This window comes from Methyloglobulus sp. (genome assembly GCF_040079455.1).
In the GTDB taxonomy this organism is placed as follows: domain Bacteria; phylum Pseudomonadota; class Gammaproteobacteria; order Methylococcales; family Methylomonadaceae; genus Methyloglobulus.
In genome coordinates this window covers 1-41915 of sequence record NZ_JBEBKJ010000023.1, presented here as the reverse complement: position 1 = coordinate 41915, position 41915 = coordinate 1, and the positions used below count along the sequence as shown (strand labels likewise).

Genomic DNA, 41915 nt, shown 5'->3' with positions numbered 1-41915 from the left:
TGCGAAAGCTTGTTTTGAGGACGTCCTGTCCAAACAAGCGGCAAAAACTTAACGCGACCGCCAATGCCTGCGGCTGCCCCAGCCGTCCTGCCACCCTCGCCCCATACCCGACAAGGGGTATGGGGCATCGTTGCGCAATGACTCGACGCGATGTCGTAAAGCTGTGCATTTTCACGCCGCAAACAGCGCTTCGTGAAAACACACAGCACTATCGCTTCTGGGGACTAAAAATCTTCACTCCGCTAACGCCACGTTTCCAGGATTTTCAGCGAAGGTTTTTAAGGGCATCCTCCCACAGGCGAAAAAAAAAGACGAAGCGGGTATGTGGTTCTATTGTGGTTTAATCGGACGGAAGAAAACGTCGAACCTAAAATTTTGATTCAGGACGAAGAGGATCGGCGGTACAACTATCCTTGTTGATATTTATGAATACTGTAGGGCAGGTTGAAACTGCCTTACAATAGTTGAACGCCCTACTTCTCTTTTTGCGGCAAAAACTTAACCAACTTAACCGTATTATCATCACGCTTAAGGATTTCCAGCGGATAACCGTGCAGCTTTATACTTGTGCCAACTTCCGGTATCGTTTCCATAAACTCGATAATCAGTCCATTCAGCGTCTTCGGGCCTTCAGTCGGCAATTCCCACTGCATAAAGCGATTTAGCTCCCTGACAGTGATATTGGCATCTACCACATGGCTACCATCACTTTGCATCCTTACCTGGGTATCATCAGTGATGATCTCGCCGACAATTTCCTGCAATAAATCATCCATCGTCACTAAGCCATGAACATCGCCGTATTCATCGACGACGAGGCCAACACGGACTTTATCTGCTTTAAATGCCAGCATCTGTGAATGCACAGGCGTGGTGTCAGGAATAAAAACAGGTTTACTCAGCAAACTAATGATCGTCTGCTTGTCAAAATCTTCATGATTGATAAGAATCAACACCTTACGTAAGTGCAAAAAGCCAATAATGCGGTCTACGCTCTTCTTGTAGACAGGTAAGCGGGTGTGTGGGCTGGTTTTGATTTGATTGATAATGTCCTCAAGTGGCAGTTCTAGGTCAATGCCCACGATTTCATTGCGGGGAGTCATGATGTCCTCAACCGTGGCTGACTCAAGTTCCAAAATGCCCATCAACATTTTTTGGTAACGGTGTGGCATGATGCCTTCGGCTTCGGCGATAACTACTTTCAACTCGTCCTTACTGAGTGTTTCCAAGCTGTGTTCTCTGACATCCACCCGAAACATCTGTAACAGAAGGCTAACAAAAATATTGACGAATTCTATGATAGGGTAAAACAGCTTCAGCAGGGGAACATAAACCCATGCCGAAGGAAAAGCGATGGTTTCCGGTTTTACTGCAGCATAAGTTTTAGGAGTGGCCTCCGAAAAAATCAAGGTCACCAGAATCAGAATCCCATCAGCAATAAGCACTGCGCTTTCTTGTTCTGGATAAAGCCGGATGGCGATGATGGTGGCGACGGACGCGGCGGCAGTGTTGACGAAGATATTTCCCAGCAAAATCATGCCCAATAATCGGTCAGGCCGTTGCAGTAACCTTTGGGCTTTTATCGCACCCTTATGTTTAAGTTTGACTAAATGCCTTAAACGATAACGGTTTAAAGCCATTAATGCTGTCTCTGAGCCAGAAAAAAAAGCGGAAAGAATAAGCATTAAAGCGAGTATGCCAAATAGCATACCCAGGGTCATATCGTTCAAAGTGGTCTCTTGGGAAGTGAAAAACGGGTCTAGTGTCTACGATGTGAGAATTTTGTCAAGCAGTGATGAACAGAGTCTTCTTTCTTGCGCTACAATTACCCGATAGCGTCGTTGTCGAATGATACCCCTAAATAATAAAAGCGCCCAGATTTATGAAATTAACCTTTTTTTTAGCATTGCTCTGTTTTTTTTCCGTCAGCCAAGCCCAAACAGATGCTCATGCTTGGTCAAGAGTCGAGAAGCCTACGTTAGCCAGAAGTGCCCAAAGTATTGGCAAATATACATCGGGTTGCCTAAAGGGTGCGGCAACCTTACCGCAGAATGGTCAAGGTTACCAGGTGATGCGATTATCCAGAAAACGCTATTATGGGCATCCCGATCTCGTTCAGTTCATTGAGAAAATGGGTGAAACTGCACATAATCAACGCTTAGGCACCTTGCTTATTGGTGATATGGGGCTAGCGCGGGGTGGTCCAACCCTGACCGGTCATCGTAGCCACCAGACTGGACTTGATGTCGATATTTGGTATCTCCTCGCGAAGGAGGCTGAAAAAAAAGAGCTCAGCTTTAGCGAACGTGAAGAATGGGGAGCCACCTCTGTCCTGACAAGCAAAGAAAAGGGTATCAACCCAAGCCAGTGGTCGTCAGCAAATGAGAAAATTCTTGAGGCGGCCGCACGGTTACCTGAAGTTGACCGCATTTTTGTTAACGCGCACATCAAACAACAGTTATGTCAGCGTAAAATTCCCCATGATTGGTTACAAAAAATTCGCCCTTGGTATGCCCATGCAGATCACTTTCACGTCCGGCTGAAATGCCCCGGCGGGGATATTCGTTGTGAAAAACAAGACCCCGTTCCTTGGGGTGATGGTTGCGGCGCCGATCTTGCTTGGTGGTTTTCGGCTGAAGCTCAAATGCCGTCCAAAAAGTCTCCAGCAAAGAAGACACCTCTACCTACAGCGTGTGATGCCGTGTTGAATGAGGATTAGATCTAATCCAACATAGCTAGTGCTGAAGTGAAAATCTTATTATAGATAAAGCCCTAATTCATCAGGAAAAACTACTATCAGCATAGATTTTCATTAAAGATATTCGCGAGAAACGCGCCCATTTTAGGGTTTTTAAGACGTTTAATAATACCTCAGTTTTTAGTGGAACAATGCTTTGGTAGCGTGCATTTTTGAAAAATAAGTCTGTCTGTGTGATAGCATACACGGTTTATTAGTAGTTATTTTGTGGCCAAACCGTGAAAAATATAGCACTAAATGAACGAATAATCTTTGCGCTCGATGTCGCTGACCCAGATGAAGCAAAACAATGGGTTAGAAATCTGGATGGCGATATTAAATTTTTTAAGGTTGGCCTGGAACTATTTTTAGCCGGTTGGTGGGATATTGTTGATTTCATCATCGACCGAGACAACAAGGTCATGCTCGACCTGAAATTTTTTGATATTCCCGAAACCGTCCATCTTGCGGTACAGCAAGTTAAAGATCGAGGCGTAACGTTTGCCACGATACACGGTAACGATTCTATAATCAAAGCCGCACTTTCTGATAAAGGTAATGTCAAAGTGTTGGCGGTTACCGTGCTGACCAGTTTTGATGAATCCGACATGCGCCAAATGGGGTTGACGGGGTCGATTGAAGATTTGGTGTTGATTCGTTCAAGGAAGGCGCTAAGTTTGGGCTGTGATGGCGTGGTTTCTTCCGCACTAGAAGCCAAGCCTTTGCGCGATGAATTAGGCAACAACTTTCTTATTGTCACCCCTGGGATACGTCCAGAATCGAGTGTTCCTGGCGAAGATGACCAAAAGCGGATTGCTACAGCGCGTAAGGCGATTTTCAATGGCGCAGATCATGTCGTTATTGGCAGACCCATCCGCATGGCGGCAAACCCCATAAGCATCATAAAAAAATTACAGGATGAAATAGCAGAAGGACTTGCTAGCGGATAGCTGCGTAATTTGAACAGCGACGGTTTTGGAAATGGTTAGGACTCCCAAATTAGGGTAACGGCTTTATTAACTTTGCAGTGGAAGGTGGTCTCGTGACAAATTCATTCAATAAACACCTAGTTAGACTGGTTTTTGTGGTGTTATTCTCAGGATGTGCCAGTGATCCAGCAACTGATTACAGCTCTTCCTATCCTGAAACCATCAATAATCCACAAGCCAACCTTCCCATCAGGCCGATGACACCGCCACTGCGGTCTACGCAGTCTAAAGGCGCATACGAGCCTTACAGCCAGTCTGTAGATTCCTACGGCACATCTGGCAATTACGCCAATTCCTATCCCGTAAAAAGCTTTATCCGGCACATGTGTGATACCCATGGCTTTTCTGAAAGCTACTTACAAGGTTTATTCGCGCAAGCTAATCGGCTGGATTCAGTCATTCGTCTGGAAGCTCCGTCGCCAAAAACTTCTACACCGTCCCGTCCAGGCAGTTGGTCACGTTATCGTGGTAAGTTTCTCACCGAGCAGCACATCAGCAACGGCGTAGAATTCTGGCGTGACAATTCGGATGCTATTAGCAAAGCCAGTGCTGCTTATGGTGTTGATCCCGAATATATTGTCGGCATTATTGGGGTTGAAACCTATTTCGGTAAAAACATAGGCAAAACCTGCGTCTTCGATGCCTTGACCACCTTATCATTCGATACCCAACGCCGTTCTAAGTATTTCATGTCAGAACTGGAAAACTTCCTGCTAATGACCCGCGAAGAAGGCTACAACCCACGCCAACCTGTCGGTTCCTGGGCGGGTGCAATGGGCTTGGGACAATTCATGCCCAGCAGTTTCCGAAAACTTGCCGTCGATTTCGACCGCAACGGACGGCGCGACCTTTGGCAACCTAATGATGCGATTGGCAGCGTCGCGCATTATTTCTCCCGCAGCGGTTGGGATTACAAAAGCCCAGTAGCACAACCAGCCAGCGATTCCTACGGCGCGTCCGTCATCGAATTAAGCACGTACGAAGGCATGGAATACTGGCGCGTCCACCCTAACTTCAAAGTCATCAAGCGTTACAACAACAGCAACAAGTACGCAATGGCAGTGCATCAATTGGCACAGGCGATTAAGAATCGTTATCAGTATTCCCAGGTGAGTGCGAATTAAGGTAAAAATTACAGCAATCTACAGGTTGAAGCGAAATTAATGAGTTCGGTTTAATTCATTTTATGCCATGGTTTGAAATCAGCCTTGTAATTTCAGAGTTGATAGCTCTTTATCTTCTTTGCTGTATTTGGAAATCGGGCGATATATTATTTTTTAAAATTAGCTATTCAATCATTGCGATAATTCCGTTTCTTGGTCCTTTATTTGTTTTCTGGATAACAAACATGCCATCTCGTCAGGCAGAGATATTCCAGGATCAGCAAAGATTAAATACAGATGTTTTAGATCGCTGGAAGCATGTACTAGACGAAAAAAGTCCACAGAGAAAGTTTCGTTTGTGGCGAAGTATGTTTGAAAAGAACAAAAACGACGATATTTAGCAAGTAGCCTGGATGGAGCTTGCGGAATCCAGGAATTAATAATTTCGATTTCCCGTATACGTTGTACTTCATACGGCTACTTAATTTGATTTTTCAAACCCTTTAGGAAAACTTGTGCCAACAAAATCCACCCCACTAAAAGACCACGACACCCCCATCAAGGTACTGTTTACCGGCTACCTGATTACCGTCGGTATCGGTTACATGTTCGCACTGATCCAGATATTGCTGACCCACGGGATGGCGGACGGTAAGTTCGGCTTGTCGGTTGATGATATTGTTTATAGCTATTACGGTAACCGTTCCGGTACGGTGTTGGAGCAGCAACTTAACGGTGCAATGAAGCAGAATGCAACTGAAAAACAGCGTTTTGATATCATCCAATGGGTCAGGGATGGTGCGGATATTGATGACTATAAAGCTGACGGTATCGAAAAGATCATCCAGGAACGCTGTGTTATGTGCCACAACAAAGAGGCTTCCGGTATCCCGAATTTTAATGATTTTGAGAAGTTGAAAGCGTTGACTGCCCAGGATGAAGGCGCTACGCTTGCTTCACTCACACGCGGATCACATATCCACATGTTTGGCATCAGCTTTATCTTTATGTTTGTCGGGATTATTTTTAGTTTTTCGGAAACGACCAGCATTAAATACAAATGTATTGCCGTCGGTATGCCCTATGCCTTTCTGATTGCCGACATCCTGTCCTGGTGGTTGACCAAATTCTTTCCGATGTTTGCCTGGTTGGTCATTTTTGCAGGTATGGGCATGGCTGTTTCGTTCATTTTTATGTGGGTGACTTCTATTATGGAGATGTGGCTGTATAAGCCGGTTTACGTGGACGGCGTGTGGGTTCACTACCAACAATGGAAAACGAAATTTGCTGAAAACAGCTACGAAGAGAAGTTGAAGAAGCTGGTGGCATTTGTAAGTAGCGTTTTAGTTCAGGCGAGACAGATTGTGGGCATCCTCATAGAGAAAATTTTAAAGAATACCGTTAACAAATGACAAACTCGACTTTGATTGAGCCGCAATTAGCGGACGTAAGGGCTTACCTTAAAGAAGACATTGGCACTGGCGATATTACCGCTGCTATTATTCCTGAAACCGTTCAGGCTGAAGCCCTCGTGATTACGCGGGAAGCGATGGTGGTCTGTGGGCAAGCTTGGTTTGATGGGGTTTTCAGGTGTCTCAATGCTGATGTAAGTATTTTTTGGCACGTACAAGAAGGCGAAGCTGTCAGTCCCGGCACAACCTTATGCAATCTCAGCGGTTTCGCAAGAGCGTTATTGACCGGGGAACGTACAGCGTTAAACTTGCTACAAACCTTATCCGCAACTGCAACAATAGCAAGGCACTATGCCGAAGCCGTCGTCGGGACAGGATGCAAAGTATTGGATACCCGCAAAACCATCCCAGGTTTAAGAAACGCACAAAAATATGCCGTCGTTTGTGGCGGTTGTTATAACCATAGAATCGGTTTGTACGACGGCGTGTTAATCAAGGAAAATCACATCGTTGCCGCCGGATCCATTGCTAAAGCCGTGCAAATAGCGCGGCAGCAGTCATCCGTTCCGATAGAAGTGGAAGTTGAATCACTACTGGAATTCCAGGAAGCAATCGCCGCAAAACCTGACCGTATTATGCTCGATAACTTTACACTTGATGATATGCGGACGGCGGTTGTCATGAACCAAAACGCGATTGAACTAGAAGCATCAGGCAATATCACGCTAGAAAACATTCGTACCATTGCCGAAACAGGTGTTGATTACATTTCCATCGGTGCGTTGACCAAAAATATCAAGGCGATTGATTTAAGTATGCGGATTAAGTTGGTGCATTAACTATGATGCAAAATTCCAACGTTTTGTTTAAACAGATTACCCACGGTGTTTACGTCATCGCGGTCGCCAACGGTTCGGAACAAAACGCATTTACCGCAGCCTGGGTGATGCAGGTTTCCTTTGATCCACCTATTATCGCTTTCAGTATCAACCCTGAGCATTATTCTTACCAACTGTTAAAGGCTAGCGGTGTTTGTACTGTCAATGTCTTGGGGCAAGACCATTTGGCCATCGCCGCACATTTCGGACAATCCGGAGTTAAAGAAAAAATGACAACTTATCGCTGGCAAGCAGGAAAAACAGCGGCGCCAGTATTGTCCGCCAGTTTGGCTTATTTTGATTGCAAACTCAGCCATTTTACGGATGCTGGCGATCACAAAATTGCTGTGTGTGAGGTAATTGCTGCCGCTGAACTAAATTCAGGCTGGCCGTTATTGTACGGCCAAACCGGTAATATGGATGGCAGCAGTGAATATTACAAGGATTGACAAAAGTAGTTTTTTATTGATTCGGCATTAAAAACAACTGCCATAATCCAGTAATATGTCCTCACAGTTGAAAAATATACGCGGATAGTCAATGCGAATCAGAAGCTTAAGGCCGTATTCAACCATTACGGAGATCGTTGCCAGTCGAGCCAAGGACGCCCAAATTCGAGCTTGTGTGTTGTCTGAGCAACGCCATACACTAACTATCCACCAAGCGACGGTCAAGAGAACAATAAGATGTATTTCATCCCAGCTAGAAACGGTTATGACTCCACTTTTTGCCAGTATATCTGCGGTAAGTAAGCTGGCATTCAAAAATAGAAAAAAAGGCCAAAACACCCAGTAAAGGGACATACCACCTAGCCAAGATGTCAGAAGGAAGCTATCAAAAGGTTGAGCTTGCCAGTTTTGGTCAGGTGGAGGTGCGGTGAAGTAAATTACGGCAAAGATCGCGCCTATCATAAGCAGACACTCAACTGGACTAACTAACTGAATGTCATTAAACAAAATGGGCAAGGAATAAAAAAACATAGTCAATATTCAGGTTGTATTCAGGTTAGAAAGACATAATATCGGCGGAGGATTTGCTTAAGATTTGTTAGATTTTTTGTTTTTCTTAATAAGAAATCTTATTAAATCAATCTGATACTGACCATATTTTATTTTCAGGCAATTTTATCTTGGCATTTTTTGCTAGAATTGGATAAAAATTATTCATCCAGTTATAATTTACGTTGTAATGCAATGCCGTACCCACACTTCACCTGCATGATGGGCATTTTCATCACGCAAATCTTGCAACCCTAGGTCTTATTACACACCACGAAGGAAAACTATTATGAAAATTCAATCGCTGTTTATGGTAAGTATAATCTGTTTTTTCTGTATCGGCGCTTTTGCCGAATCAGGGAGTACTGCGACGGGTTTGTGTAAAGATGGAACTTCTTACACGGGAGCCTCAAAGAGAGGTGCTTGCCGAGGGCATAAGGGAGTCAAAGAATGGTACGGCGATAATACCGCTACGGCGACAAGTAGCCCAGCATCATCTGTGCCAGCCACTACGGTCGCTAGCGACAGTGGTGTTGCTACGGGAATGTGTAAGGATGGCACACCTTATACGGGTGCTTCCAAGAAAGGTGCGTGTAGAGGACACAAAGGTATCAAGGAATGGTATGCCGACAAGAATAGTGTAAGCGCTCCGGCGGCTGTGCCTGCAACAACCGCAGTCACACCAGCAGCAACCGCCGATGGTGCTGCTACAGGTTTATGCAAAGACGGAACGCCTTACACAGGGGCCTCAAAAAGAGGCGCTTGTAGAGGACATAAAGGCATCAAGGAATGGTATGCAGACAAGCAAGTGCCAACTGCAAGCGAAGCCACACCTGCTACGGCTGCACCAGTTGCAGCTACACCAGCAGCTGACGGAGGAGCCGCCGCTACCGGTTTATGTAAAGATGGTACTACTTATACCGGTGCTTCCAAAAGAGGTGCTTGCAGAGGGCATAAAGGCGTAAAAGAGTGGTATGCCGATAAACAACCCGCCCCCGCTGCAGAAAGCACTGCTCCAGCGGCAACTGTCGCGCCTGCTGCAACAGCTGCACCTGTAAAAGCAGCCGCTACAGCCCCAGCAGCAGGATCGGGTAAGGTTTGGGTCAACACCCGATCTAAAATCTACCACTGTGAAGGCAGCAAATTTTATGGCAAGACCAAAGAAGGGGAATACATGAATGAAGCTGATGCTCAGGCGCAAGGTTACAATGCAAATCGTAAAAAAGTCTGCCATTAAGCTAACTTAAGGACGTTCTGGCTAAGTCGTCCTTCGGCAAGGTTCAAGCACGAACGGTAATTTGTGGACTCCCTTCGTGCAGCTTGTCGAACCATGAGAGAAACTGATTCGATCAGCGTTTCTTAAGATTACACAATAGTGACTGTGCGATTTTCTCGCAGTCATTAATGGTCTTGTATATTGAGTGGCTCAAAATAAGCGTTTTGAACCAACTTTATAGCGTTAAGGTTTGTAAAGTTGCAATAAGCCCATAAGTGCAATCAAAAACCAAACCATATTAAGCCAAAGCAAAGGCTTGGCTTTATTATGTTTGGCATTAGTGGCCATACACAAAGCACCTGTTAGATTCATCATGTGGTAGACAGCAGAGCTGACTTCAACCAGCTTGATCGTCACGAACAAATAGGCACTGACGATCAGGATAAAGCCGATTCAGCCGATTAGCTCAAAGTGTTTATCGTTGCTTAACATGGGTTATATTTTATTTTAATTAGGTGTTCTGAGGAGCGGGACGTATCCATCGCAATGAAGCTCAGGACAAATGATAATACCAATCCCAATCCCAATAAGTTGTTATTTGAATCCCCTCATCCTAACCTTCTCCCACTGGAGAAGGGATAATATGTGAACTTATTGGGATTGGTATAAGGTGTCAATTGTAAAAAACTTGCATTTCAAATCAATAAATTAGAAACTAAATCTCCCGACAGATTTTATCTATTGGAATGAATGAGTTGTGGTTTGGAATACTGTCGAAAGTGCGCTGGTTTTATTACCAAGAACGAGCAAAGAATAAGATTTACTTATAGGGGTCTCTAAAAATTCAAAAAACTCCTTCTCCCTCTGGGAGAAGGTTGGGATGAGGGCTGTAAAAACTAGCATTTACAACCCTCACCCTCACCCTAGCCCTCTCCCAGAGGGAGAGGGGATTTTTAGAGATCCCCTTATAGCATTAAAATCGTAGTTTCCTAATTATATTTGTATATATAACATAGATTTAAGTCTATATTTGTTAATTGCTACAGGAATCAAGGAGATTTTATGAAGTTACAAGCGCCTAACACACTATGCACAGTTTTTCTGATAGTGCTAATAAGTTTTAGCACTCCAGTAGTTAATGCGGCACGTTACAATTTTTCGCTAAGTGGATTGTCGGGGAGCATCCTTTCAAGTAATGGCGATATTTTGGATACATACAGTAATGGACGTATTTTTGGTTTTTTTGAAGGTGAAGACAAGTATTCCGATGACTTTGGCAACACTGGCTCAGATGGCTTGATTACCGGGGTGCGAGCTAATGGTAATGAAGTTACACACTTTTCTTTAACCTTCACCGGAATTCCAAATATCTATGGGGTAAATACAGATACCCCCGGTGGTATGGCCGGAGACGAAGGAAGTTACTTGCAATATGATATTAAAAACAATTCTCTTGAGCTTGTGCGTTATATAGATGTTTCTTTGGATGGTAGGTACCTTGGGGCATTGGATGGCAATACTTACTTTTTTAACTCTGCTCGCTCCGTAACTTACCTAGGCAGGCATGGCGGTGGAATAAGTGCATCTGCCTTTTATGTTGAAGGCCGTGACAAAGATGGGAATCCTATATCATCTGCCCCAGGAATAAGTTGGGGTTCAACAGAGCCAGTTTTTGTATCCCAAGAAGTTCCCTTGCCTGGAGCCCTAGTGTTTTTTACTTCAGGGCTTGTCTGGTTGGGCATCATTAAACGTAAAAAAATCGCTTAAATTGCGCAAGGGTTATCTATCAAGCTTGAACTGCCCATAAGCCACATTTTTTGTGGGCAGTCCATGATATTTTCTTACATTTTTGCCAACACTTCCGCTACCGTAGCCCCCATTGCCGCAGGAGTGGGGCAAATAATAATGCCCAAATCTTTCAGCATGGCGACTTTTTCGGCTGCACCTTCACTTGCGGATGAAATGATCGCTCCAGCATGACCCATACGGCGGCCTTCCGGTGCGGTTAAACCAGCAATATAAGCGACGACGGGCTTGGTCATATTGTCTTTCGCATAAATCCCTGCTTCCACTTCTTGTGGACCACCGATTTCACCAATCATCATGATGACCTTGGTTTCTGGGTCTTTTTCAAATTTAGCCAAGATGACTTGGTGTGCGCTGCCGTTGATGGGGTCGCCGCCTATGCCTACAGAAGTGCTAACACCAATCCCTAAGACTTTCATTTGCGCTGCGGCTTCATAGCCTAACGTGCCAGAACGGCCTACGATACCGACATTGCCCTGCATGTAAATATGTCCAGGCATGATACCTAACATAGATCGTCCAGGGCTAATCGTACCGGCACAATTCGGCCCTGTTAAGATCATGCGTTTGTCATCAGGAAAACGGCGCAGGAAATTTTTGACCGTCATCATGTCTTGCGTCGGGATACCGTCGGTAATAGCAACACAATACTTAATCCCGGCATCAGCGGCTTCCATGATGGAATCAGCCGCAAACGCGGGTGGTACGAAGATGATGCTAGCATCGGCTTGGGTTTCCTGTACAGACTCTTTGACTGTATTAAATACAGGTAACCCTAAGTGTTTCTGTCCACCTTTGCCAGGTGTCACGCCACCGACGACTTTAGAGCCGTACTTCATCATGTCTTCGGCATGGAAAGTGCCGATTTTGCCGGTAAAGCCCTGGACGATAATGCGTGTGTTTTCGTTGATTAAAATAGCCACTTAGCATCCCCCTTTTGCAACGGCTTCGTTACGCGCTTGCACAGCTTTTTCAGCTGCTTCTGCCAATGTGTCTGCGGTAATAATGGGTAAGCCGCTTTCCGCGATTATGCGACGGCCTTCCGCGACATTGGTGCCAGATAAGCGAACGATGAGCGGAATTTTCATATCAAGTTTCTGCACCGCATGAACTACACCCTCTGCTATCCAATCGCAGCGGTTGATACCTGCAAAAATATTGACCAGCATGGCTTTCACATTTTCATCGGCTAAAACTAGGCGGAATGCCTTTTCCGTGCGTTCTGCGGATGCACCACCGCCCACGTCCAAAAAGTTGGCCGGTTCGCCGCCTGCCAATTTAATCATGTCCATTGTTGCCATCGCCAGTCCAGCGCCGTTAATCATGCAACCGATGTCGCCATCGAGTCCGACGTAACTTAAGCCACGGTCGGCAGCGGCCATTTCCCGTGGGTCTTCCTGGGTTTTGTCGCGTAATTCGGCAATTTTTGGTTGACGAAACAAGGCGTTGTCATCAAAACTCATTTTTGCATCCAATGCGATCAACTCGTTATTTGCGGTAACGACCAGAGGATTGATTTCCAGCATACTGACATCGAGTTCACGCAAGGCGCGGTAGCAACCCCTGATCGTTTTGACTGCGTGGCTCATGATTTCGGCATCCAAACCTAGGGCAAATGCCATTTGACGGGCTTGATAATCCTGGATACCCACGGCGGGTTCGATGTAGATTTTGGTGATGGCATCTGGGTTTGTTGCCGCCAGTTCTTCAATCTCCATGCCGCCTTGGGCAGAGCCAACCATGACGATACGTTCTGAGCTACGGTCAACCAGGAAGCAAAAATATAATTCTTTCGCGATTTCTGTTCCGGCTTCAACATAAAGCCTTGAACAAATTTTTCCTGCGGGACCGGTTTGGTGGGTAACTAAACGTTTGCCCAACAAATATTCTGCTGCTTCTGCAACTTCGTCATGCGTTTTGCAGATTTTAATGCCACCGGCTTTACCGCGTGCACCCGAATGAATTTGTGCCTTTACCGCCCAGACGTGTCCGCCAATATCCCGTGCGCGTTGCACAGCGTCTTCTGGACTATATGCCAAGCCACCTTCGGCAATTTTAACGCCGTAGCCGCTTAATAATTCTTTTGCTTGATACTCATGAATATCCACGGCATCTTCCTCGTGTTTCTGTGATTATTTGGTTTTTGCAGCGATGGCTTCGGCTGCTCTTACGACATTATTCGCCATTTTTTCGGAGGCGGCATCAATTAGCCGACCATCCAAAGCAGCAGCGCCTTTACCTTGCGCGGCAGCTTCTTGTAATGCTTTTAGGATGCGTTTGGCTTTTTCTACTTCGGCGGCAGGCGGGGTGAATACTTCATTAGCCAGTTCTATTTGCGAGGGATGGATCGCCCACTTACCTTCACAGCCCAATGCTGCCGCCCTCTTTGCAGCGGCCTTAAAGCCGTCTGGGTCTTTAAAATCGCCGAAAGGTCCGTCAATAGGCCGCAAACCAAAGGCTCGACAAGCTACTGTCATACGGCTTATAGCTGAATGCCATTGGTCGCCAGGATAATCAGGATTTAAGCCACCGATGTTAGTAGTCCGCGCGCGATTGCTGGCGGCATAATCGGCGACACCAAAGTGCAGCGCTTCAAGTCGTCCACAAGCGCCATTACGGGCGATGTCTTCAACGTTAGCCATGCCCAATGCGGTTTCGATTAAAGCTTCAATACCGATTTTGTTTTTTAAGCCTTGCTGCATTTCTAATTGGTTAAGCATGGCTTCTACCATATACACATCGGCATAAACCCCCACTTTAGGGATAAGTATTGTGTCTATTTTCGAGCCAGCTTGTTCGACCAGATCGACGACATCGCGCACCATATACTGGGTGTCCAAGCCGTTGATGCGGACAGAAACCGTGATACCGTGGCTTTTCCAGTCGATATCGTTGATGGCCTGGATGACATTTTTCCGGGCTTGCAGCTTATCGTCAGGGGCGACGGCATCTTCTAAGTCAAGAAATATGAAATCTGTACCGCTTTTCAACGCTTTCTCAAACATTTCAGGGCTTGATCCCGGAATCGCTAGCTCACAGCGTTGAACGCGTTGCACTGACGCTGTGTATAAAGTATGACTCATTAAACATCCCTAATTTGTAACTGGAGGATTTTTGAAAGATAGCTCGAGCTATCACCACAAAATCCATATCAAAATCAACCCGCCATTCTACGTTTAGTGCAAGTAAAGTCAATTTTTAACGTGCAGATGATTGCCGATTATTTTCGGCTATGTCATCATAATCCGCATTAGAGGGCGGCAGTAACAAAAATAACCTGTCTTTTGTTGCCTGTAAAATATCAAACTTATTCAACAACTACTTAGAGGCAAAACCATGGCTGGTCGTAATCACCTGTATATCCCGGGCCCTACCAACGTACCTAATGAAGTTTTAAATGCAATGCACATTGCGATGGAAGACCATCGTTCTCCAATCTTCCCCAAATTGCTGACACCGTTATTACAGGATTTGAAAAAAATATTCCGCACTGAAACCGGACAAGCATTTATCTTTCCTGCGACTGGAACAGCAGGTTGGGAAATTGCCTTAACCAACTGCTTAAATCCTGGGGATAAGGTTTTGATTTACCGTTTCGGCCAATTCAGCCATTTATGGGCAGAGATGGCGAAACGCTTAGGTTTTGATGTTGAAATTCATCAAGAAACCTGGGGCAAAGGCATTCCGCTAGATAAACTGGAAGCTCGCTTAAAAGAAGACAGCGACCATGAAATCAAAGCCGTCTTAGCCACACACAATGAAACTGCTACGGGTGTCACCAGTGACATCGCCGGTGTCCGTAAGGCAATGGATGCGTCGAAACATCCCGCTTTAATGTTTGTCGATGGCGTTAGCTCCATTGCCAGCCTGGATTTTCGCATGGACGAATGGGGTGTGGACGGTGCAATCAGCGGTTCACAAAAAGGCTTTATGTTGCCTGCTGGCGGTGCGTTTTTGGCATTCAGCCAAAAAGCCTTGAAGGCTTCGGAAACGACTACTTACCCACGATGTTTCCTAGATTTACGCGATCAAATGAATGCTAATAAGGATGGTTACACGCCTTATACGCCCAATCTGCCAATCTTGTACGGCTTGCGTAAGGCACTGGATTTATTGCTGGAAGAAGGCATGGAAAATGTCTATGCTCGCCATCATCGCTTAGCAGAAGGCACACGCAAAGCAGTTGCCGCCTGGGGATTAAAGCAGTGTGCGCATCCAGGTTTTGAGTCCAATACCGTAACAGCCATTATGGTGCCGGAAGACAAAGATGCCCGTCACGTCATCAGCACAGCATTTAGCAAATACAATATTTCGCTTGGCGCTGGCTTGTCGGAATTGGCAGGTAAAGCATTCCGTATTGGTCACGTTGGCGACATGAACGATGTTTCCATGCTGGGTGCGATTGCCGGCGTGGAAATGGCGATGCTGGATAACGGTTTTGATATTACGGCGGGTAGTGGTGTTGCTGCGGCGATTGAGTATTATCGGGCGACGGCGAAATAATTCAACACCGTAACATGTGCTGAACGAAGAGAAGCGCATCGGTCTTATTATCTCGGCTGATGCGCCTTGTCCCTCGGTAAATTCTACTTAACCACAAATATTGGCAAAATAAAATCCGTCCCCGCTAAATCAACATCATGCAAACCCACTAAACCGCTTTGGGCTTGAGCATGATAAGTACTCAGAATAATCTCGGTTAAACCCACGACCACGTCATATAACCCCAAATCGTCCAAACTTATCCACTTAGCTTCAGCAATATCGCTCTGAGCTATGGGAAAACACCTTTCTGCATCAACGAGTTGAACCCAATAGTCGATAATCACATAATGAAAGCCTTCAAGCTGCCTATCAACAACGGCAACGATATGTTTCACTTCGACATCCAGATTGGTCTCTTCATGAAACTCACGTCGACAGGCCTCAACCAAGGTTTCACCTGGCTCTAATCTACCGCCAGGAATTGACCACAACCCTTTAGCGGGTGCTTGATTACGCTTTATAAGCAACACCTGCCGACTACTGTTAAACAACACGCCTCCGACACCGAGACTTGGTATAGGCGGTGTTTTTGTCGAGTCAATTAGCTTATCCATAGTAGGTTTGTGAACTTTTCATTATCTTTCGCCATTTTTGCTTGTATGTTAGGAACTAAATTATAATCAAAATCTTCTCGAAGCCAGCTTGATATTAACACTCAGCCGGACGGGGCATGTTGCCCCATTCGCAAGGTTTCGACGTGGTTCAACAACGTCATCGTCGGGAAAACGTGAGTAAGACGGGATTACAAATCCCATCTCGCGTAGGCCTTCCCATTCAGGTCAACACCTTGTACCTGAGATACACTCTTTGCAATGTCCAGACCAATTGTCGTAATATTCATCTCGGTTTTCTCGCCTTCTGTTAAGTGGTGGTTTTACCCTCCCACTTTGGCACATCGCGATGCCGTTGGGAAGGCGAGGAGTCCATACCATTAGGCTACTCGCTGCCTTGAATTAATTAACACAACAAAACTGTTTGATATTTTTGAAATATTATGTCAGGGTATCGTCGCGAAAGTAAAAAACGTAACGTTAATCCATAAAACACTGTGATTATTTATTTCAGGAGTCTTTCTATGAAAACGAAGCAATTAATTTGTACTTTTACTTCTGATTTAGGGTTTCTTATCCCAAAAAGATTTAAAATTTTAGTGAATATTCTATTTTTAGTAATGGGGATTTCTCTTTTCGGAACTCAGACACACGCTGCTATCACTTGTCCAGCATATTTGAAAGATACCACAAGAAACGCTCAGTGGATTTTTACTACACATGGTTACGAGTTTTTTTTTGTTGATAATCGAACTGTTTTTAGGTTTGTAAAAGGCCAGCCGAATACTTTTAATTTGGGTGGAGTGGTAATTGGCGGACTTCGTGTATTGCCGAATGGTTCATTCTCAAAAGGTGGAGTTCAAGTCCGAGTCTGCGGCACAGACAATTTGGTATATGTAAAATATCGTGCTTCATCTAACCTTAGTTCGTGGGGCCCCTGGTTCAAATTATGATAAAGCCCTAGGTTCTGTTGACATTTCATCTCATCGTAGCCCGGTAGGATGTGGTGAGGTACGAACCACATCGTTCGTGTTTCTCGATTGGTGCGATTCACTTTGTTCATCACATCCAAGCTGTGACAATTTGTCGCATTCCCAAAGTCTGGGTAAACCGTTAGACTATGTCCGACTTTTGTGGTGTCCACCACTGCACAGGTCGCACCCTCCTCATTAATATCCGGTGTTAATTGGCAATTGGAAGACTACATGACACAAGCCATATTTTTTTGAGTATCTTATTGGGTTGCGCTAATTTTGAACAGCTATTTTAATTAAATTAAGAGGTGATTATGTTATCTATAAAATCAATCAAAATGTCATTGCCGTTATGCGTGTGCGCGGTATTAGCACTCTCGTCACCTGCACTTACCCAGGCTGAAGAAGCCTATGAAAGCGGCGGGATTTCTTCGACTCGTGCTGCGGAGCAAAGGGCTGCGCTAGCGCATAAGGCTGAGGAAAGAAAGAAAAGGGCTGCGGAAAAACAAAAGGCTGCTGAAGCCCCAAAAGCGGTTGAAGCTCCAAAAGAAGTTGAGAGTCCAAAAGAAGCCGTGCCTGCAAAATAATTGCTGTACAGGCTGTCTCCGCGTGACGGGGTATATTGTCAATGCTGTTAGTATAAGCGATTTAGTGCTGTAGGATGTGCTTCACAAAGTGAAGCGCATCGTTTGCGTTCTCGGCAGATGCGTCTCGTGCCTCGGCATATCCTATATTTAGCATATTTTACAGGTTAAATAATGCAGCCCCATCCCCCCACCATTTTCTTAATGGGCCCAACGGCATCAGGAAAATCAACATTAGCTGTACAATTAGCCCAAGCATTCAATGGTGAAATCATCAGTGTAGATTCTGCACTGGTTTATCGAGGTATGGATATAGGCACGGCAAAACCTACCTTGAATGAAAGGGCAGGGGTGGCGCATCATTTAATAGATATTCTCGACCCGACAGAAGCGTTTTCTACCGGGCAATTCCGAACAAAAGCATTGGCGTTGATGGCTGAAATAACCCAACGTGGGCGCATCCCGATATTGGTCGGCGGCACGATGTTGTATTTTAATGCTTTAAATAACGGGCTTGCGGTATTGCCAGAAGCCGATCCTCTTATCAGAGCAAAGTTAGATGGCGAATTAAAAACCTTGGGGAAAGAGGCATTACACCAACGTCTTGCAAGTATTGACCCCGAATCCGCTGCCAGAATCCATCCTAACGATCCACAGCGCATCCAACGTGCTTTAGAGGTGTATGAAATCAGCGGCAAGCCATTAACCGCTTATTTTAACGATGCTCAACAAATAGAAATCCCTTATCAAAAATTCAAACTCATCATTGCTCCAAATGAGCGAAAGGCGTTACATAACATCATTGCTAGCCGATTCACCCAAATGCTGGAGCAAGGCTTTATTGAGGAAGTCGAAACACTTATGAATCGGGGCGATTTAACTGAAAAAATGCCATCAATCAGGGCAGTCGGTTATCGACAAATATGGTCTTATCTGCATGAGGAATATAATAAAGCCACGATGATTGAGAAGGCCATAGCCGCCACTCGACAATTAGCTAAACGCCAGTTCACCTGGTTACGGCGGGAAACCGATGCGCTAAGCTTACAAACTGACCAAGCTAACTTGTTGGAAACCGCATTGACACATATAAAAAATCAGCTTGAATGATAAGTTTTGTATTATCAATGGTTTCAGTGTATCTTTCGCATCAGAAGTAAAATAGATTGTGGTTTTTTAGAACACCCTTGCAGCGGTTAACCCTAAATACTTAAACCAAATAGCCATAAAAATAATGGAGCAATAATGATGACTTTCAGCAACAACAGATTCTTTCAATATCCCTTAATTCTGCTGGCAATACTTGCCTTGTCCGGTTGCGGGTACAACACGTTCCAATCTTCGGATGAAGAAATCAAAGCCTCGTGGGCTGAAGTCTTAAACCAATATCAACGTCGTGCCGATTTAGTGCCCAATCTGGTGAATGTGGTCAAAGGTTATGCGGCGCATGAGAAAGACGTGTTGACGCAAGTGACCGATGCACGTTCACGGGTTGGTTCGATCAATGCAACCCCCGAATTGATTAATGATGAAGAAGCCTTCAAGAAATTTATTGCCGCGCAAAGTCAGATGAGCGGCGCATTGTCTCGCTTGATGGTGGTTGCCGAAAACTACCCGCAATTGAAAGCTGATGGCATGTTCCGTGACTTGCAAGCCCAGCTTGAAGGTACAGAAAACCGCATTACGGTTGCCCGAAATCGGTACATTTCTACTGTTAAGGACTATAACATCACTGTGCGCTCATTCCCTACCAACCTGACTGCGATGATATTCGGATACAAAACAAAACCCAGTTTTACGGTGGAAAATGAACAGGCGATTGCTGTGCCACCTAAGGTTGATTTTGGTGCGCCAGCGCCAGCCGCAATTCCCGCACCTGCGACAGCTCCGCAACAACCGATGACTTTACCTGCGCCCGTCGTTCCGGTTGAACCTGTACGGCAGTAACCGAGGATAATCGCCTGATTGCAACATGAAAACCGATATTTCGCACAGTAGCAGTTCGTTTGCCAAATTAGGGGGGGTGTTATGGCTGATTTTATTGTGCCAGCTTGCGCCAGCTTGGGGGTATGTCGAAATCCCCAAACTATCCACCCGTGTAACTGACCTTACAGGGACGCTTAGTGCCACTCAAACCCAAGCGTTAGAAAGCAAGCTGGCAGCATTTGAAGCTAAAAAAGGCAGTCAGATCGCCGTGTTAATCGTACCGACTACACAACCCGAAGATATTGCTGAATTCGGTATTAAAGTCGGTGATTTATGGCGTATAGGTCGCAAAGGCGTGGATGACGGCCTAATTTTGATTATCGCCAAGAATGACCGCAAACTCAGAATCGAAGTCGGTTATGGTCTGGAAGGCGTAATTCCCGATGCCATTGCCAAGCGCATCATCGCAGAAACCATCACACCTTATTTAAAAAACGGAGATTTTGTTGGTGGGGTTGATGCCGGAGTAAATCAGATAATCGGCTTGATTGATGGTGAACAGTTGCCAGCACCTGAAGCTACACAAATAAACACTTCACAACAAGACGAAGGCGGATTTATCTTCCTGTTATTTGGCGGATTATTTGCAGGTTCAATGCTGTCGTCATTGTTTGGTCGCACCACGGGTGGGCTAATTGCTGGCATAGGTAGTGGCGCACTGGCTTATTTCCTCCTAGGTTTTGGAATTGGCGCAATCATTATTGGCATTATTATCTTCTTTTTAACCAGCGCAAATTCCATGGGCGGCGGCGGTGGTGGTGGTTGGTCAAATAGGGGAGGGGGCTATTATGGCGGTGGTGGCGGCTCTTGGGGTGGAAGCAGCAGTGGTGGTAGTTCCTGGGGCGGTGGTGGCGGTGGTAGTTTCGGTGGCGGAGGCGCATCAGGCTCATGGTGAAATTGTCACGCTGGTTAAAACATACTTTTATGCCGCCTTGGTGCTGGCGCTTGTCGTTTCCTGTTGACGCGCTTAACGATATTGAAAAAGCTGTTAAATACTCAGAATCTCAACACAGCGGCGAACTCAGATTCGCCATAGAAAACGCACTGCCACCGAGTTGGGTGTGGCATGGTATGTCAGCTCGCCATCGTGCTACGGAGGTTTTTTCCAATCTGCGAGTATGGGATACCGAAAAAAACAGCGGTGTGCTGATTTATATTCAACTAGCAGATCGGGAAGTCCATATCCTCGCAGACCGTGGCATACACAAGTGTGTTGATCAATCTGAATGGAACAGAATCGCCCAGACTATTCAAAATGAGTTTCACCAAGGCAATTTTCGACAAGGTTCATTGCAAGGTATTGATGAAATCACCCAATTATTGACGACCCATTTTCCTGCCAATTCAGATTATGGGAATGAGCTTCCGAATAGGCCTGTTATTATTAAGAGATAGCTTTACTATTGCCGACCGCTGGGTGAGCCTATTACCCTTTTTATAGGGTTTCGCGCATGATTCAAAGACAGCGGTAATCCTCAATAACCCATCAAAACAAATCCACCGGGTCTACATCTAATGACCAGCGGATTTTTTTTGCGTGTTTAATGTTGTCGATATTAGTGATAAGTTCGGCTAACAATTTTTGTAGGTCAGTACGTTTGTTGCTTTGAAATAACAGTTGATAGCGGTACAGTCCGGCGCGTTTTTCCATCGGGGCAGGAACTGGGCCTAGAATTTGGATGCCGTGTGCTGCTTTATACGTTTTTGTTAATGCTGCTGCGGCTTGCAGAAAAGCGAGTGGCAGGTTGGGATTGCCTGCTTGCGCCCTTATTAGGGCGTGGTAGCTAAAAGGTGGTAGTAAGGCTTGTTTGCGTTCTGCCAGGGCAATATGGGTAAAACTGCGATAGCCTTCGCGAATCAGGGTATTGAGCAAGGCGTGGTCTGGATGACGGGTTTGTAAGATGACTTTGCCGGGTTTTTCGGCGCGTCCGGCTCGGCCTGAAACTTGTACAATCAGTTGGGCGAGCCGCTCGGTCGCATGATAGTCGATGCTAAACAGGCCACTATCGACATCGACAATCGCCACCAGGGTGACGTTCGGGAAATGGTGGCCTTTGGCGAGCATTTGGGTGCCGAGGATAATGTCCGCTTTGCCTTCGTTAATTTGGGCAAGATAGCGTTCCAGGGAACCTTTGCGTTGGGTGGTGTCGCGGTCTAGCCGGACTAAGGTTTTATCGGGGAATAACTCACGTAACGCTTCTTCAATCCTTTCCGTACCCAGACCTAATGGCATCAGCTCACCTGTCTTACAGGCAGGACAATTGGGCAGTAATCGCTGTTCTCTTCCGCAGTGGTGGCAGCGCAGCAAGTTCTCATAGTTGTGGATAACCATATTGGCGTCGCAATGGCGACAACGCGCCACCCAGCCGCAACCATGACAAATTAGGGTGGGAGCAAAGCCCCGGCGATTTAGGAAGATTAAAACTTGTTCACCATTTGACAATACCTTGCGAAGTTCGTTGATTAACCCTTCGTAAAGCCCATGATGTAGTTTTTTATTTCTGATGTCCAACAAGTACAACGTTGGTTCCACCGCATTGCCCGCGCGTTGTGACAAGATTAGGTGTTGATAGCGTTGTTGATTGGCATTGTGCAGGCTTTCCAGCGACGGCGTGGCAGAACCCAGCAGTACTGGGATGTTCAGTAATTTACCGCGCATAATGGCAACATCACGGGCAGAAAATCGGAAGCCTTCTTGTTGTTTGAAGGAGGCATCATGCTCCTCGTCAAGAATAATCAAGCCGGGTTTTTTCAGCGGTGTAAATAAGGCGGAACGTGTACCTAGCAAGATTGCGCTTTCGCCTTGTTGCATATTGAGCCATGCCGTGTGCCGTTGTTTATCGGTCAGATTTGAGTGCGATAAGGTCATCACCACCGAAAAACGTTGCCGGAAGCGTTCTTCCAGTTGCGGTGTCAGGTTGATTTCCGGCACCAGCACCAAAACCTGTTGCCCGCGTTCCAGCACGGAACGGATGATTTGTATGTAGACTTCAGTTTTGCCGCTGCCGGTGATACCTTCCAGTAAAAAAACTGCAAATTTTCCTAAGCTAACGAGGACGGCATTAATGGCTTCTTGCTGTTCTGTGTTTAATTGCAGATTACTTACATCGTCGTGTATGGCTTTGATAGTCCGTGGTTTTGTAATCAGCGTATTTCCATCCGTGTTTTTTTGTGGCATGGCGTTGGAAGCTGTTTGTGTAAGCAATGCTTTTGCCAATAAGGCTTTTACAGCGGGCTGACAGTTTTTGTCCCAATGGGTCAGTTCAGTTTTAGTCAGCCAATTGGGATGGAGATGTTGAAAGTGTACTAATACTTTTTGCTGATTGGGAGAGCGTTTTAACTGTTCGGCAAGTGTCTTTATTCCTGTCTCAGACAATGTATACGCGGGTTCTGGCAACTGTAAGCTGGCTTCCTTACCTTTGCGTAATGTGGCGGGGAATGCGGTGCTAAACACTTCACCTAAAGGATGGTGGTAATAACGGCTTGCCCAGTGCAATAAGCGGATGTCTTTTGTGGACAGCAAAGGCTTGTCGTCCAGGATGCGCTCAATTGGTTTTAATTTTTCAGGTGCAATTTCGCTATCGTTGCTAGTCTCTATGAGATAAGCAATTTTTTTGCTTGTGCCAAAAGGGACTTCAAGGCGAATTCCAGGTGCAAGAATGGTTACGTCAATGTTAGATGGTGCAAGGTAATCAAACAATCGATAGAGGGGAACGGCTATTGCCACTCTTAGTATTAGACGGGGTGTTGCATCCGGCAACTTAGGCATACTGTTTGAATAGAAAGTTACGTTATTTAGCTAAGTTATTCTAAGCGTTAAGGTAATTTAAGTTACCCACAAAAACTGTGGATAACTTTGTTGATAAACTCTTTTGATAGCCCCTTAGTAACGGTTTTTATTACAGTTTTGTTACATTGCACAGTTATTGTTCGCAATATATTGCTATTAACTATCAATAGCTTACAAAAAATAAATGCACTTTAACGGTGCGGGTTTATTTTTTTATTAATTTACTTGCTATTGTGGATTACAGCAGGTATGTCGGGCAAATCGGCACGATCTATGCTTCCTAATAATTGGCTGGGCAGAAAGCTGGCCAAGGATTTCGGCTGGGGTTTGATGAATTTTATGGTCATCCGATCACTCTCGCCAATTGCCAGATATTTCGCCTTATCCTTATCTTTGAGCCTTAGCGTAGGCGGTAATGTCCAGACCCCTTCGGGGTAGTTTTTTGTGTCTTTGGGGTTAGCATTGATCTCAGATTTGGCTAAAAATTCAAAACCGGCATTTCTGGCTAGGGCGATGACGTAATCTTCGCTCACATACCCCGACAATGCTTTTGGGTCTTGCTGCTTTATTGATGCCCCCCTGTGTTCAACAACGCCAAGGATGCCACCCGGTTTTAAGGTTTTAAACATGGCACTGAAAACGCTGGTTGCTTGGTCGTTTTTCATCCAATTATGGACATTGCGAAAGGTGACCACCCGATCAGCGGAGCCATCAGGGGCAATTTGAACTTCTTTGGGCGGCTGTAATACGGTGATTTCAACTTTATCGTACAACTTGGGTTGTTTATGGATTTTGTCGAGAAAGTCACTAAGGCTTTTTTTAAAGTAAGGCTCTGGATTATCATTTGAAAAATGAGCGGCATACAGCTTACCTTTGTCCCTGAGATATGGAGCCAGAATTTCGGTATACCAGCCTTCGCCAGGGGATATTTCCACAACTGTCATGTCTTCTTTCACATCAAAGAATGCCAACGTTTGTTCTGGATGCCGATATTGGTCTCTGTGTTTGTGTTCTGCCGATCGGTGTTTGCCGTTGATGGCCTTTTGTAATGCGTTTAGTTCCGTTTTTTCGGCTGCCGCTGTTAGGAGAGGTGCGGTTAGAAAAGGAATCGTTACTGTTAACGCCAATAGAGTTTTGTTCATATTATATGTTCTCGTTTAAGGCCAGATAGTAAGAATAATGAAAAGGGTCGTTATTTTTTATCAACTATTGTTTCTCTTGATAATTCCAGTATTGCAAAATGCTTACTGTTGCCAAGCCTAAAAAAGCAAAGAGAGTCCAAGTGGGCATGCTTAGATCCATGAAAGTCCAGTTTACTTTCGCGCAATCGCCCGTGCCACTTAACAATAGTTTGAGGGTTTCTGTGAAGGGGAAATTATTTAACACATAATCTAGCCCAGGCCCACATTCAGGTACTTGGTCGGGCGGTAGGTGTTGTATCCATATATGGCGTGTGGAAATAGCCCCGCCACAGAGCGCGATAATCGCACCGAGAATGGCATAACGCCGCGTGCCGGTTTGACCAGGATTATGTAAGGCCGCGCATAAAAAACACATGCCCGTCAAAAAGATGGCAATGCGTTGTGAGATACACAGGGGACAGGGTTCAAGCTTCATAACGAGTTGGAAATAATAGCCCGCAGCCAGCAATCCTACACAACCCCAAAACCCCAAAAAAAACCAGGATTGTGAATTTAATCTTATCAAACTTAGCATATTTAACATTCTCTAAAAAAGGTATCTTTGTGGAACAAGTGCCTAACACGAAGAGGCCATTTTGGATTTGTTCGACAGATTGTATAACGTCCCCAAATACTTTGTCTCTTTATGTTACTTCGGGAAATAGGAATTTTAAAAGCCCTGATTTTAATCGACGAGATAGACAAGAATTATAGGATTGAGTTTATTTTTTCTTTATAACTTTAGTGGCGGGATTTAGGTTTATTTCGTCAATGACCATGTGCGGTCGCGAATTGATGACATAAGATACCGCATCTGCAACATCCTCGGGCATTAGGTAATTGCTTTCATCATCACCTGGGGCAAACGATAATGGGTCGAAGAATGGGGTAAGCACCATGCCCGGATTAATTAGGCAGACCCGTACCTGATCTTTGCTGCACTCCTCACGCAAAGCTTGGGTAAATCCACGTAAGGCAAATTTGCTGGCGCAATAGATTGTGCCTTTGCGGCTGCCTTTTAGCGCGGCTTCTGAACCGATATAGATCAAATCGCTGTTGGTTTTTCTTTTTAAGAAAGGCAGTAAGGCTCGCGTTAAAAATACTGGGCTGGTGAAATTGATGGTCATTAATGCTTGAATTTGGGCGTAAGAGAATTCTTCCAGCGAACCGAACTGGCCGATTCCAGCCGAAAAAACAACCACATCCAAATCTGGGTATTCCCGCTCCAGTTCGCGTAGCTTCTGGGGTAGTTCCTGTAACTGACTAAGATCGAATTGCACAGGATGGAAATTATCTCGCGACACTTTGAATTTGGCACAATCACGGGAAATACCGATGACATCATGCCCTTGCTGAAGCAAATTTCTGGCGATGGAGCGACCTATGCCGGAGCTGGCTCCCGTTATCAGGACGGTACGTTTTAGGCCGTACATGGAAAAAATTTGCTGGCTGGGATATAGTTCAACACAGATTCCGTGCATGTTTGAATCATTTCCTGCTCCAAGTCTTTTTGGTAAGAAACCATGCCGTCCTGCTGCTGCAATGGGCTGGCAAACAAAAGTTCGTCTGGGTAGAGCTTATGTATTTTTTTGTAATAACTTTCTGGTAAGCGGAATGCGCCCAGGCTGACTGAGTGCAATTGCTTAAGGTCAATTAGGGCAAATACCTGCTCGAATAATTTTTGATACTGCTGCTGGTAACCCGTTTGGTAAATTATCGGATCAAAACGTAAGCCTATGAGCCAACCTTGTTGCTGTAATTTTTCTATCGCCGCGAGACGACGACCCAAAGTCGGGGCTTTGTCTTCAACTTTGATGGCAATTTCAGCAGGCGACAAACTAAAAGCGACAACGCAGCGGGGTAACGGTTCTCGATTGCTTAGGTTTCTGATCTGAGTACTTTTCGTCCTTAATTCCAGCCAAGCGTTGGGAAGTGCGGCAAAAAAAGGTAAGAATTGCTCGGCAAATCCGGTAACGGGTTCTAAAGCTAAGCTATCGCAGTCATAGCCGGAGAAAAAATGGATATCCTCGGTGGGATGATCGTTACAAATCTGCCTGATTTCATCCTGAAAGTCCTCATAATTGACAAACAGTACATAATTCGCTGATTGATACATGCCTTGCAAAAAGCAGTAACGGCAGTCGTATAGGCAATTGAGCATGTGGGAAAAATAATAATTCCGGTCTGCACCTATTCCGTAATCTTTAGGAGTTTCCAGGGCAAAGTTTTTATATTTTTCTGCCAATATGAGCGCCGGTTTTTGTTTTTGCAGACGAAAATTTTGCGCTTTTGGGTTGAAAACTTCACCGTAGCGTCCACAGATAATGTTTCTGGCGGTCGGGAAACGCGCCAAAATCTCTTGGACACGCGGGTGTTTTTGGATATTTTCTTCTATATAAATTGTTTCAATCATAGGCAAATCGGGCTTTTTAGCTTACTTTAGCATATTGCATCATTGAAGAATGCACTTGTGATTTTCAGCTCCGACCCTATATTGGGTAGAATACGTGTACTTTCCCAGCAATAGAAAAAAATGAAAACAACGAAAATCGGTTTTATCGGCGGCGGCAATATGGCTGCAAGCTTAGTCAATGGTTTGGTTGCTAGTGGTCATGACCCGAAGCAACTTTGGGTGTCGGACATCAATCCAGAAACGCTGGATATGTTATCGGCAAATCTAAATATAAATGTCACGCAAAGCAACCAGGAAGTCATTAATACCGTCGATGTGGTGGTGTTGGCGGTAAAGCCGCAAATATTGGCACAAGTCGCAAAGGAAATTGCCCCTTACATTCAACAGCGGCAATTGGTGGTGTCAATAGCCGCAGGTATCAACCAAGCCAGTCTAGGCAAGTGGCTGGGTGCTGATGTTGCTACTGTGCGTTGTATGCCCAACACGCCGGCTTTGGTTTTGACCGGTGCAACTGCACTGCATGCAAATGATAAGGTCAGTTCAGAGCAACGCGATTTGGCGGAAACCATCTTACGTGCCGTCGGCATAGCGCTTTGGGTTGATGATGAGAGCGAGTTGGATGCAGTGACAGCAGTTTCCGGTAGTGGCCCCGCTTATTACTTTCTACTGATGGAAGCCATGGAAAAGGTCGCCGTTGAATTGGGGTTGAGCGAGGCGACAGCCCGCCTGTTGATTCAGCAAACCGCGCTGGGAGCAGCTAAAATAGCGTTGGAATCGTCGGAGTCACCAGGCGAGTTGCGTAGACGCGTCACATCGCCGGGCGGAACGACCCAACAGGCGATAGAGACCTTTGAGGCTGGCGGGTTTAGCCGGTTGGTGTCCTTGGCCTTACATGCGGCACGGGACCGCTCAATCGAAATGTCCAAACAAATGGAAGTTAACCAATGAATGCAAACTATATGACCGATCCGGCCATTTTTATCATCGACTCGCTGTTTTCGCTGTATATTTTGGCGGTTATGCTGCGTTTTTTGTTGCAATGGAGCCGAGCTGAATTCTATAACCCGATCTCCCAGTTCCTGGTAAAGATCACCCATCCGGTGTTAAAAATCTTACGCCGTTATATCCCACCAGTTGGCAAAATAGATACCTCTTCGATAGTCTTGGCTCTCAGTTTGCAAATGTTGGCGGATTTTTCTATATTGATGTTAAAAGGGTTTAGCATTGGCATTGGTGCATTAGCCCTGTTATCGTTTGGCAATTTGGTTTCCTTGTTGATTAACGTATTTATTTACGCCATATTTGCCAGAGCCATATTGAGCTGGTTAAATCCAGGCAGTTTTAATGCCGCATCATCCGTTCTACATAGCCTAACAGAACCTTTGCTGGGTACGTGCCGTAAGTTTATTCCCGACTTGGGTGGTATAGATCTGTCACCTTTAGTCGCTTTAATGCTGTTGCAACTTGCCAAAATGGTGGTTTTGCCGCCAATACATCAATTGGCAAGCCTAATTGGTTGATTTTTCAATCTAATAAATATTTGGTTCAGATAGGTAGTCGAGATCCTCACTGAGGAATATCGAATGTGGTGAACATTACCTGAGCTTAGGAGTTAATTTAATTTAAAATTTTCTATGCCTAGCCTATAATTGACTGACGTAATAAGACTTGAATCTTTAGTTATGACCACATGCATCAGATTGACAACTATTATCGCTTGTTTTGTCGGGCTACTTTCCAGCCAAGTTGTGCATGCAAACAAAATGTATAAATGGCTGGATGAAAAGGGGAATACCTACTTTTCCGATCAGGTTCCGCCAAAACATTCACAATATCGCAGGGAATCGTTAGGTAAGCATGGACGAGTGGTGGGTGTTACCGAGAGGGCAAAAACCAAGTCCGAAGAAGCATTGGATCGTTTGCTAATGGCTCTGAAAGAGGCGCAGGAAAAGGTTATTACCCAGCAGCTTTACCATGATAAAGCGTTACGCATCACGTACAATAAGTTGGAAGACTTGCAGAATACCTTCGATGCCAAATTGCAGGAGTTGGAAACGGAACAAAAATTGACCATCAGCAATTTGAAACGACTGGATAATCAACTGGAAACACTGCAACGCCAAGCTGCAACAAACGAAAGGAATGGCGAAAAAGTTCCTCCAAAGCTAGTTGAAGAGATCAAAGCCACGGAAAAAGAGAGTCAGCAAACTTACGTTAAAATCAGTCAGCATATCGAAAAAAAGAATGGTGTGATTGAACAATTCAATGCCGATATTGCCCGGTATAAACAATTAACTAAGTCGAGTGAAGAGAAAAGGCAGGCTAAGCAAAAAGAAGAGATCAAGGCGGCTAATGAATTGGGCGTTTACATGTGTGAGAGTGAAAGAGAGTGTGATAAGGCCTGGAAAATTGCCGGAGATTTTATTACCAAACATTCCACTTCATCTAACAGTACAGAGCCTGAAATTGATTCATCAAAGATAATCATGGGTCGTACGCCAGATAAGGATAACGATCTGAGCCTGGCTATTTCTAAGGTAGATTTAGGCGACAATAAGCAGAAACTTTTTTTGGATATTCGTTGCCGAGATTCGTCTATTGGTATTGAATTATGTGCCAGTAAGAAAGTTCAGGATATAAGGATCGCTTTTAGAAACTACCTGGAGACCAGTTTAGCTGACTAATTGGATGTTGAAAAAAGATAGTGCATATCTGGATTGATTTTAGCGGGGTGTTTCAACGCCCCACTAAAACGGTATTATGAGTTAACGACTGAGTAATAGCGTACCTACGCCTTGGTCGGTAAAAAGCTCCAGTAGCACGGCGTGTTCAACCGTGCCATCAATAATATGCACACGGCTGACACCACTTTTAATGGCATCGGTGGCGCACCGCGTTTTAGGGATCATCCCTCCCGATATGGTGCCGTCAGCGATTAAGTTGTCTACATCTTTAAGCGTTAACCCGGTTAATAAGTTGCCTTGTTTATCGAGGATGCCTGGGGTGTTAGTCAATAGGATCAATTTCTCTGCTTTCAAAATTTCGGCAACTTTCCCCGCGACTAGATCGGCATTGATATTGTAAGACTGTCCATCTTCACCCACCCCAATAGGCGCAATGACAGGTATAAAGTCGCTACTACCAAGCATATTAACCACGGCGGGGTCGATACTACTGACTTCGCCCACAAATCCCAAATCGATGGTTTCTGGCTGCTGAGTATCCAGCTTATCTCGTGAGTCAAGATGAAGTTTTTTTGCCCGAATAAAATCCCCGTCTTTTCCAGTCAACCCCACCGCTTTACCACCGTTCCGGTTGATAAGGTTGACGATGTCTTTATTGACCAAGCCACCTAACACCATTTCAACCACATCCATGGTTTCACTGTCGGTCACTCTCATGCCATCGACAAAATTTGAAGTCTTTCCGAGTTTTGTTAGCAGTTGGCCGATTTGCGGGCCACCACCATGAATCACAATTGGATTTAAACCGACTAGCTTCATCAAGACAATGTCTCTGGCGAAGCTGTTTTTAAGCGCATCATCAACCATGGCGTTGCCACCAAATTTAACGACTACTGTTTTGCCTTTAAAACGCTGGATGTAAGGTAACGCCTCTATGAGTACGTCAGCGATCAGGTGAGCGGTTCTCTGTTCCATTTTTTCTCGTGGTAATCTTAAAAAAGTCAGTTGAAATACATCTAGTGAGGTTTAATGTGAGGAGTATCAATGAATTGTGAATTGTAACGATTCACTACAAAAATAGTTTGTAGGGGCTGGTCTTGTGGTTAACTGGCATAGGTACCTACACAACTTTTCGACGTAATAAAAACAACGAGTTGAAAAAGCAACGGACTCCCTCTCCTGCTGGAGAGGGTTGGGGTGAGGAGAATAAAATCAACTGTTTATATTCCCCCTCATCCCGACCTTCTCCCCCCAAGGGAGAAGGGGTAAATACTTGTGTAGATACTTATGGCTTAACTCGGCAACCTTTTGTATCCAACACCGGTAACCAGGGATTGCCCTACATCATTAAATCTGACTGATTTTAGTTGTATTCGAAAATCCCTAAAAAGGTAACTTGATGTCCGGTTTTACTTCACGCATGAGGTCACGGAATTGTGCCTGAATATTTTCCAACGCTTCTTTGCTGTCCGCCTCAAAGCGTATCACCAGAGAAGGTGTGGTATTAGACGCGCGAACCAATCCCCAACCATCCGAAAAATCAATACGCATGCCGTCAATATCGGTGATTTTACCACCAGTGAAATTTGCAGAGGAAAATAAACTTTCTATGAACTTGAAATTTTCACCCTCAGCTAACTCGACGTTCAATTCAGGTGTATTAATGCTATCGGGGAAGTCGGCAAAAACTTCCGAGCTAGGCCTGGGGTCTTCAGATAGTATTTGGAGCAGTCGTGCAGCCGAATACAATGCGTCATCGAAACCAAACCAGCGGTCATTAAAGAAAATATGACCGCTCATTTCGCCAGCCAGCTTTGCGCCGGTTTCTTTCAGCTTGGCTTTCATAAATGAATGCCCTGTTTTCCACATTAACGGTCTGCCGCCATATTTGATAATCTGATCCGGTAAATGACGACTACATTTAACGTCATAAATAATTTCCGAACCGGGTTTTCCAGCCAAAACGTCTTTGGCAAACAGCATCATTTGTCGGTCTGGCCAGATTATTTTCCCTTTGGAATCAACCACGCCTAACCTGTCGCCATCACCGTCAAAGGCTAAGCCCAAGTCGGCATTATGATCTTTGACTGCGCTGATTAATTGAGCCAAATTCTCTGGCTTGCTTGGGTCGGGGTGATGATTGGGGAAGTTGCCATCGACTTCACAGAACAGCTCTATGACTTCACAGCCTAATGCTTTAAAAAGCATAGGCCCCAACTCACCTGCAACACCGTTGCCGCAATCCATTACGATTTTCATGGTATGGGTGATCTGAATATCTTCGCACACAGTGCCCATATATTCATTCACAAACATGCCATTTTGTTCTATTGAACCGGCTTTTCCGGTAATGAAAGTCTGAGTGTCAATACGCTGTTTGAGTTGCTGTATTCTCGAACCGGCCAAGGTTTCGCCCTTGATCATCATCTTCAAGCCATTGTAATCAGCTGGGTTATGGCTACCAGTAATCATCACGCCTGAGCGTCCATCGGTATGTTGAACGACAAAATACAAGACCGGTGTGGGTACCATCCCTATGTCTAATACATGACAGCCAGTTGACGCGATACCATTGGATAAAGCCTCTGCTAGTTCAGGGCTTGATATTCTCCCATCTCTGCCAACCACCACAGTTTTAGAACCCAGTTCTTTGGCTTCGGAACCCACAGCCCTGCCAATGTCGTAGACGATTTCTTTAGTTAGCGTTTTGCCAACGATGCCTCGAATATCATAAGCCCTAAAGATGGCCGCACTCTGGTCGATTACTTCTGGTATATCGGCTACCGGATTTTCAGAGGCGACTTTTTGATCTATAGCAGTATTTACCTCAGCAGTTTCTTCCATAACGGTGATATATTGATTTTGCTGTATTGTTGGTTCGGGATGGCTGAATTCATCAAAATAACCTTCCAGTTCAAAATCATCATTGGTAATTTTAGAAGCAAGCAGTGCCTGTTTTTCGACATCCACATTAAATCGCACCATAGATGCGATCACTGCATTCATCCCCGGCAAGGTAACCGGGTAACTTCCTTTGGGTTTGTCTGTCAGAACATCCTTGAAAGCTTGAAAAATCCAGTCCAGGTCTTGTGCCAGCAATACTGACAGTTGTCGATGACAGACAAAAAAAGCCGCCAAAGCAAGTAGTGCCGGTATGACAATAAATCCAAAAATCACCATAGATTGTCCGAGGTTCTGGCTATTAGGATCTCGATAGTAAATATCCCAACCAGTGCCAGCGACATTGATCTTATTAAGATCAGTTGTAGATTCGTCTTTTACTCCGGCATTAGCCAATACCAGTTTCTCTTGTCTGAGTTCAATATAACCGTCTTCAACACCTGCGTTCTTTAAGCTTTGGCTGATGAAGTCAAAACTTAGGCTTGCCAAAATAACGCCCACTGTTTGGTTATTCTGCATAATCTTGCGGGTTATGGCCAGATGCCTGTCCGAGCCAACGTCACCTTGGATAGCAGGGAGTGGATTATCCTGAAATGTTGCTTTAACCATATCCATGTCACCGTAGCTCATATGCGGCACGTTGATTTCATCGGGTTCGATAACCCCAACGGGCAATAGCCTGATTTTCCTTGCGGCAGGAAAATATTTTTCCGCTCGGGTTGCTATCGAATTTAGAGAAACCGGATCAGCACTATTAACGGCAGCAATGATGTCCGGGTCTTGAGCCATTTTATCTAATGCGTTGTCGAACAGTTTTATTTGGTCACTAAGTGTCTGAGCCACTCCTTTGGTCTTTGACTCCGCCGCATCTTCTCTTGCTTGCGCCACTACAATTTTGGATGACAGGTAAACACCTGTTCCCGCTAACAAAATCATAAAGACGGCAATTGCTGTCAACACTGAGAACAATCGTTGCATATTTTTACCCCTGTCAATCTATGGCTAGTGAGGACTTGTTTGATTAATAGCTTTTATAGCTCTCTCAAGTATGCCCACATGGATTTTTGTAATGATGCCTTTAAGCAGCGGCACACCACTTTTTGTTTCTGGTAGTAGCGTTCAAATTTCAAACAATTTGTCATTTACGACCCGTTTAAATTGTGCCAAAGTTGATATGATGTTTTTTATTTCGCTTACTTTAACCGGATATTCACCTAGTGTCTTTTCTGTCAAAATGTCCTTAAATGCCTTTGTAACCCAAGCCATATCTTCCGTCAATAAGTCTGAAATTTTTCGGTAGCCGATTACAAAGCCCAATGCAACCATTAATGCCGGCACTAAAACAATAGCGACCATCAATGAGAATTCCACGGCACTAGTGCTGCTGCTATTATCATAATAGAGTTGCCAGTCAGTGTTGGGTACATTGATCGGATCATTATCACTTTCCTCTTGATCAGGTTTTTTGCCCACAGACGCGAGCATGAGCTTTTCCTGTCTTAATTCGATATAGCCTTTTTCCAATGTGGTGTAGGCGAGTATTTTACTAATGAAATCATAGTTCAATCCAGCCAAAACAACGCCTATTGGAATGCCATTTTGCATGACCCGCCGAGCAATGGCCAGATGTCTGTCCGTGGCAACATCGCCTTGAATTGCAGTCACCTGATCTTTGGTAAAGGTTTTTTTTGCCATTTCCAGATCTGCATAGCCCATAGTCACTCCGGTTTTCTTACTAGGATCGTTAATTTCGGACAACAAAAATTTTATCGACAGGATACCTGGAAAATGGTTTTCTAACTTTGTTGCAGCGTTAGCTAATAGTTCTGGATTGTTTTGGGCGACTGCGTTTATTACATCTGGGTCTTGCGCCATTTTATCCAACAGGTTGTTGAGCAGGTTTACCTGTTCGGACAGCGTTAAAGATACGCCTTTGGCAACGGCAGCAACCGCATCCACTTTCGATTTCGCAATGAACATTTTGGACAGCAAAAAAGCACCGGATCCCGCTGTTATTACCATTAGAACACAAATTAAAGCTAATATAGAAACCAAACGTTGCATTATTAATACACCTAAATCCAAAAAAACGTTTTAAATTCGACCGGTATGACCGAAACCACCATCGCCACGAGAACTTTCATTAAATTCATCGACTTGCTGCAGTGCCACCTGTAGGACAGGAACAAAAACCATTTGTGCAATTCTTTCACCGACATTGATGATGAATGCGGTATTGCCGCGATTCCAGCAGGACACGAAAATCTGGCCTTGATAGTCGGAGTCGATCAAACCGACTAAGTTACCCAACACGATGCCGTGTTTATGTCCTAAGCCTGATCTTGGCAAGAGGACGGCGGCTAAGTGGTGGTCGCTAATATGGATTGCAAGGCCGGTAGGAATCAGTAAGGTTTCACCTGGTTTTAATTCTGTCGCTTCAGTCAAGCAAGCCCGTAAATCCAATCCGGCTGAACCGGTTGTTGCATATTGAGGGAGGGGAATCTCATTGCCGATGCGGCTGTCCAGGATTTTAAACTCTATTTTTTTCATTAAATTTTGTTGCGATTAAGTTGATTAACTGTTCTGCCAGTTGGTTTTTATCTGTCATTGCCAGGGATGTGTGACCTTTATCCCAGAATACTTCCAAGGCATTTTGTTCGCTATCGAAACCGCCTTGCTCTTGCCCAACCCAGTTGGCGGCGATCATATCCAGGTTTTTATTGAGCAACTTTTCTTGTGCATAAGCCTCAAGATCATTGGTTTCCGCCGCAAAACCCACTGTAAAGGGCGCATTAGACAATCGTGCTACCTCGGCTAATATATCTTTCGTTTGCTGCAAAACCAGATTGGTTTGCTCGGCTTGCTTCTTGATTTTATCTTTTTCCGTAATTACGGGGCTGTAATCGGCAACGGCGGCCGCACCGATGTAAATATCAGCGTCGCCAGCTTGTGCAATCACCGCATTATACATTTGCGCGGCAGTTTCTATCTGCACAAGCTTAAGACCAGTCGGTGCAACTAGATTTACCGAGCCACTTACCAAGGTTACATTCGCACCTGCCTTTGCTGCGGCACGGGCGAGTTCGTAGCCCATTTTACCTGAGCTACGATTGGTGATGTACCGCACGGGGTCAATGTATTCTCGTGTTGGCCCTGCACTGATTAAGACTTTAACGCCCTGTAGAATGCCCGTCTCCGGTTCAGCCAATAAGAGCTGACATATTTCAGCAGGTTCTGCCATGCGACCAAAACCGGTTTCACCACAAGCTTGGTCGCCCACATTCGGGCCGATAATTGTCACACCGTAACTTTCAAGTTGTCGGATGTTGTTTTGGGTAATCGACTTGTTCCACATCGCCTGGTTCATGGCAGGCGCTATATAAATAGGGCAGGTTGCCGCCAAAAATAAGGTTGATACCAAGTCATCAGCCAAGCCATGAGCGCACTTCGCAATCGTATTCGCGGTGGCGGGTGCGATTATCACAACATCTGCCCAACGCGCCAGATTGATATGCCCCATTGCGTTTTCCTCATCAATATCAAGCAATTCCGTGTGCACTGGATTGCCTGATAAGGCCTGGAAGGTCAGAGGGCTAATAAATTCTCGAGCAGAGCGGGTCATGATTACCCGCACTTCAGCGCCTTGTTTGCGTAATAATCTAACCAATTCAGCTGACTTATAAGCGGCAATACCACCGCAAATAGCCAATAAAACATGTTTGTTAATGGGAGTATCCTGATTTTTGCACTCAAAACGTAATGGCAAGTATAGCCAAATTCTTCTATGCTTAGGTTTTATTTAAGTAAGGTTTGTGATGGCTATCAAAGATTGGCCTGCGGATGATAGACCCAGGGAAAAGCTGTTAAGGCGCGGTCCCAGTGCTTTAACGGATGCCGAGTTATTAGCTATTTTTCTAAGAACAGGCACACCTGGAAAATCAGCGGTCGATTTGGCGCGTGAGTTACTCGATCATTTTGGTTCATTAAAAGCCCTGCTCAGTGCCGATCAACAACGGTTTTGCCAAGGCCATGGCTTGGGCGATGCCAAATATGCCCAATTGCAGGCCGTGATGGAAATGGCAAAGCGTCATTTTAAAGAGTCCCTGCAACGTGGCGATGCCTTAAGAAGCCCTGATATAACCCGCGCTTATCTCAGCGCCCAACTTCGTGGTTATAGCTATGAGGTGTTCGCCTGTTTATTCCTTGATAACCAGAACCGCGTCATTCAATTGACCGAATTGTTCCGGGGGACTATAGATGCTGCCAGCGTTTATCCTAGGGAAGTCGCAAAACTGGCACTACACCACAATGCCGCTGCTGTCATTTTTGCCCATAACCATCCTTCCGGCATAGCCGAACCCAGCCCCTCCGACAAATATATCACTGAAAAGCTCAAACAAGGCTTGGCCTTGTTTGATATTCGGGTGCTGGATCATTTTATTATCGGCGACGGCGAGCCATATTCGTTTGCCGAGCATGGCTTGATTTAACTTAGCTTCCGGTCAAAATTGATTCTGCTTCTCGGTATTTAGCGGCACAATGCGCCAATACTTCCTGGGGCAAATGCGGCCCTGGCGCGGTTTTGTCCCAATCCAATGTTTCCAGGTAATCACGAACGTACTGCTTATCGAAACTTGGCGGGCTAATGCCGACCTGATATTGATCAGCCGGCCAGAACCTTGATGAATCCGGAGTTAGTACCTCATCAATCACATATAACACGCCTTGTTCGTCCACGCCGAATTCAAATTTGGTGTCTGCGATTATTATGCCGCGTTCTTTGGCGTATTCAGCAGCTTCTTTGTACAGCCGCAAGCTGGTATCGCGTACTTTTTCAGCCAAATCCTGACCCAGTAATTCGACAGTTTTTTCAAATGCGACATTCTCATCATGCTGGTCGGCGGCGGCTTTGGTTGATGGCGTATAGATGGCTTCCGGCAATTGTTGCGCTTGTTGTAAGCCTTTTGGCAATGCGATGCCACAAACAGCACCGGAGTTAAGGTAATCTTTCCAGCCGGAGCCGATCAAATAACCGCGTACAATGGCCTCAACGGGTAAGGGTTTCAGTAATTTCACCACGGTAGCACGACCTTCAATTTGTGCGCGTTCGGCGGCATCAGGCACAATGTCGGATAAGGGAATCGTAGCCAAATGATTAGGTATGATATGGCTTAGCTTGTCAAACCAGAAGTTAGAAATACGGGTTAACATCAACCCTTTACCAGGAATTGGGTCTGGCAAGATAACGTCAAACGCGGACAGCCTGTCTGTTGCTACGATCAGCATGTGGTGGTCGTCAACATGGTAAATATCCCGTACTTTACCCCGCGCCCGCAGTGTTAATGATGGTAAGTTTGATTGAAACAGCGCTTCTGGAGCGTTCATGAAACCTCAATTAATTAGTAGTGTTGTGGACTTTAAGCAAGATAAAATGAATCCGATGGATACATTAGGCATGATTTTACCATTATTTACGGCGTAAGCAGGACAGGTGTTGATGAGTTGGTTAGGCAAATTTATAGGCGGTGCGTTTGGTTTTATGATGGGTGGGCCTATGGGTGCCATTTTAGGTGCATCTTTGGGGCATCAATTCGATATCGGTATGATACGCATGGAAAATATCGAATCGCTTAGGCCAGGTGACCAACACCGTGTACAAATGGCATTTTTTACCGCAACTTTTTCGGTAATGGGGCATATTGCTAAAGCAGATGGGCGGATTTCACCGGAAGAAATATCCCTGGCTAACCGTATCATGGATCAAATGTCCATTTCTGGTGAAATGCGAACCACGGCAATTAATCTTTTTGAACAAGGGAAAAATGCGAACTTTCCTTTGGATGACGTGTTAGCCCAGTTTTACCAGGAATGCCATCGCCGTACCGACCTTATCCGCATGTTTCTGGAAATTCAAATTCAGGAAGCTTTGGCGGACGGCTCGATGGATAGCAAAGAAGAAAAACTGTTGCTTCATATATGCGGTCAACTTCGGGTCTCCCATTTTGATTATGAGCGACTGAAAATGCGTGTGCTTGCCCAGCAGCGCTTTCAAAATCGTGATTATCAATACCAAGATCAGGGTCAATACCGACGGCAACGTCAGCACCAACAACCTTACCGCCGCGAACAATCCAGCTTGCAAGATGCTTACGAAGTGCTGGGCTTGACCTCATCAGCCAGTGATGAGGAAGTCAAAAAAGCCTATCGCCGCTTAATGAGCCAAAACCACCCCGACAAGCTGGTCGCAAAAGGTTTGCCAGAGGAAATGATGAAACTTGCCAAGGAAAAAACCCAAAAAATAACCAAAGCTTATGAAACCATACAACAAGCTAGGAAAAAATAATTGCCATGTTCGGGGTGCAGTAAGAAATTTCTCAACGTGTACCAAACACAACAATTGTTTTGCCGTGTGCGGAGATCAACTCTTTGTCTTCCAACTCCTTTAATACTCGGCCAGCCATTTCCCGTGAGCAGCCTACAATCCGACCGATTTCCTGGCGAGTAATGTGCAGTTGCATACCGTCAGGATGGGTAATAGCATCCGGTTCTTTGCTCAGATCCAACAGGGCTCGAGCAATGCGGCCTTCGACATCCATAAAGGCTAAATCGCTGAATTTACGACTGGTCTTCAAAAGACGATTTGCCAGTTGTTCTCCTATCATAAAAAGTATGTCGGGGGCATGTTCCAGTAACTCTTTCTTGAGTACCTGCCGGAAACGCTCGTAGCTCATTTCCGCCAATTGACAGTGAGTACGAGTTTTCACGGTGACTTTTCTGGTTTCGGAGCCCTTGAAAACACCAATAGTACCGATAAACTCGTGTTTATTGAGATAGGCTAATACCAGCTCCTGATCGTTTTCCTCGTCCTCCACGCCGATGCTAACGGAGCCATCGAATATGTAGTAAAGGCGGTCACCCAAATCCCCCGGCCTAAATACAATAGTTTTAGGGGGATAAGCCTTTTTGTGGCAAAAAGGCAATAATTTTTCCATCACTTTTTTGTAAGGATCTTCGTGCGGTGTAGCTGCCATAATGATTTCCATCCGGAATAAGTGGGATTATTAATATTCATAACCGTATACAGTCTAGCAAAAAAATCGACATTGATACTCTATCAACCGATAATTCTATGCTACCCTATGCCTCATTTTTATCTGGGCTAAGCAATGCAAGCGACCATAAAGTGGGTAGATGGCATGATGTTTGTCGGTGAGACAGGGAGTGGTCATGCTGTCGTCATAGATGGCCCACCCGATCACGGCGGGCGTAATGTGGGTATGCGACCTATGGAAATGATATTGTTGGGCGTGGGATCCTGTTCATCGTTTGATGTCATGCAGATTTTACAAAAAGGCAGGAATAACGTTACCGCTTGCGTTGTTGAAGTCACCGCCGAGCGGGTTGATGCAATACCCAGCGTGTTTAGTAAGATACACTTGCATTTTATTGTTAGTGGTCATGATTTAAAAACGTCGGCGGTCGAGCGAGCGGTTAAATTGTCTGCGGAAAAGTACTGTTCTGCCTCCATCATGTTGAGTAAGGCAGTGGAAATCACCCATGGTTTTGAAGTAATCGAGGTTTAATGCGTTGAATAAATTGCAGTTGCACGGCTTTAATAATCTAACTAAGTCGTTAAGTTTCAATATTTACGATATTTGTTATGCTCCCGCTGGTCAACAGCAGGCCTATATCGAATACATTGATGAAGCTTATAACGCCGACAGATTGACGCAGATTCTCAAGGATGTTGCCGATATTATTGGCGCACAGATCCTAAATATTGCCCTTCAGGACTATGACCCGCAGGGTGCTAGCGTTACCATGCTGATTTCGGAAGGCGATGTTGCGCCACCAGCCAATATGAACAGCCAGACTCCAGGGCCGTTGCCCGAAACCGTCCTGGCGCATCTGGATAAGAGCCATATCACTGTCCACACCTATCCTGAAAGCCATCCCGACAGCGGTATCAGCACCTTTCGCGCAGATATTGACGTGTCTACCTGTGGTCGGATTTCACCGTTAAAAGCACTGAATTACCTGATCCATCGTTTCGAATCCGATGTTGTCATCATGGATTACCGTGTACGCGGCTTTACCCGTGACATAACCGGAAAAAAACACTTTATCGACCATAATATTACCTCGATCCAAAACTATATTGCCAAAGATACGCAAGAAGACTACCAAATGATTGACGTGAATGTGTATCAGGAAAATATTTTTCACACCAAAATGATGCTCAAAGAAACCGAGCTTGAGAACTATCTGTTTGAAAAAGAAAGCAATTTGTCAGCAGAACAAAAAGCCGAGATAGAAAAAAAGTTGCACAGAGAAGTAACCGAAATTTTTTACGGCCATAACTATCGCCGCCAAAAAATCAAAGTGGCGGATTCAGCACCATAAAAACTTCAATATCGGCTATTTAACGGGGTGATGGGGTTTTAAAATCACTCCATCCGATCCGCTAACGCTTCTACGATCCGAGCGTATTCATCCTGCTTAGGCCTATACAGATACAAGCCCAAAACAGAAAGCCCCAGAAATATATACAGGGTATTAAAATCATCGCCCAGCATAAACATCACAAAACCCAGGACTCCAACGCCTTCAACCAGTGCCATCGAAACAATAACGGTCAGCAAGTAACGGCTTTTTGCTGATTTATTGCCCGGCATAGTTTGATTTAACCTAAGTTGGATATGGCGGATTAAGTTTGTCATAGGAAAAGCAATAATTACTATGCCATAAAATACCGTTCTGATAAATACTCGCCGTTCTTCTGGCAAGGGTTGTTGTAGTTCATGACCAAACTGGACACAGATGAAAAGATAAACCATCAGCGTCACCAGCATCATGCCGACGACAAACCAGTGCAGGGTAAGGTCATTTTTTTCGATTTTCAAGGGAAGCACGCTCGTGTAGATGTTACAGCGAAGAATTATATCTTCTTATGGATGAGCAAAGATAAAAACAAAAAATCAATGGCGCGACAATAGGCTTCTTTGAAGGAGTACACGGAAGCGTAACGTTAGTGGAGCGGTGTGTGACGACCCCCGCGTAGCCGTAGGTGCCGGGCGTGTTGACGGAGTTGGAGCGCGAGCGGAAGCGTAGTCAACATGCAAGGCCATCCGACACGGCGTCAAGTCATTTGGGCAGTCGTGATGCAC

The 41915-nt window shown here is 45.2% G+C and carries 44 protein-coding genes; 23 read left to right on the top strand and 21 right to left on the bottom strand.

The genetic code is table 11. The features are described from left to right. Both ABL924_RS07265 and ABL924_RS07260 read right to left on the bottom strand, forming a co-directional pair. On the bottom strand, window positions 1-182 hold a 182-nt coding region (locus ABL924_RS07265; RefSeq protein WP_349026409.1), incomplete at its 3' end, for a hypothetical protein. Window positions 183-473: 291 nt separating this feature from the next. Next, complete coding sequence (locus tag ABL924_RS07260) at window positions 474-1730, bottom strand: HlyC/CorC family transporter (RefSeq protein WP_349026408.1); 1257 nt, start codon at window positions 1728-1730, stop codon at window positions 474-476. Window positions 1731-1882: 152 nt separating this feature from the next. On the opposite strand from ABL924_RS07260, the gene mepA reads away from it, so the two are divergent. The 7 genes from mepA (at window position 1883) to ABL924_RS07225 (ending at window position 7568) form a co-directional block, all read left to right on the top strand. After that, window positions 1883-2719 carry a penicillin-insensitive murein endopeptidase gene (gene mepA / locus ABL924_RS07255; protein ID WP_349026407.1) on the top strand — a complete coding sequence of 279 codons (837 nt, stop codon included), beginning with the start codon at window positions 1883-1885 and terminating at the stop codon, window positions 2717-2719. Between the two features lie 257 nt (window positions 2720-2976). Beyond that, window positions 2977-3687: an orotidine-5'-phosphate decarboxylase gene (gene pyrF / locus ABL924_RS07250; RefSeq protein WP_349026406.1), complete on the top strand. Its 711-nt coding sequence runs from the start codon at window positions 2977-2979 to the stop codon at window positions 3685-3687. Window positions 3688-3779: 92 nt separating this feature from the next. After that, window positions 3780-4850, top strand: coding sequence for a lytic murein transglycosylase (locus ABL924_RS07245; RefSeq protein ID WP_349026405.1), 1071 nt, complete (start codon window positions 3780-3782; stop codon window positions 4848-4850). A gap of 62 nt (window positions 4851-4912) precedes the next feature. Further along, window positions 4913-5230 (top strand): hypothetical protein, encoded by a 318-nt coding sequence (locus ABL924_RS07240; protein WP_349026404.1) that lies wholly within the window; start codon window positions 4913-4915, stop codon window positions 5228-5230. Window positions 5231-5344: 114 nt separating this feature from the next. Beyond that, window positions 5345-6241, top strand: coding sequence for a hypothetical protein (locus tag ABL924_RS07235; RefSeq protein WP_349026403.1), 897 nt, complete (start codon window positions 5345-5347; stop codon window positions 6239-6241). Beyond that, window positions 6238-7080: a carboxylating nicotinate-nucleotide diphosphorylase gene (gene nadC / locus ABL924_RS07230; RefSeq protein ID WP_349026402.1), complete on the top strand. Its 843-nt coding sequence runs from the start codon at window positions 6238-6240 to the stop codon at window positions 7078-7080. Before ABL924_RS07235 ends, nadC begins: the two co-directional genes overlap by 4 nt. A gap of 2 nt (window positions 7081-7082) precedes the next feature. Then, window positions 7083-7568: a flavin reductase family protein gene (locus ABL924_RS07225; RefSeq protein ID WP_349026401.1), complete on the top strand. Its 486-nt coding sequence runs from the start codon at window positions 7083-7085 to the stop codon at window positions 7566-7568. Between the two features lie 27 nt (window positions 7569-7595). Here the strand turns inward: ABL924_RS07225 and ABL924_RS07220 are convergent, their stop codons facing one another. Next, complete coding sequence (locus tag ABL924_RS07220) at window positions 7596-8099, bottom strand: hypothetical protein (protein ID WP_349026400.1); 504 nt, start codon at window positions 8097-8099, stop codon at window positions 7596-7598. A gap of 307 nt (window positions 8100-8406) precedes the next feature. Here ABL924_RS07220 and ABL924_RS07215 point away from each other — a divergent pair, with 307 nt between their 5' ends. Next, on the top strand, window positions 8407-9354 hold the full coding sequence (locus tag ABL924_RS07215; protein WP_349026399.1) for a hypothetical protein: 948 nt from the start codon (window positions 8407-8409) through the stop codon (window positions 9352-9354). A 222-nt stretch (window positions 9355-9576) separates the two neighbouring features. On the opposite strand, the gene ABL924_RS07210 is transcribed toward ABL924_RS07215, so the two are convergent. Continuing rightward, window positions 9577-9750 carry a hypothetical protein gene (locus ABL924_RS07210; protein WP_349026398.1) on the bottom strand — a complete coding sequence of 58 codons (174 nt, stop codon included), beginning with the start codon at window positions 9748-9750 and terminating at the stop codon, window positions 9577-9579. Window positions 9751-10395: 645 nt separating this feature from the next. Between ABL924_RS07210 and ABL924_RS07205 the strand changes: the two genes are divergently transcribed. Next, window positions 10396-11100 (top strand): hypothetical protein, encoded by a 705-nt coding sequence (locus ABL924_RS07205; RefSeq protein ID WP_349026397.1) that lies wholly within the window; start codon window positions 10396-10398, stop codon window positions 11098-11100. 74 nt (window positions 11101-11174) lie between these two features. On the opposite strand, the gene sucD is transcribed toward ABL924_RS07205, so the two are convergent. From sucD to ABL924_RS07190, 3 genes are read right to left on the bottom strand one after another with little or no spacing between them, the layout of a single operon-like run. Continuing rightward, complete coding sequence (gene sucD / locus ABL924_RS07200; RefSeq protein ID WP_349026396.1) at window positions 11175-12062, bottom strand: succinate--CoA ligase subunit alpha; 888 nt, start codon at window positions 12060-12062, stop codon at window positions 11175-11177. Next, complete coding sequence (locus tag ABL924_RS07195; RefSeq protein WP_349026395.1) at window positions 12063-13247, bottom strand: malate--CoA ligase subunit beta; 1185 nt, start codon at window positions 13245-13247, stop codon at window positions 12063-12065. A 24-nt stretch (window positions 13248-13271) separates the two neighbouring features. Further along, window positions 13272-14222 (bottom strand): CoA ester lyase, encoded by a 951-nt coding sequence (locus ABL924_RS07190; RefSeq protein ID WP_349026394.1) that lies wholly within the window; start codon window positions 14220-14222, stop codon window positions 13272-13274. Between the two features lie 253 nt (window positions 14223-14475). Here ABL924_RS07190 and ABL924_RS07185 point away from each other — a divergent pair, with 253 nt between their 5' ends. Continuing rightward, a complete protein-coding gene (locus tag ABL924_RS07185; RefSeq protein WP_349026393.1) occupies window positions 14476-15642 on the top strand; it encodes an aminotransferase class V-fold PLP-dependent enzyme in 1167 nt (388 codons plus the stop codon). Between the two features lie 83 nt (window positions 15643-15725). Here ABL924_RS07185 and ABL924_RS07180 read toward each other — a convergent pair whose 3' ends face one another. Next, the gene (locus ABL924_RS07180; protein WP_349026392.1) at window positions 15726-16238 is read right to left on the bottom strand and encodes an NUDIX domain-containing protein; all 513 of its coding nucleotides are present in this window, start codon (window positions 16236-16238) and stop codon (window positions 15726-15728) included. A 521-nt stretch (window positions 16239-16759) separates the two neighbouring features. Here ABL924_RS07180 and ABL924_RS07175 point away from each other — a divergent pair. The 6 genes from ABL924_RS07175 to ABL924_RS07150 all read left to right on the top strand — a co-directional run bounded on the left by ABL924_RS07175 (window position 16760) and on the right by ABL924_RS07150 (window position 21174). Beyond that, window positions 16760-17188 carry a hypothetical protein gene (locus tag ABL924_RS07175; RefSeq protein ID WP_349026391.1) on the top strand — a complete coding sequence of 143 codons (429 nt, stop codon included), beginning with the start codon at window positions 16760-16762 and terminating at the stop codon, window positions 17186-17188. 335 nt (window positions 17189-17523) lie between these two features. Further along, on the top strand, window positions 17524-17796 hold the full coding sequence (locus ABL924_RS07170; RefSeq protein WP_349026390.1) for a hypothetical protein: 273 nt from the start codon (window positions 17524-17526) through the stop codon (window positions 17794-17796). Between the two features lie 171 nt (window positions 17797-17967). Next, window positions 17968-18903: a tRNA (adenosine(37)-N6)-dimethylallyltransferase MiaA gene (gene miaA / locus ABL924_RS07165; RefSeq protein ID WP_349026389.1), complete on the top strand. Its 936-nt coding sequence runs from the start codon at window positions 17968-17970 to the stop codon at window positions 18901-18903. Between the two features lie 138 nt (window positions 18904-19041). Beyond that, window positions 19042-19740 (top strand): LemA family protein, encoded by a 699-nt coding sequence (locus ABL924_RS07160; protein WP_349026412.1) that lies wholly within the window; start codon window positions 19042-19044, stop codon window positions 19738-19740. Window positions 19741-19765: 25 nt separating this feature from the next. Then, the gene (locus tag ABL924_RS07155; protein ID WP_349026388.1) at window positions 19766-20674 is read left to right on the top strand and encodes a YgcG family protein; all 909 of its coding nucleotides are present in this window, start codon (window positions 19766-19768) and stop codon (window positions 20672-20674) included. Beyond that, window positions 20668-21174, top strand: a complete 507-nt coding sequence (locus ABL924_RS07150) for a TPM domain-containing protein (RefSeq protein ID WP_349026387.1) — start codon at window positions 20668-20670, stop codon at window positions 21172-21174. Before ABL924_RS07155 ends, ABL924_RS07150 begins: the two co-directional genes overlap by 7 nt. 91 nt (window positions 21175-21265) lie before the next feature. Here ABL924_RS07150 and ABL924_RS07145 read toward each other — a convergent pair whose 3' ends face one another. The 5 genes from ABL924_RS07145 to ABL924_RS07125 form a co-directional block, all read right to left on the bottom strand. Further along, a complete protein-coding gene (locus ABL924_RS07145; RefSeq protein WP_349026386.1) occupies window positions 21266-23548 on the bottom strand; it encodes a primosomal protein N' in 2283 nt (760 codons plus the stop codon). A 242-nt stretch (window positions 23549-23790) separates the two neighbouring features. Next, a complete protein-coding gene (locus ABL924_RS07140; RefSeq protein WP_349026385.1) occupies window positions 23791-24711 on the bottom strand; it encodes a methyltransferase in 921 nt (306 codons plus the stop codon). A 64-nt stretch (window positions 24712-24775) separates the two neighbouring features. Beyond that, a complete protein-coding gene (locus tag ABL924_RS07135) occupies window positions 24776-25276 on the bottom strand; it encodes a disulfide bond formation protein B (RefSeq protein ID WP_349026411.1) in 501 nt (166 codons plus the stop codon). A 196-nt stretch (window positions 25277-25472) separates the two neighbouring features. Further along, window positions 25473-26183: an SDR family oxidoreductase gene (locus ABL924_RS07130; RefSeq protein WP_349026384.1), complete on the bottom strand. Its 711-nt coding sequence runs from the start codon at window positions 26181-26183 to the stop codon at window positions 25473-25475. Continuing rightward, window positions 26171-27163 carry a spore photoproduct lyase family protein gene (locus ABL924_RS07125; protein ID WP_349026383.1) on the bottom strand — a complete coding sequence of 331 codons (993 nt, stop codon included), beginning with the start codon at window positions 27161-27163 and terminating at the stop codon, window positions 26171-26173. Before ABL924_RS07125 ends, ABL924_RS07130 begins: the two co-directional genes overlap by 13 nt. A 120-nt stretch (window positions 27164-27283) precedes the next feature. On the opposite strand from ABL924_RS07125, the gene proC reads away from it, so the two are divergent. The 3 genes from proC to ABL924_RS07110 all read left to right on the top strand — a co-directional run bounded on the left by proC (window position 27284) and on the right by ABL924_RS07110 (window position 29847). Continuing rightward, entirely contained in the window at window positions 27284-28111 is an 828-nt protein-coding gene (gene proC, locus ABL924_RS07120) for a pyrroline-5-carboxylate reductase (RefSeq protein WP_349026382.1), read from the top strand. Then, the gene (locus tag ABL924_RS07115) at window positions 28108-28683 is read left to right on the top strand and encodes a YggT family protein (RefSeq protein WP_349026381.1); all 576 of its coding nucleotides are present in this window, start codon (window positions 28108-28110) and stop codon (window positions 28681-28683) included. Before proC ends, ABL924_RS07115 begins: the two co-directional genes overlap by 4 nt. 162 nt (window positions 28684-28845) lie before the next feature. Continuing rightward, window positions 28846-29847: a DUF4124 domain-containing protein gene (locus ABL924_RS07110; RefSeq protein WP_349026380.1), complete on the top strand. Its 1002-nt coding sequence runs from the start codon at window positions 28846-28848 to the stop codon at window positions 29845-29847. 81 nt (window positions 29848-29928) lie between these two features. Here the strand turns inward: ABL924_RS07110 and argB are convergent, their stop codons facing one another. The 5 genes from argB to coaBC all read right to left on the bottom strand — a co-directional run bounded on the left by argB (window position 29929) and on the right by coaBC (window position 36475). Further along, a complete protein-coding gene (gene argB, locus ABL924_RS07105) occupies window positions 29929-30822 on the bottom strand; it encodes an acetylglutamate kinase (RefSeq protein ID WP_349026379.1) in 894 nt (297 codons plus the stop codon). Between the two features lie 408 nt (window positions 30823-31230). Next, entirely contained in the window at window positions 31231-33726 is a 2496-nt protein-coding gene (locus ABL924_RS07100) for a phosphomannomutase/phosphoglucomutase (RefSeq protein ID WP_349026378.1), read from the bottom strand. A gap of 141 nt (window positions 33727-33867) precedes the next feature. Continuing rightward, complete coding sequence (locus tag ABL924_RS07095) at window positions 33868-34728, bottom strand: hypothetical protein (protein WP_349026377.1); 861 nt, start codon at window positions 34726-34728, stop codon at window positions 33868-33870. Between the two features lie 114 nt (window positions 34729-34842). Beyond that, a complete protein-coding gene (gene dut / locus ABL924_RS07090) occupies window positions 34843-35298 on the bottom strand; it encodes a dUTP diphosphatase (RefSeq protein ID WP_349026376.1) in 456 nt (151 codons plus the stop codon). Then, window positions 35279-36475: a bifunctional phosphopantothenoylcysteine decarboxylase/phosphopantothenate--cysteine ligase CoaBC gene (gene coaBC / locus ABL924_RS07085; protein WP_349026410.1), complete on the bottom strand. Its 1197-nt coding sequence runs from the start codon at window positions 36473-36475 to the stop codon at window positions 35279-35281. The genes dut and coaBC overlap by 20 nt, the downstream gene beginning before the upstream one ends. 88 nt (window positions 36476-36563) lie before the next feature. On the opposite strand from coaBC, the gene radC reads away from it, so the two are divergent. Next, window positions 36564-37238 (top strand): DNA repair protein RadC, encoded by a 675-nt coding sequence (gene radC / locus ABL924_RS07080; RefSeq protein WP_349026375.1) that lies wholly within the window; start codon window positions 36564-36566, stop codon window positions 37236-37238. Between the two features lies 1 nt (window position 37239). Here radC and ABL924_RS07075 read toward each other — a convergent pair whose 3' ends face one another. Further along, window positions 37240-38133 (bottom strand): phosphoribosylaminoimidazolesuccinocarboxamide synthase, encoded by an 894-nt coding sequence (locus tag ABL924_RS07075; RefSeq protein ID WP_349026374.1) that lies wholly within the window; start codon window positions 38131-38133, stop codon window positions 37240-37242. Window positions 38134-38245: 112 nt separating this feature from the next. Between ABL924_RS07075 and djlA the strand changes: the two genes are divergently transcribed. Beyond that, window positions 38246-39091 carry a co-chaperone DjlA gene (gene djlA, locus ABL924_RS07070; RefSeq protein WP_349026373.1) on the top strand — a complete coding sequence of 282 codons (846 nt, stop codon included), beginning with the start codon at window positions 38246-38248 and terminating at the stop codon, window positions 39089-39091. 31 nt (window positions 39092-39122) lie between these two features. On the opposite strand, the gene crp is transcribed toward djlA, so the two are convergent. Further along, window positions 39123-39779 carry a cAMP-activated global transcriptional regulator CRP gene (gene crp / locus ABL924_RS07065; protein ID WP_349026372.1) on the bottom strand — a complete coding sequence of 219 codons (657 nt, stop codon included), beginning with the start codon at window positions 39777-39779 and terminating at the stop codon, window positions 39123-39125. Between the two features lie 135 nt (window positions 39780-39914). Here crp and ABL924_RS07060 point away from each other — a divergent pair, with 135 nt between their 5' ends. After that, on the top strand, window positions 39915-40331 hold the full coding sequence (locus tag ABL924_RS07060; protein ID WP_349026371.1) for an OsmC family protein: 417 nt from the start codon (window positions 39915-39917) through the stop codon (window positions 40329-40331). Between the two features lie 4 nt (window positions 40332-40335). After that, window positions 40336-41151, top strand: a complete 816-nt coding sequence (speD, locus tag ABL924_RS07055; RefSeq protein ID WP_349026370.1) for an adenosylmethionine decarboxylase — start codon at window positions 40336-40338, stop codon at window positions 41149-41151. 44 nt (window positions 41152-41195) lie between these two features. Here speD and ABL924_RS07050 read toward each other — a convergent pair whose 3' ends face one another. After that, window positions 41196-41651: a hypothetical protein gene (locus ABL924_RS07050; protein WP_349026369.1), complete on the bottom strand. Its 456-nt coding sequence runs from the start codon at window positions 41649-41651 to the stop codon at window positions 41196-41198. Between the last annotated feature and the right edge of the window lie 264 nt (window positions 41652-41915).

What these genes read in the sequence shown, in the direction of transcription:
- ABL924_RS07140 (WP_349026385.1), bottom strand. Translation starts at nt 24,711, where the DNA reads ATGAACAAAACTCTATTGGCGTTAACAGTAACGATTCCTTTTCTAACC.
- ABL924_RS07150 (WP_349026387.1), top strand. Translation starts at nt 20,668, where the DNA reads ATGGTGAAATTGTCACGCTGGTTAAAACATACTTTTATGCCGCCTTGG.
- mepA (WP_349026407.1), top strand. Translation starts at nt 1,883, where the DNA reads ATGAAATTAACCTTTTTTTTAGCATTGCTCTGTTTTTTTTCCGTCAGC.
- ABL924_RS07175 (WP_349026391.1), top strand. Translation starts at nt 16,760, where the DNA reads ATGAAAACGAAGCAATTAATTTGTACTTTTACTTCTGATTTAGGGTTT.
- ABL924_RS07190 (WP_349026394.1), bottom strand. Translation starts at nt 14,222, where the DNA reads ATGAGTCATACTTTATACACAGCGTCAGTGCAACGCGTTCAACGCTGT.
- ABL924_RS07220 (WP_349026400.1), bottom strand. Translation starts at nt 8,099, where the DNA reads ATGTTTTTTTATTCCTTGCCCATTTTGTTTAATGACATTCAGTTAGTT.
- ABL924_RS07180 (WP_349026392.1), bottom strand. Translation starts at nt 16,238, where the DNA reads ATGGATAAGCTAATTGACTCGACAAAAACACCGCCTATACCAAGTCTC.
- ABL924_RS07110 (WP_349026380.1), top strand. Translation starts at nt 28,846, where the DNA reads ATGACCACATGCATCAGATTGACAACTATTATCGCTTGTTTTGTCGGG.
- miaA (WP_349026389.1), top strand. Translation starts at nt 17,968, where the DNA reads ATGCAGCCCCATCCCCCCACCATTTTCTTAATGGGCCCAACGGCATCA.
- dut (WP_349026376.1), bottom strand. Translation starts at nt 35,298, where the DNA reads ATGAAAAAAATAGAGTTTAAAATCCTGGACAGCCGCATCGGCAATGAG.
- ABL924_RS07145 (WP_349026386.1), bottom strand. Translation starts at nt 23,548, where the DNA reads ATGCCTAAGTTGCCGGATGCAACACCCCGTCTAATACTAAGAGTGGCA.
- ABL924_RS07160 (WP_349026412.1), top strand. Translation starts at nt 19,042, where the DNA reads ATGACTTTCAGCAACAACAGATTCTTTCAATATCCCTTAATTCTGCTG.
- ABL924_RS07155 (WP_349026388.1), top strand. Translation starts at nt 19,766, where the DNA reads ATGAAAACCGATATTTCGCACAGTAGCAGTTCGTTTGCCAAATTAGGG.
- ABL924_RS07060 (WP_349026371.1), top strand. Translation starts at nt 39,915, where the DNA reads ATGCAAGCGACCATAAAGTGGGTAGATGGCATGATGTTTGTCGGTGAG.
- ABL924_RS07205 (WP_349026397.1), top strand. Translation starts at nt 10,396, where the DNA reads ATGAAGTTACAAGCGCCTAACACACTATGCACAGTTTTTCTGATAGTG.
- ABL924_RS07170 (WP_349026390.1), top strand. Translation starts at nt 17,524, where the DNA reads ATGTTATCTATAAAATCAATCAAAATGTCATTGCCGTTATGCGTGTGC.
- argB (WP_349026379.1), bottom strand. Translation starts at nt 30,822, where the DNA reads ATGGAACAGAGAACCGCTCACCTGATCGCTGACGTACTCATAGAGGCG.
- djlA (WP_349026373.1), top strand. Translation starts at nt 38,246, where the DNA reads ATGAGTTGGTTAGGCAAATTTATAGGCGGTGCGTTTGGTTTTATGATG.
- crp (WP_349026372.1), bottom strand. Translation starts at nt 39,779, where the DNA reads ATGGCAGCTACACCGCACGAAGATCCTTACAAAAAAGTGATGGAAAAA.
- nadC (WP_349026402.1), top strand. Translation starts at nt 6,238, where the DNA reads ATGACAAACTCGACTTTGATTGAGCCGCAATTAGCGGACGTAAGGGCT.
- proC (WP_349026382.1), top strand. Translation starts at nt 27,284, where the DNA reads ATGAAAACAACGAAAATCGGTTTTATCGGCGGCGGCAATATGGCTGCA.
- ABL924_RS07095 (WP_349026377.1), bottom strand. Translation starts at nt 34,728, where the DNA reads ATGTTCATTGCGAAATCGAAAGTGGATGCGGTTGCTGCCGTTGCCAAA.
- ABL924_RS07100 (WP_349026378.1), bottom strand. Translation starts at nt 33,726, where the DNA reads ATGCAACGATTGTTCTCAGTGTTGACAGCAATTGCCGTCTTTATGATT.
- ABL924_RS07215 (WP_349026399.1), top strand. Translation starts at nt 8,407, where the DNA reads ATGAAAATTCAATCGCTGTTTATGGTAAGTATAATCTGTTTTTTCTGT.
- ABL924_RS07115 (WP_349026381.1), top strand. Translation starts at nt 28,108, where the DNA reads ATGAATGCAAACTATATGACCGATCCGGCCATTTTTATCATCGACTCG.
- ABL924_RS07125 (WP_349026383.1), bottom strand. Translation starts at nt 27,163, where the DNA reads ATGATTGAAACAATTTATATAGAAGAAAATATCCAAAAACACCCGCGT.
- ABL924_RS07130 (WP_349026384.1), bottom strand. Translation starts at nt 26,183, where the DNA reads ATGTACGGCCTAAAACGTACCGTCCTGATAACGGGAGCCAGCTCCGGC.
- ABL924_RS07225 (WP_349026401.1), top strand. Translation starts at nt 7,083, where the DNA reads ATGATGCAAAATTCCAACGTTTTGTTTAAACAGATTACCCACGGTGTT.
- ABL924_RS07075 (WP_349026374.1), bottom strand. Translation starts at nt 38,133, where the DNA reads ATGAACGCTCCAGAAGCGCTGTTTCAATCAAACTTACCATCATTAACA.
- ABL924_RS07185 (WP_349026393.1), top strand. Translation starts at nt 14,476, where the DNA reads ATGGCTGGTCGTAATCACCTGTATATCCCGGGCCCTACCAACGTACCT.
- ABL924_RS07240 (WP_349026404.1), top strand. Translation starts at nt 4,913, where the DNA reads ATGCCATGGTTTGAAATCAGCCTTGTAATTTCAGAGTTGATAGCTCTT.
- radC (WP_349026375.1), top strand. Translation starts at nt 36,564, where the DNA reads ATGGCTATCAAAGATTGGCCTGCGGATGATAGACCCAGGGAAAAGCTG.